Origin of the sequence: Flavobacterium panacis, from assembly GCF_024649945.1 — a bacterium.
GTDB classification, from domain to species: domain Bacteria; phylum Bacteroidota; class Bacteroidia; order Flavobacteriales; family Flavobacteriaceae; genus Flavobacterium; species Flavobacterium panacis.
This window is the reverse complement of sequence record NZ_JANKMS010000003.1, coordinates 57672-115342: the sequence shown is the minus strand read 5'-3', so window position 1 is coordinate 115342 and position 57671 is coordinate 57672. Positions and strand designations below refer to the sequence as shown.

At 33.2% G+C, this 57671-nt stretch carries 65 protein-coding genes (2 of these 65 cut by a window edge); 11 read left to right on the top strand and 54 right to left on the bottom strand.

What is annotated here, in order from left to right:
• From NQQ59_RS08570 to NQQ59_RS08520, 11 genes are all read right to left on the bottom strand, one after another.
• A protein-coding gene (locus NQQ59_RS08570; RefSeq protein WP_144217640.1) for an SLBB domain-containing protein crosses the window boundary here: on the bottom strand, positions 1 to 1732 show its 5' portion. The gene continues 695 nt to the left of window position 1, outside the view; the window shows 1732 of its 2427 coding nt (coding positions 1-1732); it begins with the start codon at positions 1730 to 1732; its stop codon lies beyond the left edge, outside the window.
• A gap of 3 nt (positions 1733 to 1735) precedes the next feature.
• Complete coding sequence (rfbB, locus tag NQQ59_RS08565; protein ID WP_144217637.1) at positions 1736 to 2782, bottom strand: dTDP-glucose 4,6-dehydratase; 1047 nt, start codon at positions 2780 to 2782, stop codon at positions 1736 to 1738.
• Between the two features lie 12 nt (positions 2783 to 2794).
• Positions 2795 to 3802 (bottom strand): mannose-1-phosphate guanylyltransferase, encoded by a 1008-nt coding sequence (locus tag NQQ59_RS08560; protein WP_144217635.1) that lies wholly within the window; start codon positions 3800 to 3802, stop codon positions 2795 to 2797.
• Between the two features lie 31 nt (positions 3803 to 3833).
• On the bottom strand, positions 3834 to 5123 hold the full coding sequence (locus NQQ59_RS08555; protein ID WP_144217632.1) for a nucleotide sugar dehydrogenase: 1290 nt from the start codon (positions 5121 to 5123) through the stop codon (positions 3834 to 3836).
• A 281-nt stretch (positions 5124 to 5404) separates the two neighbouring features.
• Complete coding sequence (locus tag NQQ59_RS08550) at positions 5405 to 5869, bottom strand: UpxY family transcription antiterminator (RefSeq protein ID WP_144217630.1); 465 nt, start codon at positions 5867 to 5869, stop codon at positions 5405 to 5407.
• A gap of 81 nt (positions 5870 to 5950) precedes the next feature.
• Positions 5951 to 7342 carry a UDP-glucose 6-dehydrogenase gene (locus NQQ59_RS08545; protein WP_144217627.1) on the bottom strand — a complete coding sequence of 464 codons (1392 nt, stop codon included), beginning with the start codon at positions 7340 to 7342 and terminating at the stop codon, positions 5951 to 5953.
• A gap of 24 nt (positions 7343 to 7366) precedes the next feature.
• Positions 7367 to 8350, bottom strand: a complete 984-nt coding sequence (locus NQQ59_RS08540) for an SDR family oxidoreductase (protein WP_144217625.1) — start codon at positions 8348 to 8350, stop codon at positions 7367 to 7369.
• A 10-nt stretch (positions 8351 to 8360) separates the two neighbouring features.
• Positions 8361 to 10808, bottom strand: coding sequence for a polysaccharide biosynthesis tyrosine autokinase (locus NQQ59_RS08535; RefSeq protein WP_144217622.1), 2448 nt, complete (start codon positions 10806 to 10808; stop codon positions 8361 to 8363).
• Positions 10809 to 10823: 15 nt separating this feature from the next.
• Positions 10824 to 11615, bottom strand: coding sequence for a polysaccharide biosynthesis/export family protein (locus tag NQQ59_RS08530; protein WP_144217619.1), 792 nt, complete (start codon positions 11613 to 11615; stop codon positions 10824 to 10826).
• 72 nt (positions 11616 to 11687) lie between these two features.
• Positions 11688 to 12308 carry a recombination mediator RecR gene (gene recR, locus NQQ59_RS08525; protein ID WP_144217617.1) on the bottom strand — a complete coding sequence of 207 codons (621 nt, stop codon included), beginning with the start codon at positions 12306 to 12308 and terminating at the stop codon, positions 11688 to 11690.
• A gap of 151 nt (positions 12309 to 12459) precedes the next feature.
• On the bottom strand, positions 12460 to 12825 hold the full coding sequence (locus NQQ59_RS08520) for a CoA-binding protein (RefSeq protein WP_144217615.1): 366 nt from the start codon (positions 12823 to 12825) through the stop codon (positions 12460 to 12462).
• A 152-nt stretch (positions 12826 to 12977) separates the two neighbouring features.
• Here NQQ59_RS08520 and NQQ59_RS08515 point away from each other — a divergent pair, with 152 nt between their 5' ends.
• Entirely contained in the window at positions 12978 to 13604 is a 627-nt protein-coding gene (locus NQQ59_RS08515; RefSeq protein ID WP_111285057.1) for a MarC family NAAT transporter, read from the top strand.
• A gap of 73 nt (positions 13605 to 13677) precedes the next feature.
• Here NQQ59_RS08515 and ctlX read toward each other — a convergent pair whose 3' ends face one another.
• The 37 genes from ctlX to rpsL all read right to left on the bottom strand — a co-directional run bounded on the left by ctlX (position 13678) and on the right by rpsL (position 37281).
• Positions 13678 to 14613 carry a citrulline utilization hydrolase CtlX gene (gene ctlX / locus NQQ59_RS08510; protein WP_144217612.1) on the bottom strand — a complete coding sequence of 312 codons (936 nt, stop codon included), beginning with the start codon at positions 14611 to 14613 and terminating at the stop codon, positions 13678 to 13680.
• Between the two features lie 76 nt (positions 14614 to 14689).
• The gene (locus tag NQQ59_RS08505) at positions 14690 to 15604 is read right to left on the bottom strand and encodes a dimethylarginine dimethylaminohydrolase family protein (protein WP_144217610.1); all 915 of its coding nucleotides are present in this window, start codon (positions 15602 to 15604) and stop codon (positions 14690 to 14692) included.
• 62 nt (positions 15605 to 15666) lie between these two features.
• Positions 15667 to 16944, bottom strand: a complete 1278-nt coding sequence (locus NQQ59_RS08500; RefSeq protein ID WP_144217607.1) for a citrate synthase — start codon at positions 16942 to 16944, stop codon at positions 15667 to 15669.
• Positions 16945 to 17097: 153 nt separating this feature from the next.
• Positions 17098 to 18390 carry a phosphopyruvate hydratase gene (eno, locus tag NQQ59_RS08495; RefSeq protein WP_144217604.1) on the bottom strand — a complete coding sequence of 431 codons (1293 nt, stop codon included), beginning with the start codon at positions 18388 to 18390 and terminating at the stop codon, positions 17098 to 17100.
• 110 nt (positions 18391 to 18500) lie between these two features.
• Positions 18501 to 19610, bottom strand: a complete 1110-nt coding sequence (gene carA, locus NQQ59_RS08490) for a glutamine-hydrolyzing carbamoyl-phosphate synthase small subunit (RefSeq protein ID WP_144217602.1) — start codon at positions 19608 to 19610, stop codon at positions 18501 to 18503.
• Positions 19611 to 19845: 235 nt separating this feature from the next.
• Positions 19846 to 20337: a 50S ribosomal protein L17 gene (rplQ, locus tag NQQ59_RS08485; protein ID WP_091496644.1), complete on the bottom strand. Its 492-nt coding sequence runs from the start codon at positions 20335 to 20337 to the stop codon at positions 19846 to 19848.
• 62 nt (positions 20338 to 20399) lie between these two features.
• Positions 20400 to 21392: a DNA-directed RNA polymerase subunit alpha gene (locus NQQ59_RS08480; RefSeq protein WP_008464329.1), complete on the bottom strand. Its 993-nt coding sequence runs from the start codon at positions 21390 to 21392 to the stop codon at positions 20400 to 20402.
• 21 nt (positions 21393 to 21413) lie between these two features.
• Positions 21414 to 22019 (bottom strand): 30S ribosomal protein S4, encoded by a 606-nt coding sequence (gene rpsD, locus NQQ59_RS08475; RefSeq protein WP_008464326.1) that lies wholly within the window; start codon positions 22017 to 22019, stop codon positions 21414 to 21416.
• Positions 22020 to 22110: 91 nt separating this feature from the next.
• A complete protein-coding gene (rpsK, locus tag NQQ59_RS08470) occupies positions 22111 to 22494 on the bottom strand; it encodes a 30S ribosomal protein S11 (protein WP_026727866.1) in 384 nt (127 codons plus the stop codon).
• 8 nt (positions 22495 to 22502) lie between these two features.
• Complete coding sequence (gene rpsM / locus NQQ59_RS08465; protein ID WP_008464322.1) at positions 22503 to 22877, bottom strand: 30S ribosomal protein S13; 375 nt, start codon at positions 22875 to 22877, stop codon at positions 22503 to 22505.
• A 2-nt stretch (positions 22878 to 22879) separates the two neighbouring features.
• On the bottom strand, positions 22880 to 22996 hold the full coding sequence (ykgO, locus tag NQQ59_RS08460; protein ID WP_002987490.1) for a type B 50S ribosomal protein L36: 117 nt from the start codon (positions 22994 to 22996) through the stop codon (positions 22880 to 22882).
• Positions 22997 to 23008: 12 nt separating this feature from the next.
• Positions 23009 to 23224: a translation initiation factor IF-1 gene (infA, locus tag NQQ59_RS08455; protein ID WP_007136545.1), complete on the bottom strand. Its 216-nt coding sequence runs from the start codon at positions 23222 to 23224 to the stop codon at positions 23009 to 23011.
• Between the two features lie 7 nt (positions 23225 to 23231).
• Positions 23232 to 24578 carry a preprotein translocase subunit SecY gene (gene secY, locus NQQ59_RS08450; RefSeq protein ID WP_007803669.1) on the bottom strand — a complete coding sequence of 449 codons (1347 nt, stop codon included), beginning with the start codon at positions 24576 to 24578 and terminating at the stop codon, positions 23232 to 23234.
• A 13-nt stretch (positions 24579 to 24591) separates the two neighbouring features.
• On the bottom strand, positions 24592 to 25044 hold the full coding sequence (rplO, locus tag NQQ59_RS08445; RefSeq protein WP_095952361.1) for a 50S ribosomal protein L15: 453 nt from the start codon (positions 25042 to 25044) through the stop codon (positions 24592 to 24594).
• An 11-nt stretch (positions 25045 to 25055) separates the two neighbouring features.
• Positions 25056 to 25238: a 50S ribosomal protein L30 gene (rpmD, locus tag NQQ59_RS08440; RefSeq protein ID WP_008464315.1), complete on the bottom strand. Its 183-nt coding sequence runs from the start codon at positions 25236 to 25238 to the stop codon at positions 25056 to 25058.
• Positions 25239 to 25248: 10 nt separating this feature from the next.
• Positions 25249 to 25773 (bottom strand): 30S ribosomal protein S5, encoded by a 525-nt coding sequence (gene rpsE, locus NQQ59_RS08435; protein ID WP_085949269.1) that lies wholly within the window; start codon positions 25771 to 25773, stop codon positions 25249 to 25251.
• A 3-nt stretch (positions 25774 to 25776) separates the two neighbouring features.
• Positions 25777 to 26127, bottom strand: a complete 351-nt coding sequence (gene rplR / locus NQQ59_RS08430) for a 50S ribosomal protein L18 (RefSeq protein WP_035650451.1) — start codon at positions 26125 to 26127, stop codon at positions 25777 to 25779.
• Between the two features lie 11 nt (positions 26128 to 26138).
• Positions 26139 to 26681 (bottom strand): 50S ribosomal protein L6, encoded by a 543-nt coding sequence (rplF, locus tag NQQ59_RS08425; RefSeq protein ID WP_144217600.1) that lies wholly within the window; start codon positions 26679 to 26681, stop codon positions 26139 to 26141.
• A gap of 18 nt (positions 26682 to 26699) precedes the next feature.
• Positions 26700 to 27098: a 30S ribosomal protein S8 gene (rpsH, locus tag NQQ59_RS08420; RefSeq protein WP_008464306.1), complete on the bottom strand. Its 399-nt coding sequence runs from the start codon at positions 27096 to 27098 to the stop codon at positions 26700 to 26702.
• A 105-nt stretch (positions 27099 to 27203) separates the two neighbouring features.
• Positions 27204 to 27473, bottom strand: a complete 270-nt coding sequence (rpsN, locus tag NQQ59_RS08415; protein WP_008464305.1) for a 30S ribosomal protein S14 — start codon at positions 27471 to 27473, stop codon at positions 27204 to 27206.
• Positions 27474 to 27476: 3 nt separating this feature from the next.
• Entirely contained in the window at positions 27477 to 28028 is a 552-nt protein-coding gene (gene rplE / locus NQQ59_RS08410; RefSeq protein WP_012022484.1) for a 50S ribosomal protein L5, read from the bottom strand.
• A gap of 2 nt (positions 28029 to 28030) precedes the next feature.
• The gene (gene rplX, locus NQQ59_RS08405; RefSeq protein WP_008464300.1) at positions 28031 to 28345 is read right to left on the bottom strand and encodes a 50S ribosomal protein L24; all 315 of its coding nucleotides are present in this window, start codon (positions 28343 to 28345) and stop codon (positions 28031 to 28033) included.
• A 12-nt stretch (positions 28346 to 28357) separates the two neighbouring features.
• Positions 28358 to 28726: a 50S ribosomal protein L14 gene (rplN, locus tag NQQ59_RS08400; protein WP_007803649.1), complete on the bottom strand. Its 369-nt coding sequence runs from the start codon at positions 28724 to 28726 to the stop codon at positions 28358 to 28360.
• A gap of 2 nt (positions 28727 to 28728) precedes the next feature.
• Positions 28729 to 28989 carry a 30S ribosomal protein S17 gene (gene rpsQ / locus NQQ59_RS08395; RefSeq protein ID WP_012022485.1) on the bottom strand — a complete coding sequence of 87 codons (261 nt, stop codon included), beginning with the start codon at positions 28987 to 28989 and terminating at the stop codon, positions 28729 to 28731.
• Positions 28990 to 29006: 17 nt separating this feature from the next.
• Positions 29007 to 29198: a 50S ribosomal protein L29 gene (gene rpmC, locus NQQ59_RS08390; RefSeq protein WP_008464297.1), complete on the bottom strand. Its 192-nt coding sequence runs from the start codon at positions 29196 to 29198 to the stop codon at positions 29007 to 29009.
• 12 nt (positions 29199 to 29210) lie between these two features.
• Positions 29211 to 29636, bottom strand: coding sequence for a 50S ribosomal protein L16 (rplP, locus tag NQQ59_RS08385; protein ID WP_008464295.1), 426 nt, complete (start codon positions 29634 to 29636; stop codon positions 29211 to 29213).
• 19 nt (positions 29637 to 29655) lie between these two features.
• Entirely contained in the window at positions 29656 to 30414 is a 759-nt protein-coding gene (gene rpsC / locus NQQ59_RS08380) for a 30S ribosomal protein S3 (RefSeq protein WP_008464292.1), read from the bottom strand.
• A gap of 5 nt (positions 30415 to 30419) precedes the next feature.
• The gene (gene rplV, locus NQQ59_RS08375; protein WP_007803631.1) at positions 30420 to 30833 is read right to left on the bottom strand and encodes a 50S ribosomal protein L22; all 414 of its coding nucleotides are present in this window, start codon (positions 30831 to 30833) and stop codon (positions 30420 to 30422) included.
• An 8-nt stretch (positions 30834 to 30841) separates the two neighbouring features.
• A complete protein-coding gene (rpsS, locus tag NQQ59_RS08370) occupies positions 30842 to 31120 on the bottom strand; it encodes a 30S ribosomal protein S19 (protein ID WP_008464288.1) in 279 nt (92 codons plus the stop codon).
• A gap of 6 nt (positions 31121 to 31126) precedes the next feature.
• Positions 31127 to 31951 carry a 50S ribosomal protein L2 gene (rplB, locus tag NQQ59_RS08365; RefSeq protein WP_008464287.1) on the bottom strand — a complete coding sequence of 275 codons (825 nt, stop codon included), beginning with the start codon at positions 31949 to 31951 and terminating at the stop codon, positions 31127 to 31129.
• Between the two features lie 9 nt (positions 31952 to 31960).
• Positions 31961 to 32251, bottom strand: a complete 291-nt coding sequence (gene rplW / locus NQQ59_RS08360; protein WP_144217597.1) for a 50S ribosomal protein L23 — start codon at positions 32249 to 32251, stop codon at positions 31961 to 31963.
• A 7-nt stretch (positions 32252 to 32258) separates the two neighbouring features.
• Positions 32259 to 32888, bottom strand: a complete 630-nt coding sequence (gene rplD, locus NQQ59_RS08355; protein WP_144217595.1) for a 50S ribosomal protein L4 — start codon at positions 32886 to 32888, stop codon at positions 32259 to 32261.
• Positions 32888 to 33505, bottom strand: coding sequence for a 50S ribosomal protein L3 (gene rplC / locus NQQ59_RS08350; protein WP_144217592.1), 618 nt, complete (start codon positions 33503 to 33505; stop codon positions 32888 to 32890). Before rplC ends, rplD begins: the two co-directional genes overlap by 1 nt.
• Positions 33506 to 33912: 407 nt before the next feature.
• Positions 33913 to 34218, bottom strand: coding sequence for a 30S ribosomal protein S10 (gene rpsJ, locus NQQ59_RS08345; RefSeq protein WP_007803605.1), 306 nt, complete (start codon positions 34216 to 34218; stop codon positions 33913 to 33915).
• Between the two features lie 10 nt (positions 34219 to 34228).
• Positions 34229 to 36385, bottom strand: coding sequence for an elongation factor G (gene fusA / locus NQQ59_RS08340; RefSeq protein ID WP_144217590.1), 2157 nt, complete (start codon positions 36383 to 36385; stop codon positions 34229 to 34231).
• A gap of 11 nt (positions 36386 to 36396) precedes the next feature.
• Positions 36397 to 36873 carry a 30S ribosomal protein S7 gene (gene rpsG / locus NQQ59_RS08335; RefSeq protein ID WP_026727879.1) on the bottom strand — a complete coding sequence of 159 codons (477 nt, stop codon included), beginning with the start codon at positions 36871 to 36873 and terminating at the stop codon, positions 36397 to 36399.
• A gap of 24 nt (positions 36874 to 36897) precedes the next feature.
• Positions 36898 to 37281, bottom strand: coding sequence for a 30S ribosomal protein S12 (rpsL, locus tag NQQ59_RS08330; RefSeq protein WP_007136570.1), 384 nt, complete (start codon positions 37279 to 37281; stop codon positions 36898 to 36900).
• A gap of 182 nt (positions 37282 to 37463) precedes the next feature.
• Here rpsL and NQQ59_RS08325 point away from each other — a divergent pair, with 182 nt between their 5' ends.
• From NQQ59_RS08325 to NQQ59_RS08295, 7 genes are all read left to right on the top strand, one after another.
• Complete coding sequence (locus tag NQQ59_RS08325; RefSeq protein WP_257698172.1) at positions 37464 to 39164, top strand: BamA/TamA family outer membrane protein; 1701 nt, start codon at positions 37464 to 37466, stop codon at positions 39162 to 39164.
• 84 nt (positions 39165 to 39248) lie between these two features.
• Positions 39249 to 42443: a SusC/RagA family TonB-linked outer membrane protein gene (locus tag NQQ59_RS08320; RefSeq protein ID WP_144217587.1), complete on the top strand. Its 3195-nt coding sequence runs from the start codon at positions 39249 to 39251 to the stop codon at positions 42441 to 42443.
• A gap of 16 nt (positions 42444 to 42459) precedes the next feature.
• Entirely contained in the window at positions 42460 to 43932 is a 1473-nt protein-coding gene (locus NQQ59_RS08315) for a SusD/RagB family nutrient-binding outer membrane lipoprotein (RefSeq protein ID WP_144217584.1), read from the top strand.
• A gap of 14 nt (positions 43933 to 43946) precedes the next feature.
• Entirely contained in the window at positions 43947 to 44705 is a 759-nt protein-coding gene (locus tag NQQ59_RS08310) for an immunoglobulin-like domain-containing protein (protein ID WP_144217582.1), read from the top strand.
• Between the two features lie 10 nt (positions 44706 to 44715).
• On the top strand, positions 44716 to 45216 hold the full coding sequence (locus NQQ59_RS08305; protein ID WP_144217579.1) for a lipid-binding protein: 501 nt from the start codon (positions 44716 to 44718) through the stop codon (positions 45214 to 45216).
• A gap of 90 nt (positions 45217 to 45306) precedes the next feature.
• Positions 45307 to 46041, top strand: coding sequence for a 23S rRNA (guanosine(2251)-2'-O)-methyltransferase RlmB (gene rlmB / locus NQQ59_RS08300; protein ID WP_144217577.1), 735 nt, complete (start codon positions 45307 to 45309; stop codon positions 46039 to 46041).
• A 48-nt stretch (positions 46042 to 46089) separates the two neighbouring features.
• Complete coding sequence (locus tag NQQ59_RS08295) at positions 46090 to 46896, top strand: DUF2490 domain-containing protein (protein ID WP_144217575.1); 807 nt, start codon at positions 46090 to 46092, stop codon at positions 46894 to 46896.
• On the opposite strand, the gene NQQ59_RS08290 is transcribed toward NQQ59_RS08295, so the two are convergent.
• On the bottom strand, positions 46897 to 47403 hold the full coding sequence (locus NQQ59_RS08290; protein ID WP_257698171.1) for a hypothetical protein: 507 nt from the start codon (positions 47401 to 47403) through the stop codon (positions 46897 to 46899).
• Between the two features lie 61 nt (positions 47404 to 47464).
• A complete protein-coding gene (locus NQQ59_RS08285) occupies positions 47465 to 48226 on the bottom strand; it encodes a rhomboid family intramembrane serine protease (RefSeq protein WP_144217573.1) in 762 nt (253 codons plus the stop codon).
• A gap of 165 nt (positions 48227 to 48391) precedes the next feature.
• Here NQQ59_RS08285 and NQQ59_RS08280 point away from each other — a divergent pair, with 165 nt between their 5' ends.
• Positions 48392 to 49669 carry a replication-associated recombination protein A gene (locus NQQ59_RS08280; RefSeq protein ID WP_144217571.1) on the top strand — a complete coding sequence of 426 codons (1278 nt, stop codon included), beginning with the start codon at positions 48392 to 48394 and terminating at the stop codon, positions 49667 to 49669.
• Between the two features lie 15 nt (positions 49670 to 49684).
• On the opposite strand, the gene NQQ59_RS08275 is transcribed toward NQQ59_RS08280, so the two are convergent.
• The 3 genes from NQQ59_RS08275 to radC are packed head-to-tail and all read right to left on the bottom strand — an operon-like array spanning position 49685 to position 51837.
• Positions 49685 to 50455, bottom strand: coding sequence for a hypothetical protein (locus tag NQQ59_RS08275; protein ID WP_186296673.1), 771 nt, complete (start codon positions 50453 to 50455; stop codon positions 49685 to 49687).
• Positions 50456 to 50457: 2 nt separating this feature from the next.
• Entirely contained in the window at positions 50458 to 51144 is a 687-nt protein-coding gene (locus NQQ59_RS08270; protein ID WP_144217566.1) for a YjjG family noncanonical pyrimidine nucleotidase, read from the bottom strand.
• A 3-nt stretch (positions 51145 to 51147) separates the two neighbouring features.
• Entirely contained in the window at positions 51148 to 51837 is a 690-nt protein-coding gene (gene radC, locus NQQ59_RS08265) for a RadC family protein (RefSeq protein WP_144217564.1), read from the bottom strand.
• 187 nt (positions 51838 to 52024) lie between these two features.
• Here radC and NQQ59_RS08260 point away from each other — a divergent pair, with 187 nt between their 5' ends.
• Complete coding sequence (locus NQQ59_RS08260; protein WP_372497218.1) at positions 52025 to 52192, top strand: DUF1287 domain-containing protein; 168 nt, start codon at positions 52025 to 52027, stop codon at positions 52190 to 52192.
• A 155-nt stretch (positions 52193 to 52347) separates the two neighbouring features.
• Here the strand turns inward: NQQ59_RS08260 and NQQ59_RS08255 are convergent, their stop codons facing one another.
• Positions 52348 to 53703 (bottom strand): UDP-N-acetylmuramate--L-alanine ligase, encoded by a 1356-nt coding sequence (locus NQQ59_RS08255; RefSeq protein WP_144217562.1) that lies wholly within the window; start codon positions 53701 to 53703, stop codon positions 52348 to 52350.
• 214 nt (positions 53704 to 53917) lie between these two features.
• Here NQQ59_RS08255 and NQQ59_RS08250 point away from each other — a divergent pair, with 214 nt between their 5' ends.
• Positions 53918 to 57671, top strand: the 5' portion of a protein-coding gene (locus NQQ59_RS08250; RefSeq protein ID WP_144217559.1) for an alpha-2-macroglobulin family protein. It continues 2726 nt past the right edge of the window; only the first 3754 of its 6480 coding nucleotides appear in the window; the start codon lies at positions 53918 to 53920; its stop codon lies beyond the right edge, outside the window.

Below are 57671 nucleotides of genomic sequence, written 5' to 3'. Positions count from 1 at the left end.
CCATTCTACGAATATTAATTACATCAAAAGGTTTCAAAACAAAATTTTTAATTTGTTCATTATTATCTGCTGTAATTTCTAATTCAACTAATTCAATTCGTTTTGGATCTGCATCATCTATAGCATCAGATTTTACCATTCTTGCTATTTCAACTCTTTTAGATGCTGAACCGGTCAAACCTCCAACTTGAACAACTAAATCATTTAAAGTTAAATTTTCAAAATATTCGTATTCTCCTGGATTCTTCACCTCTCCATCAATTGTAACTTTATATTCCTCTCTGAAATCTAAAATAGAATATACAGTAACAATATCTTCGCGCTTCAATTCTATATCTGCATTTAAATCTCCTGACAAAGCTTTACCCAAATCTACATTTACAATTTCGGTTGTTAAATCTGTTTTTAAACGAATAATTCTTGCTCTTTTACTGTAAGCGTCTTCCTTTAGTCCTTCCGCTCTTGTAATAAGATCTGAGATTCTCATTCCTTCAGTAAAAGAGTAATAATCGGGTCTAAAAACAGCTCCTTCAATCTTAATGCGGTTTTCAAAACGATTTAAAATTCTTGTTATTTTAAAAACATCACCCGACTGTGGCTGATAAGCATTATATTCACTTTCGTTTACATCATGCACTTTAAATTCTTTTCCTGTTTTTTGCACTACGTTTACAGAGGCAGTGTAAGCAAATTCATTGAAACCTGAAGCAAAGCTTAATAAATCAGAGAATTTCTCCCCTTTTTTCATTTCAAAAATACCAGGACGCTTCACCTCTCCTTCTACTGTTACTCTTTGCGTGTAAGCAGGAATTCGAATTACATCATTTTCTTTTAGACTAACATTATCAGATTGATCTCCTTTTACTAAAAATCGGTAAATATCAATGTTTTTGAAAACCTTATTGTTTCTAATCAATTCAATATTTCTATAACTTCCGTTTTTCCCCGGTCCTCCAGCTAAATGCAAAGCATTATAAACTGTAGCTAATGAAGAAATAGAGTAATTCCCTGGCTGTTTCCCTCCAACTACGGTAATCTTAATGGTTCTTATTTTACCTAAACTAATGCTTACTTGTGATTGACCAGATCTAACTGTACTATAAACTCTAGCTATTGCAGCTTTTATTTTTTGTGTTGCCGCTTCTATCGTCATTCCAGAAACAGCAATCTCGCCAACATACTCAATAGAAATCTTTCCTTCAACACTCACTGATAGATTTCCATTATATTCTTGCACACCATACACTGTTACTTGAACTTCGTCACCAGGTCCTAGTATATAATTCATCGGAGTAGCCATTTTTAGATCTGGCTCAAAATTAAGCGTTGGATTATCAAAAAGTTCAGACCCAAAAATAAGGGCATTTGCCGAATCTTTTACTTTCAAATTTTTAATACTTTCCTGCGTTCTTCCAGAATTAGTGTTCTTTTCTAAAGACTTTTCAGTATTTTTTTTTGTGTCCGAATTTTTCCTTTGATAGTCATTAATCTTAACTTTTAATTTATTAAAATTTGACTGACTCATACCTTTTGCTAATGCCATTGGTTCAACTTGATCAATGGTTGCATTATTGCTTTTTAATTGTGCACTAATTTTTGCCAAATCATCATCAGATAAGTAATCAACATTAACTGTACTTAAGTCTTTAGACTTCATTATGTCCTGTGCATTAACACTTAAAGACATGGTAAGTGCAAAAAACAAGAAAAGAACGTATGCTATTTTTTTCATGTATTATGAATATTGTTTTTGATAGTATTCTTTATAGACTCCAGAAGTCACATTTTCTAACCACTCTTTATTATCCAAATACCAATTAATGGTTTTTTCTAATCCTTCTTCAAAAGTCACTGTGGGTTTCCAGCCTAATTCTTTATTAATTTTAGAAGCATCAATTGCGTAACGTAAATCATGCCCTGGTCTATCTTTTACATATGTAATTAAATTTTGAGAATCACCTTTTAATCTTCCCAATTTTTCATCCATAATACTACACAAAAGTTTTACCAAATCGATGTTCTTCCATTCGTTAAAACCCCCAATATTATAAGTTTCATGATTTTTCCCTTGATGGAAAACTAAATCAATTGCAATCGCATGATCTTCTACAAATAACCAATCTCTTGTATAATTTCCATCTCCATAAACTGGCAGAGGCTTATTGTTAATAATGTTATTTATAAAAAGTGGAATTAATTTTTCTGGAAAATGATAGGAGCCGTAATTGTTTGAGCAGTTTGTCAAAACATAAGGCAATCCATAAGTTTCTCCATAAGCGCGGACAAAATGATCCGAACTTGCTTTAGAAGCTGAATAAGGAGAATTTGGATCATATGGAGTAGTTTCTGTAAATAAACCTTCTGATCCTAAAGAACCATAAACTTCGTCGGTACTAATATGATAGAATCGTTTACCTTCAAAATTACCTTTCCACTGATTCTTAGCGGCATTCAGTAAATTCATCGTTCCTATCACATTTGTTTTTACAAAAGCTAAAGGATCTTCAATAGAACGATCAACATGAGATTCAGCAGCCAGATGTAAAACTCCATCAAAATCATATTTTTCAAAAAGTTCATTTATAAATTTCTCTTCTACAATATCACCTTTAACAAAAGTGTAGTTCGATTTGTCCTCAATATCTTTAATATTTTCCAAATTCCCCGCATATGTTAAAGCATCTAAATTAAAAATTTGATATTCCGGATATTTATTTACAAAACGCCTTACGACGTGAGAACCAATAAAACCTGCACCACCAGTAATAAGTATTTTTTTCATTTTAAATTTATATTAATTTAATAAATCTGAGTTTTGTTTCTCTAACTCGTTATATATATCTTTCACATCTTGTGAATTTTCCTTCTGCAAGATTAAATTAGCTGTGTCTGTATGAACAAAGATGGTATTTCTCAATCCTAAAAATGTGGTATGACTTTCACATCCTATAACCATATTCCCATTTGAATCTATTGGATGCCCCTTTGACACAAGGTATTCGTAAACTGATTCGAAAGAACCAAGGTCTGACCAAGAAAAAGACGCAGGAACTACTTTAATTTTTTTACTTCTTTCCATTACAGCATAATCTATACTAATTGAAGGAATTTCTAAAGAAGAATTTAAATCTAAAAACCCTTTTTTTGCCGAATCCCAAACCAATTTTGATTTTTCATATACCTCTGGTTGAAATTGTTTTAACTCATCCAAAAGAACTCCTGCCTTAAAACAAAACATACCGCTATTCCACAGAAAATTGCCTCTTGAAATAAAATCTTTCGCAGTAGTTTCATTTGGTTTTTCACGGAATGATAATACTTTATCTCCTTTAGATTCAATATAACCATAACCTGTTTCAGGTTTTGTTGGAATAATTCCAAACGTAACAATATAACCTTCTTTTGCTTTTGAAATTGCCTGTTGAATTGCATTATTATAATCCTCCATTTTATCAATAATATGATCCGAAGGAGTCACAATTAATACATCTTCAGGATTTGAAGCAAATGCAGCAAATGCAATAGCTGCAGCAGTATTTCTAGGCGTCGCTTCTACAATATTAATATAAGAAGTATTGGTTTTATCCATTACCTTACCACTCAAATGATGATTATCAACATTTCCAACAACCATCACTTTATCTGCTAAATAACTGTTACGCTCCACAGTCATTTCAAATAAAGATTTATTATCAAAAATTTCTAAATATTGTTTTGGCTGACTTTTTCTCGAAAGAGGCCATAATCTGCTTCCAACTCCCCCAGTCAAAATTACATGTATAATTGAATCTTTTTTTTCCATCTTTTTCTAAATAAAAAAGGACCTTTAGCAACTATAACCTGTTGTCGGCAATAGTTCCCAAAACTCCTTTTACATCGTATAATAAACTATTTGTTTTTTGTAACTCCGTAAAGTCTAATTCTAGAAATTCTGCATGAGAAACTCCTAAAACTATCGCATCAAATTTATTATTTGGAACAGAAGTAGTTGTTACTAAATTATATTCTTTTTTTACATCATTAGCATTAGCAAGAGGATCGAAAATCACAACAGAAATCCCATAGTCTTTTAGTGATCGTACAACATCGACAATTTTGGTATTTCTTACATCAGGGCAGTTCTCCTTAAAAGTGATTCCAAGCATTAACAATTCTGCTCCATTAACAGAAATATCTTTTTTAATCATTAACTTCACTACTTGCGAAGCCACATATTCTCCCATACTGTCATTCAAACGTCTTCCTGCTAAAATTATTTCAGGATGATATCCAAATTCTTGTGCTCTTTGTGCTAAATAGTAAGGATCTACACCAATACAATGACCTCCAACAAGACCTGGTTTGAAAGGTAAAAAGTTCCATTTTGTAGCCGCAGCTGTTAATACTTCTTGAGTATCAATATTCATTAAGTTGAATATTTTTGCTAATTCATTTACAAAAGCAATATTGATATCTCGTTGTGAATTCTCAATAACTTTTGCTGCTTCAGCAACTTTTATTGTAGGTGCTAAATGTGTTCCTGCAGTAATTACCGATTTATAGAGTTCATCTACTTTTAATCCAACTTCAGGAGTTGAACCAGACGTAACTTTTAATATCTTTTCAACTGTATGTTCTTTGTCACCAGGATTTATCCTTTCTGGGGAATATCCTGCAAAAAAGTCTTCATTAAATCTAAGACCTGAAATTTTTTCTAAAACCGGCACACATTGTTCTTCTGTTACCCCAGGATATACAGTAGATTCGTAAACTACGATATCTCCTTTTTTTAACACTTTACCAACAGTCTCACTTGATTTATATAAAGGTGTTAAATCTGGCCTATTATTTTTATCAACTGGTGTTGGAACAGTAACTATATAGAAATTACAATTTTCAATATCATTTATAGAAGTGGTGCAGTACAAACCTTTTTCTTCTTCAGAACTTGTTACTAAAACATTTTGTAAAACATCGTCTTCAACTTCCAAAGTTGTATCAGTTCCAGATTTCAAAGAATTAACTCTTGATTCGTTAATATCAAATCCAACGACTGAATATTTTGTAGCAAATAAGCGAGCTAAAGGCAAACCAACATAGCCTAATCCAATAACTGCAATTTTAACATTTTTTTTAAATTCCATTTTTCATTCTATTTAGGTAATAAAAATTCACGGCTTCGCCGTTCCAAGTCACAAAATCTTTGACTCAGGTACCTAAATTAATCATTTTCGGCAAATATAGCATAATAAGTCTAGTTATTCAATACGGTTTCCCGTAATACTTGAAAACAAATTGTTAACAAAAACACACTCTTACACAACACCTTATTAATCAGGATGTAAATAAATACTTTATAAAAAAAACAGAAGAAAAAAATCTAAAAAAAGATATTTTCTTCTGTTTTTTTTATTTGATAACGGCATTATTTGTATTTTATTTTTAAAACACAGCCTAAAGTTTCTAAAACTAAAATATAATAATTACCTGAAACTTCTTGCACAATTGCATTCTGATTAATGAATGCGCCAGAATCTAATTTTATTTTATCTCCCACCTGAATTGAAGAAACTGTGACATCATAAAGATTAGGATCTTTTAAACTCTTTTTTATAACTTCAATTTCTTCATCTTTTACAAGAGCTGGCTTACCTAACCAAAACAAATATCTTACTACTCCTGCAACTTGAAAAACTGAATTCCTTTCAGAATCTTTTAATTGAACAAATACGTAGGAATTAAAAAGCGGCACTTCAATCTTCTTCTTCCTATCCGACCATTGTTTAACCTGAGTAATCAATGGGCAATAACATTCGATCCCTAGTTGTTTGAGCTTATCGGCAACTTTCTTTTCCCACTTCGGTTTTGTGTAAACTACATACCAATTCATTATTCTATTTATAAGGAAGTAAAACTAGATTACTACTTCACATTCATTTTCACATTATTTCACTTCAATACGAAACAAAATTTAAGAACCTATACCATTGTAAACAAAACCAATCGCTTCTAATTCTTTAGCATTCAAAATATTTCTTCCATCAAAAACAAAAGCTGGTTTGTGCATTGAATTATAAATTTTCCGCCAATCATAAGTCGTAAATTCATCCCATTCTGTCAAAACTGCTATAGCATGAGCTCCTTTGCAAGCATCATATGCATTATCAAAAACATTCAATGAATCAATATTTTCCTGACTTGTTCTTGTTTCTAAGTAATCTAAATCATTCAACATCTTATTCTTAGAAACCTTTGGATCAAAAACCGATATTTTAGCCTGTTCATTTATTAAATCATCGGCCACATAAATTGCTGCGGACTCCCTTGTATCATTTGTATCCTTTTTAAAAGCCCATCCCAAAAAAGCAATTTTCTTATCAGCTACAGTATTATACAATGTCTGAACAATTTTATTCGAAAACCTTCTTTTTTGATGATCATTCATAATAATAACTTGTTCCCAATAATCTGCAACTTCATTTAATCCATATGACTTTGCAATATATACTAAATTTAGAATATCTTTTTGAAAACAAGATCCTCCAAAACCAACTGATGCTTTTAGAAATTTAGGCCCAATTCTACTATCCATTCCAATTGCCTTGGCTACCTCGCTTACGTTTGCTCCAGTTTTTTCACACAACTCAGACATTGCATTAATAGACGAAATACGTTGTGCCAAAAATGCATTTGCTGTCAGTTTAGATAATTCTGAAGACCAAACATTTGTAGTTAAAATTCTCTCTTTACTCACCCAATTAGCATAAACATCAACTAAGGCGTTAATAGCTTCTTCTCCTTCTGAAGTTGTATCTCCTCCTATTAAAATTCTATCCGGGTTTAATAAATCAGTAACAGCTGTTCCTTCTGCCAAAAATTCAGGATTTGACAAAATTTGAAACTGAGCACCATTTCCAGTATTATCTAATATACTTTTTATAGCCTCGGCTGTTCTAACTGGCAAAGTTGATTTTTCAACTACAATTTTATTTTGCTTGGCAACTCTTGCAATTTGTCGAGCACATAACTCAATATATTTTAAATCGGCTGCCATCCCTTTTCCTTTTCCATAAGTTTTGGTAGGAGTATTAACCGAAATAAAAATCATTTGTGCATCATCTATAGCTTTATCAACATCCGTTGAAAAAAATAAATTTCTACCTCGGGCTTCTGCAACAATTTGTGAAAGTCCAGGTTCGTAGATTGGAATATTTTCCGGATTTGGATCATTCCAATCAGCAATTCTTTGTTCATTTAAATCGACAACAGTAACTTGAATATCTGGGCATTTTTGAGCAATAACTGCCATTGTTGGACCTCCAACATAACCTGCACCTATGCAGCAAATTTTTGTAATTTTCATTGACCTTTTATTATCTTGATCTTATTATTTTAAATTATTCCAATACCATCCAACAGCTTCTTTCAATCCTTGTTGTAAAGAATATTTCGGATCGTATCCTAGTACTTTTTTAGCTTTTTCAATACTTGCTAATGAATGTGGAATATCTCCTGCTCTATTTTCTCCATATATTACAGAAACATCTTTTATTTTTGAATCAAATTCAGACAAATATTCCTTTAAATATTTCACCAAATCATTTAATGTATTCCTATCTCCAAATGCAGTATTATAAACCGAATTAATAGCTTCAGGGTTTTCGCTAGTCATTGCTAATTCATTCATCTGAATTACATTGTCTATATATGTAAAATCACGTGAGTAATTTCCGTCTCCATTAATTACTGGACTCTCATAATTCATAAATTGCTTTACAAATTTTGGTATTACTGCAGCATAAGCTCCATCAGGATCTTGTTTTCTTCCAAAAACATTAAAATACCTTAGCCCAATTGCTTCCAATCCATATGCTTTACTAAAAATTTCGGCATATAGCTCGTTTACATATTTAGTAATTGCATAAGGCGACAACGGTTTACCGATTACTTCTTCTACTTTTGGCAATCCTTGAGAATCTCCATAAGTTGATGAACTAGCTGCGTAAACAAAACGTTTTACTTTTGCATCACGAGCTGCCGTGAGCATGTTTAAAAAACCGGAAACATTGACATCGTTTGTAGTGATCGGATCTTTTATCGATCTCGGAACAGAACCTAAAGCCGCCTGATGCAAAACATAATCTGCATCTTTTACTGCCAAAACACAATCTTCAAAGTTCCGAATATCTCCTTCAATTAATTTAAAATTAGGATTGCTCAAGAAATCTTTCAAATTATGACGATGTCCAGTCGAAAAATTATCTAAACAAACTACTTTGTAACCTTGTTCTAAAAAATACTCCGTTAGATTTGAACCTATAAAGCCAGCTCCTCCTGTAATTAAAATTGTATATTTTATTGAATTTTCCATTTGTAAAAGATTAGCTTTTTCTAAATCTATTAAAAAGTGTCTTCCAAAAACCAAGCTTTATTTCTTCTTCATGATAACCATTTGAATATGCTCCGTAACCATATCCATAACCATAAGCTCCTCCATATTTAGCTTTGTTTTCGTAACCGTTTAGTATAATACTAACATTATTAAGCTCGCCACGTTTTACTCTATTATTTAACAACGTTATCATCTCTTTTTTGGTATAGTTTTGTCTCACTATATACAATATAACGTCCGAAAACTGAACTAACTCTAATGAATCCGAAACTAAACCAACCGGAGGTGTATCCAAAATAATGTAGTCATACTTTTGTTTTAATTCATCTATGAATTCCTTCATAGCATCATTTAAAATAAGCTCTGAAGGATTAGGAGGAATTGGTCCAGAAAGAATCACATCTAAATTTGGAATAGTCGTTGAATTTGTAATTTCTTCTAAGCTATTCTGTCTAATCAGATAATTAACAACTCCAAGATGTGTATTTAATTGAAATTCATCTGCAAGTCTTGGCTTTCTCAAATCCAAACCAACAATTACAGTTTTCTTTTCACTTAAAGCAAAAACGGTTGCAATATTTATAGAACAAAATGTCTTTCCTTCCCCACTAATAGAAGATGTAATCATTAAAGTTTTAGAGCCGCTCACTTGCTGTTTTTTATACAAAAACTGAAGAGAGGAACGAACTCCTCTAAAGGCTTCCGAAAGGGCCGACTTTGGCTTATCAAAAACTGCCAGATTAAGAGAATCTTTATTTACACCAATTACTCCAAGTAAAGGTATTTGAGTTAACTTACTTATATCTTCAGCATTCTGAATAGAATTATTTATAAAGAAAATTGCAAAAACAAATAGCAATGGTATTAAGATACCCAAAAATAGAGCTAATATATAATTTGCTGATGTTTTAGGCCCAATCAAACCATCTCCAATATCTTTTGCAGGATCAATAAAGTGAATATCAGATAAATTAGATGCTTTTACTATTTCAGCTTCATTTCTCTTTTGAAGAAATGCCGTGTAAATATTATCATTTAAATCGTATTTTCTTTTAATCTTTAGCAACTCTTGTTGTTCAACAGGAAGTTTTCGAACTGTACTTTCCGCTTGTCCAATTTTTGCATTTACCAAAGACAAGTCATACAATAACGAAGATTTTGCTGTTGCTATATTCTCCTGAAGAACATTTTTAACTGCCTCCATTTGATTATCAAAATCTTTAAATATTTTTTCGCTTTTTACAGCATAGGCCATCTCAGATCTTTGAGTAGAAAGCCCTATTAATTTTGAAACATTTGCTACAATATTAGGATCTTCGATTCCTGCTACCGAAGGCGCTGGTAGCCTAGAATAATCCCCACTATTATTTAAATATGATTTTAATGAATTATAATACGCTATTTTCCTAGTTGCCTGGTCTTTTTCTACGTCAAAACCCATTATTTTTTCTGAGACCTGAGCACCACCATCTTCTATTTGAAAAATATTTTTATCTTTCTGAAAAGACTTTAATTCATTACCCGTTTGTTTTAACTGATGTTCCATTGCAACCAAAGTACTATCAATAAATCGAATAGTGTTTGTCGCAAATTGGTTTTTCCCATCTAGCTGCAGTTTAATAAGCATCTTTACAGTGGAGTTCAAATAATCAACCATTCTTGCCTTATTTGTTCCCTGCATGGACAAATTTAAAATCGACCCACTTCCTTTATCAGATTCGACTGACACTCCTCGATATCTGGATACAGTTCCATCAAAGTCATTAAATTTGACAAAATACTCTTTACCTTTATAAAACCCAAGATTGTCCTTTATTTGAAGTTTCCAATTTAAAAAAGGAAGATTAACAATCTCCCCAACTTTGTATTTTTTAGAAAAACTTCCTAATTGCACAGAAGTGTTACTGTAAGAATTCGTACTATAAGTAATTAATGAAACTGAATTACTTTCAAAAGGAATTTCAATTTGATATACACTTTCACTAAGAAATTTAATCTTTATTAAAGTATTAACTAACTGTCCTTTTGTTTTATCAATATCAACATAAAAAGGAACAGCTCCATAGGAATCAATTAAATTATAATCACCCTGTTCCAAATAATCAATATAAAATTGTAGTTTATCAACCACCAATTCGTTATGAGATCTTGATTTTAAAATTGTAGAAATTCCGTTTACTTGATCTGAAACCCCGCCCCAATTAAAAACTAAACTTGTAGTAGATGTAAAAAATGGATTGCTTTGTTCTTTTATAGAAATCATAGTTTGCATTCCATAAATTTTTTCTTTACGGATGTTTACTTGATAAGCAATGGTAAATGCAATAATCAAACTAACAACAAACCACTTCCAGTAGCTGATAATTCTTAACAGAAAACCCTTAAAATCAAAATTGGAATGATTTTCAAAAATGGCAAAGTCTTTAATATCTAACATTTTTAAAATCTATTTTTAATTTTTTATAATAAGGTATACAGTAGTCGCTAACGATAATAATGTAATTATCGTTCCAATAGACTGTATCCCTGTCTGACCAGTTCCCCAAGTTTTTTGCCTTAAAGGCTTTACGTAGATATAATCATTTGGTTGTAGATAATAATAGGGAGATTTCATTACATTTACATCTGTGAGGTCAACATCATTCATTTGAACTCCTGTTGGAGTCTGACGAATTACTGTTACTTCCTTTCTATTTCCAACCGTGGTAATATCTCCAGCATTTGCAATAGCATCTAAGATTGTCACATTATCTTTGAACAAAATTTTTGTACCTGTACTCCCCACTTCTCCATTTATAGTATATCTGAATCCTGCTAATTTTACAGTAACAAAAATATTAGCCTCACTTTTAAAATATTCTTCTAATAATTTTTTTTCAATTTTTACACGAACTTCTTCAAGGGTATAACCAATAACATTTATCTCACCTAAGATAGGAATTCTTATATTGCCATGATCATCAACTGTAAAACCATCAAAATACAGATTAGGTTCGTTTATTTGAGTTTGCCCCTCATTATTAGTTGCATTAAAGATAGAAACCAATTTCGGATCTATTGCTTTCATCTTAATAGTTATAATATCATTAACCTGCAATCTATATGGTTTAGACTCTACTACCGAGATAGCATTTTGCTCACTTGAAGTACTTTTATCCTGAAGATAAACCAAATCTTTAATCGGAATACACGAAGTAAATAGCATCGAAATTAATAAGAATAGATAACAGCTTTTTCTTGTCATTAGTTTTATTTTATCGCAAATATAGTTCTTCCTTATAATCTCTAGAAAAAACAGATAGCATTTGGAGTTTAGTTAATTGTTTTTAAACGTTTTTTCAAAAGGAACCCTATGCAAAATACTTCTTCCTAATGTAATTTCATCAGCATATTCCAATTCATCTCCCACCGATATTCCTCTTGCAATTGTTGAGACTACAATCTCTAAATCTGCAATTTGTTTATAGATATAAAAATTTGTTGTATCACCTTCCATAGTCGAACTTAAAGCAAAAATTATTTCAGTTACTTTTCCAGATTTTGCTTTATCCACCAAACTTGAAATATTTAACTGGTTTGGCCCTACACCCTCTATTGGTGAAATTTTCCCTCCAAGAACATGATAGACCCCCTTAAACTGCCCTGTGTTTTCTATTGCCATTACATCTCGAATATCTTCAACTACACAAATAGTTTCATGATTTCTAAGGCTGTTAGCACATATCTCGCAGAGCTTGGTGTCCGAAATATTATGACAGCTTTCACAAAATTTAATATCCTCACGCATCGTTAATAACGCTTGAGACAAAAAAGAAGTCTGCTCTTTTGGCTGTTTAAGCAAATGAAGAACCAGTCGAAGTGCTGTACGTTTACCAATACCCGGTAATTGTGACATTTCGTTAACCGCTTTTTCAATTAATTTTGATGAAAATTCCATAGCGACAAAAGTAATACTTTTAATGACTTAGCTGGCATTTCCAACTAAATTCAAGACTAATAAATATTGCGTAAGAAAACCTTTAGCTTAATTAAAAACTAAATGATAAATCATTTTTTCAATTACCTAAAAACTATCCCAACAAGCTATATTAATACTGATTCGTTGCCAACAGAACAAGTGTACAAGCTACTTCAACCTCAATATCATTTAATTCCAATAATTGATACAATTCAGGATTCTCAGTTCCTGGATTAAAAACAACTCTCTTTGGCTTTGCTTCGATGATGTAATTATAATAATCTCTTTGGCGAACAGGATTTAAATATAAAGTAATAGTATCTATATTTTTAACAGGTATCGCTTTAGTCTGAATTTTTACTCCAGCAACCTCACCCGCCTTTTGTCCTATTGCCAAAACAGAATGTCCTTTTCCAACAAGCATATTTACAGCTCGGTAAGAATAACGTTCTGGATTTGTAGATACTCCTATAACTAATGTTTTTTTACTTTTCATTATTTTCATTTAGACTGCAAAAGTAATCAAAAAGAACGATTTAAACTTTACGTATTTGATTCAGAATCTAAAACAACAAAAACATTATCATAACATATTTTAGCATAAAGACATTAAAAAATAACTACATTTACTCCACTAACCCAAACTTTATGGAATTATTCATCTATTTATTTGCCGCTTTATTTTCGGTATTAAATCCAATCGGAACCGTACCTATTTTTGTCGGATTAACTCAGCATGATTCCCAGAAAGAAAGATCCAGAATCTCACTTTGGACAGCAATCAATGTTTTTATCATATTATTGGTTTCTTATTTTATTGGCCAATATGTTTTAACTTTTTTTGGAATCAGTATCGATGCACTAAGAATTGCGGGCGGAATTGTAATTGTAAATTCAGGTTTTTCTTTACTTTCTGGAAAATTCAACAAAAAACGAGGAATCAACAAAAAAATTGAAAACGAAGCGCAACACAGAAATGATATTGCATTAACACCTTTAGCAATTCCAATGCTTGCTGGCCCAGGATCCATGTCTCTTTTAATTGCTTTCTATCAAGAACATCATGAATTAAATGAAATCATTATTTCCTCGTTAGCAATCCTTGCAATTGCAGTTGCTATTTTTGCAATTCTTAAAAGTGCACATTATTTAGCTAGAATTCTAGGAGCATCAGGAATAGTTGCCATCTCTAGAATAGTTGGTTTTATAGTTATTTCAATTGGAATTCAATATATCGTCAGTGCAATTGTAAATATTATTAAAGGGAATTTCTAATTAAAAGTATTTCTAAAAGAAAAGGGATAAAATCATTGATGATTTTATCCCTTTTTCTTATCATATTTTCATTCTAGCTTCTTGGCAAGAAAACTTCAGCCATCATACATCTGGCACTTCCACCTCCACAAGCCTCAATTGTATCTAAACTTGAACTCAAAATTTCAGCATGATTTTCTAATTGCGCTATTTGTTTTGGAGTCAAACTCTGGTGCGCAGAAGCACTCATTACGATATATCTTTTATCATTTGTACCGCGAACTTCAAGCATATTTCCAGCGAAATTATTTACTTGATCTTCTGTAATTAGAATGATTTCTTTTTTATCATCTTTCAGATTATCTAAAACCATTTTACGCTCTTTCTTATCATCAATAGAATCAGCGCAGATAACAGCAAAAGTTTCACCTAAACACATCATTACGTTGGTATGATAAATTAGTTTACGTTCTCCATCAACAGTTTGAAAAGCTTCAAAAATAACTGGAGCATAGTCAAAGTCTTCGCAGAATTCTATAAACAATTCTTCGTCAGCTCTTGGAGACAAAGCACAATATGCTTTTCCATTAGCTCTGTCCAACAACAAACTTCCTGTTCCCTCCAAAAAAATGCCATCTTCTTCAGCAGAAGTATAATCCATTATTTCTGTAATTTCAAATCCTTTTTCTTCCAAAGTATCTAAAATATCTTCGCGACGTTCCTTACGTCGATTTTCTGCAAACATTGGATAAAGTGCTACATCTCCATTTTCATGAAATGAAACCCAATTATTTGGAAAAATACTATCCGGCGTATCGGTTTCTAAATTATCATCTACAACAGTTACATCAACTCCAACTGCTCTTAGTTTTTCAACAAAAGTATCAAATTCTTGTTGCGCCTTAGCATTAACAGTACTTGGTAAAAGTCCGTCTAATACTTTTTGATAATAATTATTTACAGCAGTCTGTTCATTCATTCTGAATGCAACTGGACGAATCATCACGATAGCATTAGTAGTTTGTTTCATTATTTTTATATTTTTTGTTTCAGGTTCCAAGTTTCAAGTTTTTGGCAACTTGAAACCTGAAACTTAAAACTAATTTTTAGTCTCTAATTAACGGCAAAGTTGAACATCTCAGCAAACCTTCTTGTTTTGCAATTTCAGCATAAGGAATTTCTTCAACTGTAAATCCATTTTCACGAAGCCAGTTGTTCAAACGAGTAAAATTCTTTTCAGAAACCACTACATTTTCATCAATTGAAAATACATTAGAAAACATATTGTACATTTCATTTCTTTCGATATGAAACAAATTTTCTTTTCCAAAAAGCTTCACTAAGTAAAGATAATCTGCTTCTTCACGGAAACCTCTTTTATAGATAATACCTTTATCTTTCCCTACTGGTTGAAAACAACAATCCAAATGCAATGCATTATCTCTTGCTTCCAATTTAGATTTTACCAAATCAAATTCTTTCACAATTTTATTTGGAAACAATTCTTTGATATAATTTACCCCCTGCATATTAGTTCTTGCCGTAATATAATCTTTATAATCACTTCCTTTATAAGTTCCGATAAAAATATGGTCGTTCCAAAGCATTACATCTCCCCCTTCTATATGAACTTCTTCTGGCGGACGTACTACTTTTAAGGGATTAATTTGATCAATTACATATTGAATCGCATCTAATTCTCTTTCTCTATCTGGAAGAATATTAGACTTCACAAAAACGTCATCAATTACAAAACCAATATCTCTAGCAAATATTTGATTGTAATTTTCGATCATTTCCGGACGATAAACAGTTACATCATATTTCTGAAAAACGGCATTAAAAGCATCCATTTCAGCAACCATATCTTTTTCTACAGGATAAGTTCCTGCTTTAATATGCTCCAATGACTTAGGATCGTAAGCTTCCTCCAGTGTTGGAGTCGGCCCATTATGAACAGCAGAACCCAAAACTACGGCGCGAAGCCGCGAAGTTTCGTTCTTTACATTTAATTGCAACATAACTCTATTGTATTTTGAGCAAATATAAAAAAAGCTTCACAGTTAAGTGAAGCTTTCGTTTTTTATTTATTAGACTTGAACTCTCTTAAAGGATGTCCTGTATAAATTTGTCTAGGTCTTCCAATTGGTTCTTTGTTTTCACGCATTTCTTTCCATTGTGCGATCCAACCTGGTAATCTTCCGATAGCGAACATTACTGTAAACATATCTGTTGGAATTCCTAAAGCCCTGTAGATAATTCCAGAATAGAAATCTACGTTTGGATATAAGTTTCTTGCTTTGAAGTATTCATCTTCAAGAGCTGCTTTTTCTAATTTTCTTGCGATATCTAAAATCGGATCTTCAACACCTAAAGTTTCTAAAACTTCAGTAGCTGCTTTTTTGATGATTTTTGCTCTCGGATCGAAGTTTTTGTAAACTCTGTGCCCGAATCCCATTAAACGGAATGGATCATTTTTATCTTTTGCTTTTGCTAAGAATTTATCTGTATCTCCACCGTCTTTGTTGATTTCTTCCAACATTTCAAGTACTGCTTGGTTAGCACCTCCGTGAAGAGGTCCCCAAAGAGCAGAAACTCCTGCGGAAACTGAAGCAAATAAACCAGCATGAGAAGAACCTACCATCCTAACTGTAGAAGTAGAACAGTTTTGTTCGTGATCAGCATGAAGAATAAATAATTTATCTAAAGCATTTACAATTACTGGATTTGCAGTGTAAGGTCCTGTAGGCAATTTAAACATCAATTGCATAAAGCTTTCCACATATCCTTTTGTGTTATCATAGTAATTTAATGGATACCCCATAGACTTTCTGTAAGTCCAAGTAGCAATTACAAGAAATTTAGCCATTGTTTTACAAATAGCTTCGTACATTTCTTTTTCGTTATCAACGTTTACCGCTTTTGGATTAAATGCTGTTAAAGCACTTGTTAAAGCAGATAAAACTCCCATTGGGTGAGCTGTCTTTGGAAAACCGTCAATAATATTTTTCATTTCTTCGTTTACCAAAGAATGTTTTCTAATATTATTTTCAAAATCTTCTAATTGAGCAGCAGTAGGCAATTCTCCAAAAATCAAAAGATAAGAAACCTCTAAGAAATTAGCTTTTTCTGCTAAATCTTCGATTGAATATCCTCTGTAACGTAAAATTCCTTCTTCTCCATCTAGGAAAGTGATTTCACTTGTACAAGATCCTGAATTCTTATAACCTGGATCAATTGTAATAACACCTGTTAAATCACGTAATTTGTTAATATCGATAGCTGATTCGTTTTCACTCCCTGTGATTACCGGAAGCTCAATCTTTTTACCATCTATTTCTAATGTAGCTATTTTTGACATAATATCTTGGAAATAATTCTTTAAATAATAATTTACCAAATCTAATGAATTTAAGACTAATTAAAAAAAGAATACTGCTATGAATTTGTTAAAACTCCAAAAAAAAACCATTCATTAGAAAATGAATGGTTTGTCTTAATATAACTCTTATGATTATTTAATCTTGAAAGCTTTTAAACCAGGGAAGTAAGCTGTACTTCCTAATTCTTCTTCAATTCTTAATAATTGATTGTATTTAGCCATACGATCTGAACGAGAAGCAGAACCAGTTTTAATTTGACCACAGTTTAAAGCAACAGCTAAATCTGCAATTGTATTATCTTCAGTTTCTCCAGAACGGTGAGACATTACAGAAGTATATCCAGCGTTTTTCGCCATATTTACAGCCGCAATAGTTTCAGTCAAAGTACCAATTTGGTTTACTTTTACTAAGATAGAGTTAGCAATTCCTTTTTCGATACCAGTTGACAAACGCTCAACATTAGTTACAAATAAATCATCACCTACTAATTGTACTTTATCTCCGATTTTCTCCGTTAAAGCTTTCCATCCATCCCAGTCATCTTCGTACATACCGTCTTCGATAGAAATAATTGGATATTTAGCAGCAAGTTCAGCTAAGTATTCAGCTTGTTCTTCAGAAGTTCTGATTTTTCCAGTTTCACCTTCAAATTTAGTGTAATCGTATTTTCCGTTTACATAAAACTCAGAAGCAGCACAGTCAAGAGCGATCATAATTTCGTCACCGAAAGTATATCCAGCTTTTTCAACAGCTAATTTGATAGTATCTAAAGCATCTTCAGTTCCACCAGCTAAGTTTGGAGCAAAACCTCCTTCGTCACCAACAGCAGTACTTAAACCTCTATCGTGTAATACTTTTTTCAAACTGTGGAAAATTTCAGTTCCCATTTGCATAGAATGCGTAAAAGAAGTTGCTTTTACAGGGAAGATCATAAACTCTTGAAATGCAATTGGAGCATCAGAGTGAGAACCACCGTTTATGATGTTCATCATTGGAACAGGTAATGTATTAGCAGAAACTCCACCTACATATCTGTATAATGGCAAGCCAAGTTCGTTAGCAGCAGCTTTTGCAGCAGCTAAAGAAACACCTAAAATAGCATTAGCTCCTAATTTAGATTTGTTTGGAGTACCATCTAAATCAATCATTAATTGGTCAATTGTGTTTTGTTCGAAAACAGAAGTTCCAACTAATTCTTCAGCAATAACAGTATTTACATTGTTCACTGCATTCAAAACACCTTTTCCTAGGTAAGCTTTACCACCATCACGTAATTCAACAGCTTCGTGCTCTCCAGTTGAAGCTCCAGATGGAACTGCAGCTCTACCTAAAACACCGTTTTCAGTTACTACATCAACTTCAATAGTAGGATTCCCTCTGGAATCAAGAATTTGTCTTGCGTGAACTTTAATTATAATACTCATTATTTTTGTTTTTTATTAATAAATTATATTTTTTTTCGAAATTATAAAAATATTTAATACTAAAAACGCGATTTAGACATTAAACACCTTTATTTATTAACTACATCGTTTTAGACTTTGCTAGTTTTGATATTCTCCACGAACTGATCAAATAAATAAGAAGAATCGTGTGGTCCAGGACTAGCTTCTGGATGATATTGTACTGAAAAACAGTTCTTGTTCTTCATTCTCATTCCAGCAACCGTATCATCATTTAAATGTATATGAGTAAGTTCTAATTCTGGATGCCCCTCTAAAGCTTCTCTTTTTACAGCGAAACCGTGATTTTGAGAGGTAATTTCTCCTTTACCAGTTAGAAGATTCTTTACCGGATGATTAATACCTCTGTGTCCACCAAACATTTTATAAGTCTGAACACCATTTGCCAAAGCAATAATCTGATGTCCTAAACAGATTCCAAACAAAGGTTTATCCTCCGAAATAATTTTTTTCGCAACATCTATTACTCCATGAAGTGGATCTGGATCACCAGGACCGTTAGACAAGAAATATCCATCTGGATTAAATGCACTTAACTCCTCATAAGTTGTATCATAAGGAAAAACCTTAATATAACAATCTCTTTTCGCAAAGTTTCTTAAGATGTTCTTTTTAATTCCAAGATCAAGTGCCGAAATTTTGTATGTAGCATTTTCATCTCCTACAAAATAAGGTTCTTTTGTAGACACTTTTGAAGCCAATTCAAGACCTTCCATATTTGGCACATTTGCCAATTCCTTTTTAAGATCTTCAATTGAAGTTCCGTCTGTACAAATAACAGCATTCATTGCACCATTATCACGGATATAACTAACTAGAGCTCTTGTATCAACATCGGAGATACAGATTAGATTTTGCTTAGCGAAATAATCTTCTAAACTTCCAGAAGCACCTGTTCTTGAATAGTTAAAGCTAAAGTTCTTACAAACTAATCCAGCAATTTTTACACTTTCAGATTCAACTTCTAAATCATTTATACCATAATTCCCGATATGCGGATTTGTAGTAACCATAATTTGTCCAAAGTATGAAGGGTCTGTAAAGATCTCTTGATATCCAGTCATTCCAGTATTAAAACAAACTTCACCAAAAGTTTTACCGCTAATACCGATAGACTTTCCATGAAAAATAGTTCCATCACTTAGTAATAAAATGGCGCTTTGTCGTGTTGTGTATTTCATTCCTTAATTTGTATTGTTTTTTAATTGTGTATGAAGCAAAACTTCATTTGTAATTAGATATTTTGCAAATTTAATTCTTTAAAAGAGCGCTTCCAAGATTTTTTAAAACTTTCATTAGTAAAAATAAAACCGATTATTTTAAATAAGTTAGATTTTTAGTTTTAAAAAATCAAAAAAAAAGGATAAACTAAAAATTAGTTTATCCTTTAATATTATAGAATGATTACTCTCATAATTATTCAGAAGCTTCAGTAGTCGTTTCTGTTTCAGCAGCAGGAGCTTCTGGAGCAGCAGTTTCAGCTTTTTTAGCTTTACCACCACGACGGCTTTTCGCTTTTTTAACTTCTTTTTTACCTCCGTTGTAAAGCTCATTGAAGTCAACAAGTTCGATCATCGCCATATCAGCGTTATCTCCCAAACGATTTCCAACTTTAATGATACGAGTGTATCCACCTGGACGGTCACCTACTTTAGCAGCAACATCTCTGAACAAGTCTGTTACAGCGTATTTATTACGCAAGTAAGCAAAAACAATACGACGATTGTGAGTCGTATCCTCTTTTGATTTTGTGATTAAAGGCTCAACAAATTGTTTAAGCGCTTTAGCTTTAGCAACAGTAGTGTTAATACGTTTGTGCTCGATAAGAGAACAAGCCATATTAGCCAACATAGCTTTTCTATGTCCAGTCTGTCTGCTTAAGTGGTTGATTTTTTTTCCGTGTCTCATGACGTGTTTTTTTTATCTTCATCTTGCTACAATCCACTATGGAGAGCAAAATATGAAGTAAATTATTCTTTATCTAATTTGTATTTAGCTAAATCCATTCCGAAAGTTAAATTCTTCACTGCAACAAGTTCATCAAGTTCAGTTAAAGATTTTTTACCGAAATTACGGAATTTCATTAGGTCATTTTTATTGAAAGATACTAAATCACCAAGTGTATCAACTTCAGCCGCTTTCAAGCAATTTAGTGCTCTCACAGATAAATCCATATCAACAAGCTTAGTTTTAAGCAATTGTCTCATATGCAATGACTCTTCATCATACGATTCTGTTTGTGCAATTTCGTCAGCCTCAAGTGTAATTCTTTCGTCAGAAAACAACATGAAATGGTGAATTAAAACTTTAGCAGCCTCAGTAAGAGCATCTTTTGGATTGATAGAACCATCAGTCTTAATTTCAAAAACTAATTTTTCGTAATCTGTTTTTTGCTCTACACGGAAGTTTTCGATTGCATATTTTACATTTTTTACCGGAGTAAAAATAGAATCTGTAAAAATCGTTCCAATTGCAGCATTTTGTTTTTTGTTCTCTTCAGCAGGAACGTATCCTCTACCTTTTTCGATTGTTAAATCGAAGTTCAATTTGATTTTAGAATCTAAATTACAGATAACAAGGTCTGGATTTAGAACTTGGAAACCTGAGATAAATTTTTGAAAATCACCTGCTGTTAATTGATCTTTACCAGAAACAGAAATAGTAACTGATTCATTATCGATATCTTCGATCTGACGTTTGAAACGTACTTGTTTTAGATTAAGGATAATTTCGGTAACGTCCTCAACAACACCTGAAATAGTAGAAAACTCATGATCTACACCTTCGATACGAACAGATGTAATTGCATAACCTTCTAACGCTGAAAGCAAAACTCTTCTAAGTGCATTACCAACTGTCAATCCATATCCAGGTTCTAAAGGTCTAAATTCGAATTTACCTTCAAAATCGGTTGAATCGATCATGATAACTTTATCGGGCTTTTGAAAATTAAATATTGCCATAAATTTCGACTAAGTCAATTATTATTTGTTGTACAACTCTACGATTAATTGTTCTTTAATGTTTTCTGGAATTTGAAGTCTCGCAGGTACAGAAACGAAAGTTCCTTCTTTAAGATCATTGTTCCAAGTAATCCATTCATAAACATGACTTGAATTTGATAAAGAACGTTCGATAGCTTCTAAAGATTTAGATTTTTCACGAACTGCAACTTTATCACCAGGCTTAAGGTGGTAAGAAGGAATATTAACAACCTCTCCATTTACAGTAATGTGTCTGTGAGAAACGATTTGACGCGCACCTCTTCTAGATGGAGCAATTCCCATTCTAAAAACAACATTATCCAATCTTGCTTCGCATAATTGTAATAAAACTTCACCAGTAACTCCTTTAGTAGCTGATGCTTTTTCGAATAAGTTTCTGAATTGTTTTTCTAAAATTCCATAAGAATATTTAGCTTTTTGCTTTTCCATTAACTGAACAGCGTACTCAGACTTTTTTCCTCTTTTTTTAGCCATCCCGTGTTGTCCAGGTGGGTAATTTCTTTTTTCGAAAGATTTATCATCTCCGAAGATTGCCTCGCCAAATTTACGAGCGATTTTGGTTTTAGGACCAGTATATCTTGCCATTTTAAAAAAAATTTAAGGTAGAAATTATGAATTCAGGTCTAATCCTTCGATAATCTATGTTCTACCTTGTTTATACTATAAAAATAAAAAATTAAACTCTACGTCTTTTTGGAGGACGACATCCGTTGTGTGGCATTGGAGTAACATCAATAATTTCAGTAACTTCAATTCCACCGTTATGAATAGAACGGATAGCAGACTCACGTCCGTTACCTGGTCCTTTTACATAAACTTTCACTTTTTTAAGTCCTGCCTCAAGTGCTACTTTAGCGCAATCTTCTGCTGCCATTTGAGCTGCGTAAGGAGTGTTCTTTTTAGAACCTCTGAAACCCATTTTACCAGCTGAAGACCAAGAGATAACTTCACCTTTCTTATTAGTCAAAGAAATAATAATGTTATTAAAAGTGGCAGAAATATGAGCCTCACCCGTTGATTCAACGATAACTTTACGTTTTTTTGCAGTTGCTTTAGCCATATTACTTATTATTTAGTTGCTTTTTTCTTGTTAGCAACAGTTTTTCTTTTACCTTTTCTTGTTCTTGAGTTGTTTTTAGTTCTTTGTCCTCTTAATGGAAGACCAGATCTATGACGGATACCTCTGTAACATCCAATATCCATTAAACGCTTAATGTTTAAAGAAATTTCAGAACGTAATTCTCCTTCAATTTTGTAAAATGAAACAGCTTCACGAATTGCTCCGATCTCATCATCATTCCAATCTTGAACTTTTTTATCTTGGCTAACTTGAGCTTTTTCTAAAATCTCAATAGCTCTACTTTTTCCTAATCCGAAAATATAGGTAAGTGCGATAACACCTCTTTTGTTTTTTGGGATATCTACCCCTGCTATTCTTGCCATAATTATCCTTGTCTTTGTTTAAATCTAGGATTCTTTTTGTTTATTACGTACAGTCTCCCTTTTCTACGCACGATAATGCACTCGGCACTTCTCTTTTTTACTGATGCTCTAACTTTCATAGTGAATATCCTTTAATATCGATAAGTAATTCTTGCTTTTGACAAATCGTAAGGACTCATTTCTAGTTTCACTTTATCACCAGGTAATAATTTGATGTAATGCATACGCATTTTTCCAGAAATATGAGCAATTACAATATGTCCATTTTCTAACTCTACACGGAACATCGCATTAGATAATGCTTCAATGATTGATCCGTCTTGTTCTATTGCTGATTGTTTTGCCATAAATATATTAAGCTACCGCTTTTCTATTTTTACCAGTCTTCATTAAACCATCATAATGTTTATTTAACAAGTATGAATTGATCTGTTGAATAGTATCTATTGCAACACCAACCATAATTATTAAAGAGGTACCTCCAAAAAACATTGCCCAAGATTGTTGTACATCCATAATACTTACAACAATAGCTGGGAACACAGCAATCAAAGCAAGGAATAAAGATCCTGGGAAAGTTATTAAAGACATCACTTTATCAAGGAAATCAGAAGTTTCAGCTCCCGGACGAACACCTGGAATAAAACCACCGCTTCTCTTTAAATCATCAGCCATTTTGTTAGTAGGTACAGTGATTGCTGTATAAAAGAATGTAAATACAATAATTAAAGTTGCAAAAACAAAGTTATACCAGAAACCAAACATATTACTAAATGCACCAACAATTGATTGTGATGTATCTGATTTAGACAGCCCAGCTACAGCTGCAGGGATAAACATAATTGCCTGAGCAAAAATGATTGGCATAACTCCTGAAGCATTCAGCTTAAGAGGAATCCATTGTCTATTACCTCCTGCCAAATCTTGCTCGTAGTCTCCAGTTGTTGTACGACGAGCGTACTGAACAGGAATTCTACGTACTGCCATTGTTAGCAATACACAAGAAATGATAACTAATAACCACACAATAATTTCAATAACTAATAACATTGGACCTCCATTGTTATTGGTAACACGAGTTGTAAACTCTTGGATAAAAGCTTGTGGTAAACGAGCTAAAATACCAACCATAATTAACAATGAAATACCATTTCCAATACCTTTATCTGTAATTTTCTCTCCAAGCCACATAGCAAAAATTGTACCTGTAACTAAGATAATAACAGAAGAGAACAAAAATTCAGGTGAATTAAAGCCTAGCAAAAATGCATTACTAGGCAATGTTCTGTATAAATTATAGATATAAGTTGGACCTTGAACCAATGTGATAGCGATTGTCAACCAACGAGTGATTTGATTAATCTTTTTTCTACCACTTTCCCCATCATTTTGAAGTTTTTGTAAATATGGAATCGCAATCCCCATCAACTGAACGACAATAGACGCAGAAATATAAGGCATGATACCTAAAGCAAAAACTGAAGCTTTAGAGAAAGCACCCCCGGTGAACATGTCTAGAATAGATCCTAGACCATTTTTAGTTTGTCCCGCTAAACCAGTCAATTGCGTTGCGTCAATTCCAGGAAGCGTAACGTGTGCTCCAAAACGATATACTAAAAGTAATCCTAATGTAATTAAGATTCTATTTTTTAGTTCTTCGATTTTCCAAACATTACTTATTGATTCAATAAATTTCTTCATCTTAATAGATAAGTTATATAGTTACAGCTTCTCCACCAGCAGCTTCGATAGCAGCTTTTGCAGTAGCAGTAAATTTGTGGGCAGTTACTTTTAATTTTGCTTTCAATTCTCCTCTACCTAAAATCTTAACAATTTCATTTTTAGTAGCTAGACGATTTGCTACGAAATCTGTCATTGAAACAGAATCAGTAATTGCACCGTTATCAACTAATAATTGAAGAGTATCTAAATTAACACCTTCGTATTCTTTACGATTGATGTTTTTGAAACCAAACTTAGGTACACGTCTTTGAAGTGGCATTTGCCCTCCTTCAAAACCAATCTTTTTAGAATAACCAGAACGAGATTTAGCTCCTTTGTGTCCACGTGCAGCAGTACCACCTTTTCCAGAACCTTCTCCTCTACCTAATCTTTTATTTTGATTGTGCGTAGATCCCTCAGCAGGTTGTAAGTTACTTAAATTCATAACAGTATTTGTTATTTAGCTTCTTCTACAGAAACTAAGTGTTTAACTTTGTTTATCATCCCAAGGATAGCAGGATTTGACTCGTGCTCCACAACTTGTCCAATTTTACGTAGACCTAAAGCTTCCAATCCTCTCTTTTGAGAAAGAGGGCAGTTGATTTTGCTTCTTACTTGTTTTACTAATAATTTAGCCATAATTTCCTAATTAACCTTTAAAAACTTTCTCTAAAGAAACACCTCTTTGTTTTGCAACAGTATGAGCGCTTCTCATTTGCAATAAAGCATCAAAAGTTGCTTTAACTACGTTGTGTGGATTTGATGATCCTTGAGATTTAGACAATACATCGTGAATACCTACTGACTCAAGAACTGAACGAACAGCTCCACCAGCAATAACTCCAGTACCATGAGAAGCTGGAATTAAGAATACACGTGCACCACCAAATTTACCTTTTTGTTCGTGAGGAACAGATTGTCCATTCAAAGGAATTCTCACTAAGTTTTTCTTAGCATCTTCTACTGCTTTCGCAATTGCTTCAGAAACGTCTTTAGATTTTCCTAATCCGTGACCAACTACTCCATTTTCATCACCTACAACTACAATAGCAGAAAAACCGAAAGCTCTACCTCCTTTTGTAACTTTAGTAACACGATTAACACTAACTAGACGATCTTTTAATTCAAGACCACTAGGTTTTACCAATTCTACATTTTTGTATTTAGACATAATATATTAGAATTTAAGTCCAGCAGCTCTTGCGCCTTCCGCTAATGATTTAATACGACCGTGATATAAATATCCACCTCTATCAAAAGTGATAGTATCTATCCCAGCTTTTAACGCTTTCTCTGCAACTAATTTTCCAACAGCAGCAGCTACTTCAACGTTAGTACCTTTTCCTATTTCTTTTTCTCTTGAAGATGCAGCTAATATAGTAACTCCATTTACATCATCAATGATTTGAGCGTAAATTTCTTTATTACTTCTAAATACAGAAAGTCTTGGTCTAGCAGCAGAACCACTAACCGATTTTCTAATTCTGAATTTAATTCTCTGTCTTCTTTCAGATTTTGTTAATGACATAATCTTATATTTTAAGCTGATTTACCTGCTTTTCTTCTTAATACTTCACCCACAAATTTAACACCTTTTCCTTTGTATGGCTCAGGCTTACGGAAACCTCTGATTTTCGCAGCAACTTGACCTAAAAGTTGTTTATCAAATGATGTTAATTTTACTATTGGGTTCTTACCTTTTTCAGATATTGTTTCTAAAGATACTTCTGGAGCAATTTCTAAAACAATATTGTGAGAATACCCAAGAGCTAAATCTAATTTTTGACCTTGGTTTGAAGCTCTATAACCAACTCCAACTAATTCTAGTTCTTTTGTGAAACCTTCAGATACACCAACAATCATATTATTGATCAAAGATCTAAATAATCCGTGTTTTGCTCTATGGTCTTTATGATCAGACGATCTTTCAACTAAAACTTGATCGCCTTCAACAGTTACATTTACGTCCGAAAACTCTTGTACTAGTTGACCTCTTTTTCCTTTTACTGTAATATTACCGTCTTTAACTTCAACAGTTACACCAGCAGGGATTACAATTGGGCTTTTACCTATTCTTGACATCTTATCTAGTGTTTAAAATTAGTATACGTAACAAATTACTTCACCACCTACATTTAATTGCTTAGCTTGTTTTCCTGTCATCAAACCTTTTGATGTAGAAACAATAGCAATTCCTAATCCGTTAAGGATTCTTGGTAATTTGGCAGCACCTGCGTACTTACGTAAACCAGGTTTACTAATTCTTTGGATATCTTTGATTACAGGCTCTTTAGTATCTTTATCATACTTCAAAGCGATTTTGATAGAACCTTGTACAGTGTTCTGCTCAAATTTGTAACTCAAGATGTAACCTTGATCAAATAAGATCTTAGTTATCTCTTTTTTTAGATTAGATGCTGGAATTTCAACAACCTTGTGGTTTGCAGCCACAGCGTTACGAACTCTAGTCAAATAATCTGCAATAGGATCTGTATACATATGTATTTGATTGCGATTATGGTTTTCGGGAGATACTCATCTCCCGAACCTTTAATCAATTAAAAATTATTTTTTGGTTTGCAAAAGTAATAACTTATTGCGAGATTACCAAGATGCTTTTTTCACACCTGGAATTAATCCATTGTTAGCCATTTCACGGAAAGTTACACGAGAGATTCCGAATTGACGGATATAACCTCTAGGTCTTCCAGTTAATTTGCAACGATTGTGTAAACGAACAGGTGAAGCATTTTTTGGTAATCTTTGTAAACCTTCGTAGTCTCCAGCTTCTAATAAAGCTTTTCTCTTCTCAGCATACTTAGCTACCGTTTTCTCTCTTTTCACCTCGCGGGCTTTCATTGATTCTTTAGCCATGTCTTAATTCTTTTTAAAAGGTAATCCTAATTCAGCCAATAATGACTTTGCTTCCTTGTCTGTTTTTGCAGTAGTAACAAAAGTAATATCCATTCCTGAAATTTTGTTTACTTTATCAATATCAATTTCTGGGAAAATGATTTGCTCCAAAACTCCAAGATTGTAGTTACCTCTTCCGTCGAAACCAGTAGCCTTAATACCACCGAAATCTCTTACACGTGGTAAAGCAGAAGTAATAAGTCTATCTAAAAACTCATACATTCTTTCTCCACGTAAAGTAACTTTTGCTCCAATAGGCATTCCTTTTCTCAATTTGAAAGACGCAACGTCTTTCTTAGAGATTGTAGAAACTGCTTTTTGTCCAGTGATCTTTGTTAACTCATCAACTGCATAGTCAATAAGTTTTTTATCAGATACAGCTGCACCAACTCCACGGCTCAAAACGATTTTTTCAAGTTTAGGAACTTGCATTACGTTTGTATATCCGAACTCTTCTTTAAGAGCAGAGATTACTCTACTCTTATATTCTTCTTTTAGTCTAGGTGTATATGCCATTACTATAGTACTTGATTAGATTTTTTTGAAAATCTTACTTTCTTATCTCCTTCTACTCTAATACCTACTCTAGTTGTTTCCTTAGTTTTAGGATCAATTAAAGCAATGTTAGAAATTTGAATAGAAGCCTCTTTCTTAACGATACCACCTTGAGGGTTTTTAGCACTTGGTTTAGTGTGTTTTGAAACCAAGTTTACACCTTCAACTATCGCTTTATTTTTCTCACGGTAAACACGTAAAACTTTACCTTCAGCACCTTTATGGTCTCCAGCAATAACTCTTACGATATCTCCTGATTTTATTTTTAGCTTTATCATCTTAAAAACGAATTAAAGCACTTCTGGTGCTAATGATACAATTTTCATGAATTGTTTTTCACGAAGTTCTCTTGCTACCGGACCAAAAACACGAGTTCCTCTCATTTCCCCTGCAGCGTTCAAAAGAACACATGCATTGTCATCGAAACGGATATAAGAACCATCAGCTCTTCTCACTTCTTTTTTAGTACGCACAACAACTGCAGTTGAAACAGCTCCTTTTTTCACGTTTCCGTTTGGAGTTGCATCTTTGATAGAAACTACAATTTTGTCACCAACAGAGGCATATCTTCTTTTAGTACCTCCTAAAACACGAATAGTTAAAACTTCTTTAGCTCCCGTGTTATCTGCTACTTTTAGTCTTGATTCTTGTTGTACCATAATTATTTAGCTCTTTCTAAGATTTCAACTAATCTCCAACATTTTGTTTTACTTAAAGGACGCGTTTCGCTAATTCTTACAGTATCTCCAATGTTACAGTCGTTTGTTTCGTCGTGTGCAACATATTTCTTAGTTTTCAACACGAACTTACCGTATAATGGGTGTTTTACTTTTCTTACTTCAGAAATAACGATAGATTTATCCATCTTATTTGAAGTAACAACACCTATTCTTTCTTTTCTTAAATTTCTTTTTTCTTCCATCTTTCAGCAGAATACAATTATTGTAACTCTCTTTTAGTTAACTCTGTAGCTAATCTTGCAACTGTTCTTCTAACGCTTCTAATTTGAAGTGGGTTAGCAATTGGAGAGATAGCATGAGCCATTTTTAGGTCAGCATATACTTTCTTAGTTTGACTAAGCTTTTCTTGCAACTCCGCTGCAGAAAGATCTTTTATTTCTGATTGTTTCATAATAAATATAAATTATGCTTCGAAATCTCTAGCAACGACGAACTTAGTTTTTACTGGAAGCTTTTGAGCTGCAAGACGTAACGCCTCTTTTGCAACTGACAAAGGAACTCCTCCAACTTCAAACATAATTCTTCCTGGTTTAACAACAGCAGCCCAATACTCAACTGCTCCTTTACCTTTACCCATACGTACTTCAAGAGGTTTCTTCGTAATAGGTTTGTCTGGGAAAATTTTAATCCATAATTGTCCCTCTCTTTTCATGTAACGAGTTGCAGCGATACGTGCAGCTTCGATTTGACGAGAAGTTAAGAACATTCCATCTTCATGTACAGATTTAATACCAAACATTCCATTTGAAAGTTCATGCCCTCTTTGAGAGTTACCTTTCATTCTACCTTTTTGTACCTTACGGTATTTTGTTCTTTTAGGCTGTAACATTTTTCTTTAGTTTAAAAATTTACTTTCTTTTACGAGCGTCTGGTTTACCTCCTTTGTTAAAGTTAGATTTGCCTCTAGGAGCATCTCCACCTTTACCACCACCAGTACCAGATTGTTTTTTGTCCATTCCAGCAAGTGGAGAAAGTTCTCTCTTACCGTAAACTTCACCTTTCATGATCCATACTTTGATCCCCATTCTACCGTAAGTAGTATGAGCTTCAGCCAAAGCATAGTCAATGTCAGCTCTGAAAGTTGATAGAGGAATTCTACCTTCTTTAAAACCTTCTGAACGCGCCATCTCTGCACCATTCAAACGACCAGAAATCAAAACTTTGATACCTTCAGCGTTCATACGCATAGAAGCAGCAATAGCCATTTTGATTGCACGTCTGTAAGAAATACGGCTTTCGATTTGACGAGCGATGCTTGTCGCCACAAGATAAGCATCTAACTCAGGTCTTTTAATTTCAAAGATGTTAATTTGAACCTCTTTATCAGTAACTTTCTTAAGTTCCTCTTTTAACTTGTCTACCTCTTGTCCACCTTTTCCGATAATGATACCAGGTCTAGCAGTAGTGATAGTAACGGTTACAAGCTTTAAAGTTCTCTCGATGATTACTTTAGATACACTAGCTTTTGATAAACGAGCGTGGATATACTTTCTGATTTTGTGATCTTCAGCTAATTTATCGCCGTAATCATTTCCACCATACCAGTTTGAGTCCCATCCTCTGATGATACCAAGTCTATTTCCAATTGGATTTGTCTTTTGTCCCATGCTGCTTAAGAATTGCTTTGTGTGTTATTGATAGCTCCAAGCACGATTGTTACGTGATTAGAACGTTTTCTTATTCTGTGTGCACGACCTTGTGGAGCTGGACGAAGTCTTTTTAACATCATTCCACCATCTACTCTGATCTCTTTAACAAATAATCCAGCTTCCTCTAAATTACCTTCACTATTTTTTTGCTCCCAGTTATTGATTGCAGATAATAATAGTTTTTCTAATTTTCTTGAAGCTTCTTTAGAACTGAATCTTAAAATGTTAAGTGCTCTTTCTACCTTCTGACCTCTTACCAAGTCCGCTACTAAGCGCATTTTTCTAGGTGAAGTAGGGCAGTTATTCAATTTTGCGAAAGCGATAGACTTATTAGCCTCTTTTCTCGCATCTGCTGTTTCTCTTTTACGAACTCCCATTGCTTCTTTTATTTTTTACCTTTATTTTTTGCTCCAGCATGACCTCTAAAAGATCTAGTTGGTGAAAATTCTCCTAATTTGTGACCTACCATGTTTTCTGTTACGTAAACTGGTACAAATTGACGACCGTTATGAACTGCGATAGTTTGTCCAACGAAATCTGGAGTAATCATTGAAGCTCTAGACCAAGTCTTAACAACTGCATTTTTACCACTTTCTACGTTTTCTTGAACTTTCTTGTCTAATTTATAATGAACGAAAGGTCCTTTTTTTAATGAACGTGCCATATCTTATTATTTCTTTCTACGTTCTACGATATACTTGTTACTCGGGTTTTTCTTAGAACGAGTTCTGTAACCTTTAGCTGGCAATCCGTTTCTTGAACGTGGGTGCCCTCCAGAAGAACGTCCTTCACCACCTCCCATAGGGTGATCAACTGGGTTCATCGCTACTGGTCTAGTTCTAGGTCTTCTTCCTAACCATCTTGTTCTACCTGCTTTACCAGATACAACTAATTGGTGGTCAGAGTTAGAAACAGCTCCAATTGTAGCCGAACAAGTTAACAAGATCAATCTTGTCTCACCAGATGGCATTTTAATTGTTGCATATTTCCCGTCTCTTGCCATTAACTGAGCAAAAGTTCCAGCTGAACGAGCGATAACCGCTCCTTGTCCTGGACGTAACTCAATACAAGATATAACAGTTCCAAGAGGAATTCTGCTTAAAGGTAAAGTATTACCAATCTCTGGTTGAGATTCTGGACCAGAAACTAATTTCTGACCAACTTTCAATCCGTTTTGAGCGATAATATAAGTTTTCTCTCCATCAGCATAAGCTAATAAAGCGATAAACGCAGTACGATTTGGATCGTATTCGATTGATTTCACTGTAGCTGGAATTCCATCTTTAGTTCTTTTGAAATCAATAATACGATATCTCTGCTTGTGACCACCACCCGTATAACGCATGGTCATCTTTCCTTGACTATTTCTACCTCCAGAGTTTTTTATCGGCGCTATCAAAGAGCGTTCCGGCTTATCAGTTGTAATGGCGTCATAACCATTCACAACTCTAAATCGCTGACCTGGGGTAATAGGTTTTAATTTTCTTACTGACATTTTTCTATCTTAGATATTGTTGTAAAAATCAATTGTTTCTCCTTCTTGTACTTGAACAATTGCTTTTTTAATTGCATTTGTCTTTCCACTGATTAAACCACTTTTAGTGTATTTAGTAGATCTATCTGGTCTCACATTCATTGTGTTAACAGAAACGATAGTTACTCCATAAGCAGCCTCAACAGCTTTCTTAATTTCAACTTTGTTTGCTTTTTTGTCAACAACGAATCCGAAGCGGTTTAGAACTTCACTTTCTTTGGTTACTTTTTCCGTTACTATAGGTCTGATAATGATGCTCATATTCCTATTATTTACTTAAATTTTCTTCAATTAACCCTAAAGAACCTTCCAAAAGCACTAAATTATTAGCGTTTAATATTGCGTAAGTGCTTAATTCTGAGCTAGTTACGACGTTAGAAGCCTTCAAATTGCGTGACGACAAATATACGTTTTTATTTGACTCACCCAACACGAATAGAGATTTTTTATTTTCTAACCCTAAAGCTTTCAAAACGTTAATGAAATTTTTAGTGTTTGGCACTTCAAAATTAAAGTCTTCAAGAACTACAATGTTAGACTCTTTTGCTTTAATTGAGAAAGCTGATTTTCTAGCCAATCTTTTCAAGCTTTTATTCAATTTGAATGAATAACTTCTTGGTCTTGGCCCGAAAACTGTTCCTCCACCTTTAAACAAAGGATTCTTAACACTTCCTGCACGAGCAGTACCAGTTCCTTTTTGTTTTTTAATCTTACGCGTACTTCCAGTTACTTCAGCTCTTTCTTTAGCTTTGTGAGTACCTTGTCTTTGATTAGCAAGATATTGCTTAACATCAAGATATACAGCGTGATTGTTTGGTTCAATTGCGAATACTGAATCAGAAAGTTGAACTTTTCTACCAGTATCTTTTCCGTTGAAATCTAATACTTTTACTTCCATTACTTCTGAATGATTACGTAAGAGTTTTTGTGCCCTGGAATACATCCTTTAACAACAAGTAGATTCTTTTCAGCAACTACTTTTAAAACTCTAAGGTTTTGAACTTTTACATTTTCTCCTCCCATTCTTCCAGCCATACGCATTCCTTTGAATACTCTAGATGGATAAGAAGAAGCTCCTACAGAACCTGGCGCTCTTAAACGGTTGTGCTGACCATGAGTAGCTTGTCCAACCCCACCAAAACCGTGACGTTTAACAACACCTTGGAAACCTTTACCTTTAGACACACCTTGTACATCTACAAATTCTCCTTCTTCAAAAATAGTAACATCAATAAGATCTCCTAATTTTTGTTCAGTTGCGAAATCTTGGAATTCAACGACTTTTTTCTTAGCAACAGTTCCAGCTTTTTTAAAGTGCCCTAAAGCAGCTTTAGTAGAATGTTTCTCGTTTTTGTCATCGAAACCAAGTTGCAACGCTTCATACCCGTCAACCTCGTTGGTTCTGACTTGGGTAACAACGCATGGCCCAGCTTCGATTACTGTACAAGGAATGTTTTTCCCGTTTTCATCGAAAATACTAGTCATGCCGATTTTCTTACCAATTAACCCAGACATAAATATTAATTATTAATTACTAAAATTCCCTTCAATTTGAAAATAACAGAAATTTCCAAACAGGGAGTGCAAAAGTAGATATTAAAATCGAATAAACCAAACGGTTACAAAAATTAAATCGCTCATTATCAAAATCCAAGCCTCGAATTAGCACCAAAAACAAACTTTCCAACACAAATCCTTAAAGCACTTTTTTCAATTATCAAGCAATTTTCACCTAACAATTTATTAACGAAATAGCAATAAAAAAACTTCGCACCGCCCTAAAACAAAGGACATTACAAGGGAATCAAAAAATACTTTGCGACCTTAATTCCCCAAAACAACATCATCATTACCAATCTTTTAAAACAAAAAAAAGCGAGACATTTCTGACTCGCTTTTTATATAAAAAAAATATAAAAAAATTATACTTTTATCTCTACTTCAACACCACTTGGCAATTCAAGTTTCATTAAAGCATCAATAGTTTTAGATGAAGACGAATAAATATCAATCAATCTCTTGTATGACATTACTTCAAATTGCTCTCTCGCTTTTTTGTTAACGTGCGGAGAACGTAATACAGTGAAAAGTTTTTTGTGAGTTGGCAACGGAATTGGACCTGTCACAACTGCTCCAGTAGTTTTTACTGTTTTTACGATCTTTTCAGCAGATTTATCTACCAACATGTGATCGTAAGATTTTAGTTTTATTCTGATTTTTTGACTCATTTTCTTAAAATTAAGCGTTACCTTTTGCTTTTTTGATTACCTCTTCTGAAATATTAGAAGGTGTTTCTGCATAGTGAGAGAACTCCATTGTCGAAGTAGCTCTACCAGAAGATAATGTTCTTAATGTAGTTACATAACCAAACATTTCTGATAAAGGCACATCAGCTTTGATAGTTTTAGCACCATTCCTATCACCCATGTCATTAACTTGGCCTCTACGACGGTTCAAGTCACCTACGATATCACCCATGTTTTCTTCAGGAGTAATAACTTCGATTTTCATGATTGGCTCAAGAATAACAGCTCCAGCAGCACGTCCAGATTCTTTATAACCCATTCTTGCAGCTAATTCGAAAGAAAGAGCATCAGAATCCACAGGGTGGAAAGATCCGTCTAATAAAGTTACCTTCAAACTATCAACAGCGTATCCAGCTAATGGACCTGTTTTCATAGCCTCACGGAAACCTTTTTCAACAGCAGGGATATATTCTTTAGGAACGTTACCACCTTTTACCTCATTAACAAACTGTAATCCTACAGGAACTTTACCATCAACTTCATCAGCAGGCTCGATTCTAAATACGATATCACCGAATTTACCACGACCTCCAGATTGTTTTTTGTAAGTTTCTCTATGTTGAGCAGATTTAGTAAACGCCTCTTTGTACTCAACTTGTGGCTCACCTTGATTAACCTCTACTTTAAACTCACGTTTCATACGATCAACTAAGATATCTAAGTGAAGCTCACCCATACCAGAAATAATAGTTTGACCTGAAGCCTCATCAGTTCTTACAGTAAATGTTGGATCCTCTTCAGCTAATTTCGCTAAAGCCATACCCATTTTATCAACGTCAGCTTTAGTTTTAGGCTCAATAGCGATACCAATTACTGGCTCAGGGAATTTCATAGATTCCAAGATAATTGGATGTTTCTCATCAGATAAAGTATCTCCAGTTTTGATATCTTTAAATCCTACAGCAGCTCCAATATCTCCAGCCTCAATATATTCGATTGGATTTTGTTTGTTAGCGTGCATTTGGTAAATACGAGAAATTCTCTCTTTGTTACCAGAACGAGTATTTAAAACATAAGAACCAGCATCTAAACGTCCAGAGTAAGCACGGAAGAAAGCTAAACGACCTACGAATGGGTCAGTAGCGATTTTAAACGCTAAAGCAGCGAACGGCTCTTTTACGTCTGGTTTACGTAAGATTTTAGTTTGATCTTCTTCTAATAATTCAGCATCATCAGGGTGAATTCCTTCAATACCTTCTTTATCCAATGGAGATGGTAAATATTTACAAACTGCATCCAGCATAAATTGAACACCTTTGTTTTTGAAAGAAGAACCAGCAAGCATAGGAATGATTGCCATATCAATAGTAGCCGCTCTTAAAGCGTTGTTGATTTCTTCTTCAGTAATAGAATTTTCATCTTCCATGTACTTATCCAAAAGATTTTCATCATAAGTTGCAATCTCTTCGATAAGAATAGAACGGTAATGCTTAACGTCATCAACCATATCAGCTGGGATATCTACAACGTCAAAAGTAGCCCCTTGAGTTTCATCATGCCATACGATAGCTTGATTTTTAACTAAGTCAACAATACCTTTGAAATCTGCTTCATCACCAATAGGCAAAGTAATTGCAACCGCATTCGATTTCAACATATCTTTAACCTGTCCACATACAGCTAAAAAGTTAGCACCTTGACGGTCCATTTTATTTACGAATCCCATACGAGGAACTCTATATTGATCAGCAAGTCTCCAGTTAGTTTCTGATTGCGGCTCAACACCATCAACAGCACTAAATAAGAAAACTAAACCATCAAGTACACGTAAAGAACGGTTTACCTCTACGGTAAAGTCAACGTGTCCAGGAGTATCAATAATATTAAAGTGGTATGGTAATGATTCTGGAATAACTTTACCTTGTACAGTTGGAAAGTTCCAAGTACAAGTTGTAGCAGCAGAAGTAATTGTAATACCTCTTTCTTGCTCTTGAGCCATCCAGTCCATTGTTGCAGCACCATCGTGTACCTCACCAATTTTGTGTGACTTTCCAGTATAAAAAAGAATACGCTCAGTTGTCGTTGTTTTACCAGCATCAATGTGAGCAGCGATTCCGATATTTCTTGTATATTTTAAATCTCTAGCCATTTCTTTACGAATTAAAATCTAAAGTGAGAGAATGCTTTATTAGCTTCTGCCATTTTGTGAGTATCCATTCTTTTCTTAACTGCAGCACCTTCTTCTTTAGCAGCTGCTAAACACTCAGAAGCTAAACGTTGTGCCATAGATTTTTCATTTCTTCTTCTTGAATAAAGTATTAACCACTTCATTGCCATAGAAATTTTTCTGTCTGGACGAATTTGCATTGGGATTTGGAATGTAGCTCCACCAACTCTACGGCTACGTACTTCTACGTGAGGCATAACGTTTGTTAAAGCATCTTTCCAGATCTCTAATGAAGTTTTCTCATCATTTTGCTTTTTAGTTTCGATGATATCAATAGCATCATAAAATACTTTAAAAGCTGTAGATTTCTTACCATCCCACATTAAGTTGTTCACAAAACGCGTTACTAATTGGTCATTAAACCTTGGATCCGGTAAAAGTGGTCTTTTCTTTGCCGCTCTTTTTCTCATGTCTTTTTCTTAAAAGTTTTTAAATTACTTTTTTGCTTCTTTTGGGCGTTTAGCACCGTACTTAGATCTTCTTTGCGTTCTTCCTGCAACACCTGACGTATCAAGCGCTCCACGAACGATGTGATATCTAACACCTGGTAAATCTTTTACCCTTCCACCTCGCACTAATACTATCGAGTGCTCTTGTAGATTGTGTCCTTCTCCTGGGATGTAAGCATTCACCTCATTACCATTTGTCAAACGTACACGCGCAACTTTACGCATTGCAGAGTTTGGTTTTTTTGGTGTAGTAGTGTAAACACGCGTACAAACCCCTCTTCTTTGAGGACAAGAATCTAAAGCAACCGATTTACTCTTCTTAGTGATCTGAGTTCTTCCTGTTCTTACTAATTGTTGAATTGTTGGCATAATTAATACTAAAAATTATTATGTTTATTAAATTCCCGCTTTTTACGGGGTTGCAAATGTATAAAATATTTTTCACTATACAAACGTTAAATCATTAATTTTCAACAACATTATTTATATCTATGATTTCACAAAGAAACATTGGATATTTGCTTTACATTTAACCAACAAACAATTGCTTTTTGAAACAATTACTTAACATATTCATTTTCTTAATCACTTCAGGCTGTTTTGCCCAATCGTTTTACTTAAATGTAAATGGGATCAACAAAAAACAAAGCCAAACAATTGATTCTATATCATATAGCAAAAAGCACCCTAACCTGAAATCTCTTTATAACGAAATCACAAAAGTCAACAACCAACTAACAAAACAAGGATATATAGACTCTGAAATACTGGAAAACAAAAAAACAAACGACAGTACTTTCACTGCAATAATCGACTTAAAAAACAAGATAAAAGAAGTACATATATATATAGGTATAAACAATCTATTTTATAACCAAAAAAACTCCACCAAAGACAGCTTGATAATTCCTTACTCTGAATTAGAAAACTTTCTCAATCAGGAGATTTCAAACAAAGAAAAAGCCGGTTTTGCCTTCACAAAAATAAAATTGAAAAATATCACCAAAAAGAATTCCGCAATTTATGCCGATTTAAATCTTGATTCCGAAAAAAAAAGAAACTTAAATTCTATTATTGTAAATTACACAAATACGAATTCTAAAGATTATTTCCCAAAAGGAGCCTTAAAACAATTAAACAAAAAGTACATCAACAGAACTTTCAATCAGGATATCATCAAGAACATACACAACGACCTTAACAGCTTTGAATTTATCTCCCAGACCAAATACCCCGAAATACTTTTCACCAAAGATTCAACAAAAATCTACACCTACATCGAAAAAAGAAAAGCCAACACTTTTGATGGATATATTGGTTTTTCAAATGACGAAAATAAAAAACTAGTTCTAAATGGATATTTAGACATTTCATTAATCAACACACTACATGCCGGAGAAAAATTTTCATTATACTGGAAAAGTGACGGAAACCAACAAAAAACCTTTAATACTAAAATTGAAATTCCATACCTATTTCAATCTCCTATAGGAATTAAAGCGCAATTAAACATCTTCAAACAAGACAGTACTTTTCAAAACACCAAGACCGATATCAATTTAGGTTATTACTTAAACTACAATTCAAAACTTTACATCGGATATCAATCAACAGAATCGAGTGACATTCAAAACACCAACAATTCTACAATTAGTGATTTCAACAATTCTTATCTCACAACAACTTTTGATTACCAGAAAGCAGATTATCAAAACCCGATATTCCTTAACAAAGCATATATATATACCACATTAGGATTTGGAAAACGAGATACAAACAGCAGCCCCGAAACAGTTGGCACAAGTAATCAGTTATTTGCGAATCTCAATCTCAAATATAATTTTGAGTTAAATCCTAAGAATTTCATTAACATAAATTCACAAAATTATATCTTAAAAAGCCAGAACTATATTTCTAATGAATTATTTCGTTTTGGAGGAATGAATTCAATTAGAGGTTTTTTAGAAAACAGTCTACAAGCTAACTTCACTTCAATGATTCTTACAGAATACAGATATTTAGCTTCAAAAAGCCTATACATCAACTCCATTCTAGATTACGCATTATACCAAGATCTCACAAGCGTTTCAAACAAAAATCAAATAAAAAAATTAATAGGAATAGGCATTGGAACGACCGTTCAAACCCCAAATGGCTTATTAAAAATAAACCTTACAAATGGAGGAGAAAAAACTTCAGATTTGCAATTATATAACACTATCATAAACATATGTTATAATGTTAAATTTTGATGTTTAACGAAAAAAATATTTTTTTTATTAGGAAAGTTAACAAATTATTAAGAGTTTTGCGATACTAATTCAAAATATTTAAAAATGAAACTAAAGTTCAATGGATTCTTAGTACTTTTACTAGTACTAGTTGCGCAATTATCATTTGCGCAAGAAAGAGCTGTTTCTGGGACAGTTTCTGACAATGCAGGAATGCCTTTACCGGGTGTTAGTGTATTAGTTAAAGGAACTAAAACGGGAACACAAACTGACTTTGATGGTAAATTTTCGATCAAAGTATCACCAAGCCAAGTTTTGGTATTTAGCTACATTGGGATGAAAACTCAGGAAGTAGCCGCAAGTTCTTCAACTGTAAATGTTAAAATGGCAGATGCAGGAGCACAAGAACTTGAAGGTGTAGTTGTAACTGCCTTCGGTATCAAAAGAGAGAAAAAATCTCTTGGATATGCAACTACAACTTTAAAATCAGATGCGCTTACACAAGTAGTTAATGCGAACCCATTCGAAACACTTTCTGGTAAAATTGCAGGGGTTGACATTACTTCTCCATCTCAACCAGGAGCTTCTACAAAAGTTGTTATCCGTGGATTGAACACAATTACTGGAAATAACGGACCACTTTATGTAATTGACGGAACACCAATTAACAATACTCCAACAGGTACAGGAAACAATGGAGTAGCTACTTCTACTAGATCTTACGATGCTGGTAACGGTGTTAGTGATCTTGACCCTAACAATATCGAAAGTATGACAGTACTTAAAGGTGCTGCTGCTTCTGCATTATACGGATCAAGAGCAGGTGGTGGTGTAATTATCATTACAACTAAAAAAGGAAAAGCAAACTCAGGAATTAAAGTTGACATGTTAGCTTCTACAGAGTTAAGTGAAGTAGCAAGAGTTCCACACAACCAGACTCAATTTGGACAAGGTTGGAACGGAGTAAGCTACTCTGGATCTAACTCTTACAGTAATGAAAATGGTTCTTGGGGACCTGCATTCAATGGAGAAGTTAGACCATGGGGATCTGTTTACGAAAACAGCCAACAAATTAAACCTTATGTAGCTTTAAAAAACAATGTTAGAGACTTCTACAACACAGGTGTAATGTCTACACAGTCTGTAAACTTAAGCGGTGGTGGAGACACATCTGATTTCTCTTTAGTATTTTCTAACGTGAACAGTGATGGAGTTGTACCAACAGATGCTGATTTATACAAAAAACAATCTATTGGTTTTAATGGAGGATTAAAAGGTAAAAGATTTACTTTAAGAACTTCAATTAACTATATCTACAAAGATCAAAGTGTTGTTAACACTGGTCAAGGTGATGATGCTGGACAAGGTTCTACTTTACAACAAGATTTATTACAAATCCCAACGGATGTTAGTATTGTTGATTTAAAAGATTACAAAAACAATCCTTTTAACACTCCTTCATACTATTTTACTCCTTACGCTACTAACCCATACTTCTCAATTAACGAGAACAGTACTAAAATTTTTGGAAGTAACTTTTTTGGAAATGCTAATTTAAGCTACAAAATCACTGATAAATTAACTGCTACATGGCAGATTGGTGGTAACGTTAGAACTGAAAGATTCAAAAGTTACGGAGCTATCGTTGACTACTTACCAGGAAGCCCTCAAGATCTTGCAGGAAGCTTAACAGTAGGTGGAGTTACAGAAGGAAGATCTGAATACTCTGAATTTGATACATTTTTCAACCTTAACTACAACACTAATTTAGGTGAAGACTGGACATTAAACCTTTTAGGTGGTGTTAACTTTAACAAAAGAGAGAGCGACAGATTATTCAATACGATTACTAACCTAGGTATTCCTGGATATTATGAACTTTCTAACTCTGCTGTTAGACCAACAATTGATCAATCTAATAGTGTAAGAAAAACTGGAGCAGTTTATGCATCTGCAGAATTTGCTTTCAAAAACAGATATTTCGCTACTATTACAGGTAGACAAGATGTTACATCTACATTACCTATTGGAAACAATAGTTATTTCTACCCGTCAGCATCTTTGGGTGCAATTGTAATTGACAACGGTGATACTTTCTTAAAATTAAGAGCTGCTGCTTCTAAAATTGCAAACGACACTGATCCTTACAGAACAGAAAACTCTTATATTCCTGGATCTGCTGCTGCAAACTTCGGTATCATTGCATCTCCAGTTGGAGGAGTTAGTTTTTACGAGGCTAACGGTAGACTTGGAAATCCAGACTTAAAACCAGAAAGTACCGTTGAGTACGAACTTGGTGCTGAAGGATCATTCTTCAAAAACAGAATCAGTTATGATGTTGCTGTTTATCACAAAACAACTAAAGATGCAATTGTTAACTTACCTTTAGATCCATCTACTGGTTATACACAAAAAACAATTAATGCCGCTACAATCCAAAACAAAGGTATTGAGCTTTCTCTTAGTGCAAGTCCAATTAAAAACCAAGACTTTACTTGGAATTTAACTTACACATTCACTAAAAACTGGAATGAGGTAACTGAAGTAAATGGTGGACTTCCTTATGTAGATTTAGCAGCAGGATATAACGTATTCTTTAGAGCTGTAAAAGGACAACCTATTGGATCATACTACTCGCTAGTACCTAAAACTACTGCAGCTGGTCAACCAATTGTAAGCGCTACAAACGGTATTAACGTTGCAAGTACTGAAGCTCAAAACGTTGGAAATTCTCAACGTGACTTCGTAATGGGATTACAAAATACTTTCAAATACAAAAACTTTAATTTAGGTGTATCTCTTGACTGGAAACAAGGAGGAGAAATGTATTCTTACACAAAAAGATTGGCTCATTTCGTAGGAAATGGTATCGAAACTACTTATAATGACAGAAATCCATTCATCGTACCTAACTCTGTTAACGAAGTTGTTGGCACTGATGGTTCTATAACTTATGTAGAAAACACAACTCCTGTTTCTTTTGCTAACGTTGCTAACTACTACAACACGCAAAGTAACATTGGATACGAGAAAAATCACGTAATTGACAAAACTTTTGTACGTCTAAGAGAGGTAAATTTAAACTACGACTTCCCTTCTGCACTTAGTAAAAACATGGGATTAAACAAAATCACAGTAGGAATCTACGCAAGAAACTTGTTTATGTGGACTCCTGGAGACAACCCATATGTTGATCCTGAGGTAGGAACTTACGGAACTGGTGTACTTTCAGATTTAGGAGAATTTGGAGCTAACCCATCACAAAGATCAGTAGGTGGAGTTTTAAAATTATCATTCTAAAAAAATATATAGTAAAATGAAAAAGATAGCAACAATAATAACAGCTCTTTTCTTATTAGTGTCATGCGATGAAGTATTTGACATTAATAGAGACCCGGATTTATTGCCTCCGGGGCAAGCAAATAGCACCATTTTTCCTGCTGGAATCGCAGGTCTTGCAGGTGCACAGGGATCATACTACGCTTTAATTGGCGGATTTTGGTCTCAATTCTGGACACAAAACAATACTTCTAATCAATACAAAGACGTTGATCAGTACAGTATTGGTACTAATGATTATCAACAGGCATATGCTGCTATGTATGATGCATTAAATGATATTAGAACTGTAAAAGCACAAGCTGCTGCTGAAGGGAACACTAAATATTTCTTAATGGCTACTGTATTAGAAGTTGAAGCTTCTCAAGTTTTAACAGATATCTACGATGCTATTCCTTACGCAGAAGCAAATAATACAAACATCCTATATCCTAAATTCAATACAGGTAAAGAAACTTACGACTTAATGATTGCTGATTTAAAATTAGCTTTATCTAAAGATCTAAATGCTTCTGTAGGTGACAATCCAGGTAAAGATGATTTCCTTTTCGGTGGAGACATGGAACAATGGACAAAATTCGGTAATACTTTATTGTTAAAATTATACACAAGATTAACAGAAGTAGATCCAACTTTAGCTCAATCAGGAATTACAACTTTAATCAATTCTGGTGCTAAATTTTTAGATACAAAAGATGCTGCAATGACTCAATTTGAAGATGCTGCAGACAGAAGTAACCCATTGTACGAAACTGACAGAAGACAGTTAAATACTACTGGAAACCTTAGAGCTAGTAAAACATTATACTCTTATTTACAAGCAAATGCAGATCCACGTCTTAATAAATATTATGGTGTTGGTGTTCCTAATAATCAAGGTGACTTCTTAAACAGTACTACTAACTTATCTTTAGTATCACTTTGGGCAACAACTCCTTTCTATTTTATTAGTATTGAAGAAAGCTATTTCTTACAAGCTGAAGCTCTTGTTAGATATTTTGGAGGTACAGGAGCTAAAGACAAGTATGACTTAGGTGTTCAAGCTAATTTTGCTAAATACCAAACTAGCACTACAATTGGTACAGTTACTGTTCCAGGAATTGGAAACGCTAATACTTTCCTAGACGCTGCAGGAAAATATGCATTCCCTTCAACAGGAACACAAGCACAAAAAATCGAAGCAATTATTACTCAAAAATGGATTGCTAGTTTCCCTGGTAATGGATACGAATCTTTCTTTGAGCAAAACAGAACAGGATATCCTAGAGTATCTGCTGTACCTCAAACTAGCGAATCTTATGTACCTGGACAATTTAGAATTTCTGTAAACAGCCAAACAGGAGAATTATTCCCAAAAAGAGTTGTTCTTCCTAACAGCGTAAAAACTAGAAATCCTAACGCACCAGCTTTAAAAGCAATTACTGATCCAGTTTGGTGGGATGTTAACTAATTAAAATTAAAAAAATGAAAAATATATTCATAAAACTGATGACAGTAGTAGTTAGTGGTTTACTACTTACTTCTTGCGATCCTGATTCAAGTGCTGGAGTATCTCGAGTTACAAACTACCCTGTATTTGAATTCAATGGTGAAAGTACAGTATTTGTGGCCCTAGGCGCAACATATAGTGATCCTGGAGTTGTAGCAACAGAAAATGGAGCAGTAATTCCAACTGAAATAACTTTTGCTGGAAAATACAGAGGAGCTAAAACTCTTGACACAAGCAAAATCGATGAGTACACTGAAACTTATAGCGCTACAAACGTAGATGGTTTCAAAGGAAATACTACAAGAAAAGTAATCGTTTACAAAACAGGAGATCTTGTTAGTAGTATTGAAGGTGTGTATATCGCTACAACTAGAAGAAATGGAACCTTAATGGCTGCATCTCAAGGAAGTTCAGAAAACGTTAAATACATTTACATCTGGAAAAACACTGACGGTTCTTACCAAGTATCTGATGCTTTTGGAGGATGGTATGATATTTCGAGAAGTATTGGAGTGACTTCTGCTGCTGTAGGAGGAACTATTACTGGTAATATCGCCACTAATACATTCACTTTCCCTGGAATTCCAGTATGTGACTATTTCGGAGGATCTGCAAAAATAACAGGTTTAACTGTTGATCCTGCTACTAAAACACTTGTACTAACAACTGATTGGGCTGCTGATCCGGAGACTAATTATAAGTTCGTTTCAACATTAACTCAAGTACAACTTTAAAATTATTAAAATGAAAAAATTAAAACTAAATATATCACGTGTACTTGTAGCAATGCTTGTACTTACGTCATTTGTAGCTTGTGACGAAGTTGGAGATACTGATCCAGGAGGAACATCTGTTGAAGCTTATGCAGGTGATTGGTTTATGGACGTAACTGATACTAATGGAAATGTATATGCGCAACATGCTATACACTCTACGTACAATACCGCAGCCAACAATAACACAATGTGGATTGATGATGCTAAACGTGGTTACTATATTAAATGTAAAGTAGAAATTGACACTAAAACTGGAACTTTCACAGCTACAGCTGCTGATAACATAATTGATCCAGGAACTAAAGTAACTATTACTGAAGGAAAAATCGAAAAAGGAGCTGGTGTATCTAAAGGTGGACACAAAGTAGACAAAATCTCTTTCAGAGCTCATTTTGACTATGATCCTGCTGGTAAAGATATTCTTTATGTAGGTCACAAAAGAACAGGTTTCTTCGAAGACGAATACTAAGAATCTTAGATTCAAGTAATCAATAATAATGAACCGCTCTGTTAATTCAGAGCGGTTTTTTTATAGAAACATATTACCTATATTTGTCCTATGGAAAAAGAACATCAAATATTTGGCATTAGAGCCATTATAGAAGCAATTCAAGCAGGAAAAGAAGTAGACAAAGTCTTTATACAAAAAGACATTGCTGGAGAACTAATGAAAGATTTAATGAAGGTGATGAAACGTGCAAACGTTAACTTCTCTTATGTTCCTGTAGAAAAATTAAATCGTCTTACTCCAAATAATCATCAAGGTGCTGTAGCAACCATTTCTCCTATTGGTTTTATTGATTTAGAACATCTTGTCGAATCTACTATTGAATCTGGGAAAAAACCTTTATTTTTAATATTAGATCAGATTTCTGATGCCCGAAACTTTGGTGCAATTATCAGAACTGCAGAATGTACAGGAGTAAATGGAATTATTGTTCAAAAAGCGGGTTCGGCACCTGTAAATGGAGATACTGTTAAAACATCAGCCGGAGCTGTATTCAATGTCCCAATCTGTAAAGTAGAACACATCAAAGATGCTATCTTTTATCTTCAAGGTTCTGGAATTAAAACAGTAGCTGCAACAGAAAAAACAGATCAAAATATTTATGATGTTTCATTAGCTGATCCTGTTGCTATAATTATGGGCTCTGAAGATCGCGGAATAAATCCTTCTGTCTTAAAAATAGTAGATGAAAAAGCAAAACTACCAATGTTCGGTTCAATTGGTTCTTTAAACGTTTCTGTTGCCTGCGGCGCATTTTTATACGAAACTGTTCGTCAAAGAAGTTAAATTAAATTGAGAATGAAGATTAGAATGAATAATTAAAAACTTTAATTAATGCTTTCAAAATCTAATCCAATACAAATAATACAAATTGTTCGATGTCTGTTTGTAATTTTAATGATTACAAACAGCTACGGACAAAATACTACTTATGGCCAATTTTGGAACGAGATTCAATTCAATCAAACGTTAAGCAAAAAATGGTCAACTGAAATAGATTTAGGAACTACCTACAGTAGTACAGAATCTTCATCCAATATATTTCAAAATACGATTCAAAGATCTTTGCGAGGTTGGGCACATTATTACTACTCATCCAGATGGAAATTATCTGGTTCCTTAGCTTATTATAGCAACAAAGATGTTCCTGAGATTGGACAATTTGAATCTCCCGAATGGCGTTTTGATCTTCAGGGAATTTATTACTTTCATAAAACTGGTTACACTTTAAGCACCAGAATGCGTACTGAATTTCGTCACATGAGAAACCAAGACGACGATTATGAAAACGTATTTCGATATCGGCAGCAAATAAAGTACTTACAACCCATAAACAGTAAAATTTTAAGAGAAGGCGTGATTTACGCAGTAGCCTCAGATGAAATCTATTTAAAATCTGGAGCAAAAGTTACAGGAGAAAGTTTCTTTGACCGAAACAGATTCAATATTGGTGCAGGATATCTATTTACAGATGATATTCAAATTGAACTTAGCTATTGTAATGAATATTTACCACGAAATAATGGCAATCAAACAACAAATGCTGCTTCACTTACCATTAGTTTCAACAATCTTATCAGAAATCTTAAGAAGAAAATTGCAAACAAACACCATCAGCAAATCACAGACGAAGATCAATAATTACTTTTCCTCTTCTTTCAAGAAACATTGAAGTTGTTCACTAATAGCTTTTTTATGAAGTTTAAAATTATAACTTCTTATAAATTCCGTCCCTTCCATATTAATCTCAGCAGTCACAGCTTCATAATTTGAAAATGCCTTCAGATCTTTATTATCAATTAAATAAAGAACCTGCATTACCGAGTCATTTTCTCGGTATTGTGTATCGTAATGCGCCAGCTTATAAGTATTATTATCTGCCAAATGAATGATTAAATCATCTTTTATCTTTTTCCCAATTTTCTTATCTGGAAATGGAGTTGGCTGCAGTGCGACAAAATAATGCTCTTTATCAGTAACGATATTAATTTTCAAAGATTTTGATTTAGTAGTATAAAATACGGCTGGTTCAAAATAATACATCATACTTCCGTCTGCCTGTACCCTATTTTTAATTTCACATTGAGCATTAACTGTATTACTAAAAACAAGATACAAGAACAAAACCAATAGCTTCATTTCATTCATAACTCTGGAAATTAAATTTTTACTAAACAAATTTACTCATTTAATCTAGAAAAACATCAAATTAAATTCCCTCTTCTCCTTCTGTTTTTCTTATAAAAATATAATTGACAGGATGACTTGAAGAAAAATAATCAATCTGATCTTCTTCCTCTTCATGAGAAATAGGTACAAAGTTTCCATTTTCATCAAAATGTTTCATAAAAGGGTCTGTGGAAGGATCAAAATCTGGTCGCTGCCAATCATACACTATGGGTTTGGCATATTCGGGTGCCTTATAAAACAATGTTAAAACAAAACCAGTGATAAAACCAGCTAAATGTCCTTCCCAAGAAATGGATTGATCCACATCTGGAAAAACATACCAGATCGTACCTCCGTAAAGCATGACAACTGTCAAAGACAAAGCAACTAATCTGTAATAACGGGTTTGAATTCCTTTAAAGAAAATAAAACTTACCAAAACATAAATCAAACCACTTGCTCCAATATGATAATTTTCCCGACCAACAACCCAAGTAATAAATCCAGACAATAAAATTCCGTAACTAAGAACTCCAAAGGTTTGTTTGGGATAAAAGTATTGAATAGCCGACAGTAATATCAAAAGCGGAATACTATTATTATATAAGTGCTCTAAATTTTCATGAATAAACGGACTGAATAAAACTCCCCTCAAGCCTATTAAATCTCTTGGGTAAATTCCGTATTGATAAAAATCAAAATCAAATCGAATCTGCAACCAATACACTATCCATAATAAAAGGACAAAAAACACAGGAAGTCCAATAACTGAATTTGAAAATTTAAAATTAGTATCGTTCATAGTTTTCTAAATAACAATGGTAAAGACTCAAAAAACTATCCAAAAATATTTTACTGATAATTTGTCATATTAAAACTGTCTCAGATTGTAACAATACTTCTAATTCTGAATTGTTTTAACTTTCGAGAGACAAAATCTAAAATTAAAAAACAGTAATTTTGTAAAATGGAAGCACCGTTAGCAGAGCGCATTCGTCCGCAAAAATTAGAAGATTATATTAGTCAACAGCATTTGATTGGTCCAACCGGATCTTTAACACAACAAATTTCAAAAGGAATAATTCCTTCTTTAATTTTTTGGGGACCTCCTGGTACTGGAAAAACAACACTTGCTCAAATTATAGCTCAAGAATCCAAACGTCCTTTTTATATTCTAAGTGCCATAAATTCTGGTGTAAAGGATATACGTGATGTCATTGAAAAAGCAAAACAAAGCGGCGGACTTTTTACTGCTAAAAATCCGATTCTGTTTATTGACGAGATTCACAGATTTAGCAAATCACAGCAAGATTCACTTTTAGCTGCAGTAGAAAAAGGCTGGATAACATTAGTTGGTGCGACAACAGAAAACCCAAGTTTTGAGGTGATTCCTGCATTATTGTCACGTTGCCAGGTTTACATACTAAACGCATTTACAAAAGCCGATTTAGAAGCGCTATTAGAACGCGCCATGAAAACCGACGCCTATCTTTTGACAAAAAAAATAGATTTAAAAGAAACTGAAGCCTTATTGCGTATTTCAGGCGGTGATGGAAGAAAACTTCTAAATGTATTTGAACTCGTTATTAATGCTTCAGCTGGTGATGAAATCACTATAACCAATGATCGAGTTTTACAATTAGTACAACAAAACACGGTTCTTTATGACAAAACTGGCGAACAACATTACGACATAGTTTCTGCATTTATAAAATCAATGCGCGGCAGTGATCCGAATGGTGCCGTTTACTGGTTGGCCAGAATGATTGAAGGAGGTGAAGATGTAAAATTCATTGCCCGAAGAATGTTAATTCTCGCAAGTGAGGATATAGGCAATGCAAATCCGACTGCGCTTATCATGGCCAATAATACTTTTCAGGCTGTTACCACTATCGGATATCCTGAAAGCCGAATTATTTTAAGTCAATGTGCCATTTACCTAGCAACATCTCCAAAAAGTAATGCATCCTATATGGCAATTGGAAACGCACAACAATTGGTAAAACAAACTGGCGATTTACCTGTACCAATTCATTTGCGAAATGCTCCTACCAAACTAATGAAAGAATTAGGTTATGGTGATGAATATAAATACTCACACGATTATGCAAATAATTTTGCTGAGCAAGAATTTTTACCAGATGCTATAAAAGAAACGGTTCTTTACAATCCTGGAAACAATTCTAGAGAGAATAGTACCCGCGAATTTCTAAAGAACCGTTGGAAAGATAAATATGACTATTAAGTCCTATTTTATATTTTAAAATTTAACTGTAATTTTTTCTGAAACCAATTTGTCATTTTGATAAGATTCAAAATACCATTGTCCGTCTTGTTTTAAGATTAAAGAACCTTGAACGTTATCTTTTATAGCGATATAAACATTTGGTTGAGAAGTTTTAAGAAGCTTCATTACCACTTTTGGAGTTTTATCAATTAACTGATAACCTGATTCTGTTGGCTGTGCGTACAATAAGTTTGGATCTTTTAAATCTGGTGATGGCGTCGCCACTGCCACAACTTGAGTTGCCGCAACAGTAGTTGCTGCTGTAGTTGCAGCTACAGGAGTTTGCGTAGCAACTGGAGTTCTAGAAACTGCTACAGGAGTACCACTATATTTATAGTGTAACGCCTGAACTGATTTAAAAGCATTATCTAGTGATTCTCTATAAGCTAAATCATAATCTTTCTCTTTACTTCTTCCAACCTCTGAAGTATAAACTACTTGTCCAAAACAATCTTTAAACTGTACACTAAGCTTAGTCACCAAAAAAGCATTGTCTTTTATGACATCAATGTATAAAACCTGGCAACGGTCTGTGTATCCATCAGGAAGTTGTTCATTTGTATAAAAAGCTTCAAAACCAGCTTTACTTAAATTTTGTTTACTCAATGTCGCCAAACGATATTGATTATCGGTCTTCATAAAGTCATATTTCAAAGGTATAATTACAGCTTTGTAATCATTAACAGACTGCGCAAATCCAACAATTGAACATAAAATTGCAGTAAGTAAAAATTTAATCTTCATCATTATAAATATTTTTTTAGTTCTAATAAATGGTTAATTTGTTTATAATCTCCGGAAACATCCAGTTTTTTTTCATTAAAATAGATTGCATCTAAACCTGCGTTTAAAGCGCCTGTTACATCGGCTTCAAAATCATCTCCAATCATAATACTATTTTGTTTGGAAGTATTAGCCAAATTTAAAGCGTAATCAAATATAATACTATTTGGCTTTTTAACTCCTGCTAACTCCGAATTTGTTATCGTATTGAAGTAACTTCCCAAAGAAGCATTATTAATTTTCTTTTCCTGCACATTAGCAAACCCATTGGTAATAATATGAAGTTTGTATTTCGGTTTTAGATACTCTAAAACTTCAATGGCTCCATCAAAAAGGTAATTATTATCGGTTAGAAATTCGATATAATCATTAGCAATTGCCAAAATATTCTCTTCAGAAATTACATAATTCAAAGCATCGAAAGAAAATTTCAATCGATTAAAGCGTAATTCCTGATGTGTAATTTTATCATTCTGATAAAGTCTCCAGCATTCCTGATTTATCGGAATATACTCTTTAATAAAATCTTCGGTAATAATATCTTGGTATTTACTTTTAAAAATTCGATCAAAAGCCATTTGTGAATTTTTATCAAAATCCCAAAGTGTATGATCTAAGTCAAAAAAGACATCGGTAATTGTGGTATTCATGTATTAAAATATTCCTTCATCTACAAAACTATAATATTTTGATTCAGTTATTATCAAATGGTCCAAAACTTTAACATCTAACTTGTTTCCTGCCTCACGAATCTTTTTGGTAATTTGTTTATCAGCTTCACTTGGAATCAATGTTCCAGAAGGATGATTATGGCACAAAATCAAGCCAGTAGCACATTTCTCAAATGCCAATTTAAAAATCAATCTGATATCGACCATTGTACCTGCAATTCCACCTTTGCTTAGTTGCGACTTCGAAATTACATTATTTGAATTATTAAGAAAAAGCACCCAAAATTCCTCATGAGATAATTCTCCAATTAAAGGTTGCATCATATTAAAAACTATCTTACTTGAAGTTATTTTTGCTGTTTCTTCTGCTTTTTCTGATCTTCGTCTGGCACACAATTCAAGAGCCGCGACAATTGTAACCGCTTTTGCCTCTCCTATTCCTTTAAATTTCATTAACTGAGCAATTGATAATTTTGCCAAAGAATTAAGACCTCCAACACTTGCCAAAATACGCTGACTCAATGCAACCGCAGATTCGTTACGACTTCCAGACCCAATTAGAATAGCCAATAATTCAGCATCGCTTAAAACATCTTTTCCTTTATGCATTAATTTTTCACGAGGTTTATCATCTTCTGACCAATCTCTTATTGCAAAATGTCCCCCATCCATAATCATAAAATTTAGGTAGCGAATATAAATTAAAAAGAAGAAAAATCTTTCAAATACTACAAAGCATTTTAAATTTTATCATATTTTAAAATAAATTCATTGAAAATGAAATCATTACAACTTACTCTTCTATTCTTTATTTTCCTTTCGTGTCAAAAAAAAGAATCAAAAACATTTACGGTTTCAAATGTTGCCAAACCCAATACTTTCTCACATCGGAATAATAACCAATAAAAAATCGAAAGACGGAAAACGCAATTTAATAGTTCACAATGTCGGCGGCGGACAAGTTCTTGAAGATTGTTTATTTGAGTATAAAATTGTTGGTCATTTTAGATACGAAAAAGTTAATTAGGAAATGTGGCAATGAGAAAATTAGAAAATTTTAAAAAAAATGTACCAACTGCAAAACAATTGACACATTATCTAATTTTCTAATTAAACCATTTTCAAAAAAAAAGTGCCAACTGCAAAGCAATTGACACATTATCTAATTTTCTAATGGACTAATTAAGCAATTAATCCTTTTACATCATCAAAATTTAAACCTCCGTAATTTCCTGAACTCATTAAAAGAAGTGCAGAATTATCTAAATTTAGGTTGAATAAATATTTCTTAAATTCAGCTGGATTTGTATAAATAATTAAATCTTCTCTGTTGAATGCTTTAGCGATTTGCTCGTAAGTCACTTCTTCGAGTTGTTTGATTTTTACTGCATCTGGCGAATAAAAAACAACGGCAACATCAGCATATTCTAGAGCACCTTCGTACTCTTTTAAAAACTCTGCATTTAAACTACTATAAGTATGCAATTCTAAACAAGCAACCAAAGTTCTGTTTGGATATTGTTCTTTTACCGCTTTTGTTGTCGCAGCCACTTTACTTGGTGAATGGGCAAAATCTTTATAGGCAACTTTTCCTTTTCCTTCAGCAATTTTTTCTAAACGTTTAGATGCGCCTTTAAAACTTGCAATTGCTTCGTAAAAATCAGCTTCGTCAACACCCATATTCTGGCAGATCCATTTTGCTCCAGCTAGATTATTCAAGTTATGAGCTCCAAAAACTTCAATTGGCATATCGCCTTCTGGAGTTTTCAATAAAGTTACTCCATCACTTACAGAATATTCTGGAGTTTTGTAAGCAATTTTTCTAATCGGGTTTGATGCTGCTTCAGATACGCGTTTTACTTCAGCATCATTTTCGTTGTAAACTAAAATACCACCATCTGTAATTTTTTCGATAAAAATCTCAAACTGCTCTACATAGTTTTCATACGTTGGAAAAACATTAATATGATCCCAAGCAATTCCAGAAATCAAAGCAATGTTTGGTTGATATAAATGAAATTTTGGACGTCTGTCAATTGGTGAAGACAAATATTCATCTCCTTCTAAAACCATAAAATCATTTTCTTCTGTTAAATGCACCATTGTATCGAATCCTTCCAACTGCGCTCCTACCATATAATCAACTGCAATATTGTGATAATGCATAACGTGAAGAATCATTGAAGTGATGGTAGTTTTTCCGTGAGAACCACCAATTACAACACGCGTTTTATTTTTAGATTGTTCGTATAAAAATTCAGGATACGAATAGATTTTCAAACCTAATTCCTGCGCTTTTAGCAATTCAGGATTATCAGCTTTTGCGTGCATTCCTAAAATAATTGCGTCAATGTCTGAAGTAATTTTTTCTGGAAACCAGCCCAGTTCAGCAGGAAGAATTCCTTTTTTTTCTAATCTTGATTTTGAAGGTTCAAAAATAGCATCATCGCTTCCTGTAACTTGATATCCTTTATTATGTAATGCTAATGCAAGATTGTGCATTGCGCTTCCGCCAATGGCGATGAAATGTGTCTTCATTGAAAATGTTTAATCGTTAAACTGTTTAATCGGTTAATCGAAATAGCAAATAACAAATTAAACTCATTAATTATTCTTCAAAAATAAGGAAATATAATATGTCACATTTGGTTTTGGAAATAAATTACAAATCTGTGCGAAAATTATCTTAAAAAACTGCAAATAGTTTCGAACCTTTTCAGAAATTTGGACTTCTAAAGTTTAAAATTTTCTTATGAAAAATATATTATTTGTACTCTTGTTGCTGTCTTCTGTATTATTTGGTCAACAAAATGATAAAAATTGGATGAAAGTGATTGCTTTAGAACAGCAAGGAAAAATTAAATCGGCAAATGAAATTGTTACCAAGATTTACAAAAAAGCCGTTTCAAAAAATGAAGAACCACAAATGATAAAATGCTTTTTCTATCAATCTAAATATTTACAGGTTGTTGATGAAAATGCGCAAATTAAAATTTTAAATAATCTAAAAAACGAAATTAATAGCGTTTCTATACCATCAAAAGCAATTCTTAACTTGGTTTATGCAAAATGTCTAACCGATTTTTTGAAGAAAGAACCCTATTATACCTATACTCAAAATAACGATTCTTTTTTAGAAGATAATTTTTTGACTTGGCCTGAAGATTTTTTAAAGAAACAAATTGAAACTTCTTATAATAATTCACTTGAAAATGAAACTGTTCTAAAAAATACCTCTTTAGAAAATTATGAAAAAATATTCGATTATGTTACTTTAAGTGAATTCAAAAACAAAACACTCTATGATTATGTTTTAGCCGAAAACATACAGTATTATTCCAGCATAATTTATGAGTGGGAAATTTTGAAAAGTGATTACACAAAATATGCGAAAGCGCTTTTAGACGATTCTGTCAATTTCGTAAAATTAAATTTAGACTTTGTAAAAAACAAAAAATTAAGGACAGCTTTATTGTTGTATCAAAAACAAGAAACAAATCATCCAACAATAGAAAATCAATGGGATCGAATTGTTTTTTGCAAAAAATACATGATTAATTCAGATGATGATTATCTTTCCTTTCTTAATGTATTTCAAAAAAAGACTAAAAATCAAGATCTAATTCAAAAAATTCAATTAGAAAAAGCATTATTTTATTATGAGCATTCTTCTAAAAAACTTCATCCTGATTATAGAAATAAGGCTGCAATTCTCCTTGATAGTATATTAGAAACGAATGTTCATTCAAACACATACAAACGTGCGGTAAAGCAACAATCTATATTAGAAGCCAGATCATTATCCATACGGCTCCAGGAAAACTCGTATGAGAGCGAAAATACCCGTGCTTTTATTCAATATAATAATATTGAGAAATTAAGTGTTTCGTTTTATAAAATTAATCAAAAACAACTATCAGAATTACAAACTATTCATAATCATACGGCTATTCTTTCGCATAAAATTCTAGAAAACAAAAAACCAACTCTTACTCAAGATTATTTGCTTCCTCAGAAAAAGGATTATTTTAATTATTCTACAGAAATACTGCTTCCAAAACTAGAAAAAGGTTCTTATTTAGTTTATTTTGAAAGTGATTCAAGTATAAAAAACACTAAAGCATCTTCTTTTGATTTCATTACAATAACCAATATTGCGGTTTCGGTCAGAAAAGAAAATAAAAAAAATCAATTTCAGTTGAATGATCGAAAAACCGGAATGCCTCTGGAAAATGTTACTATAAAACTTAATGCTCAAACTACTGTAACAAACAAAAATGGTACAGCATATTTAGAAAACATTCCAAAGAACTATTACAATGATGAATCTATTGAATTCTTTACAACAAATGACACACTTCAGGTTACCAAAAGACAATTAAATAATATCAATGATTATTTTGATACCGAAGAAAAACCTCTAGCAACTGTCAAGCTATATTTAGACAGAGCGATTTATAGGCCAGGGCAAACTGTTTATTATAAAGGGATAGCTTTTCAAAAAAACGGAGATAAAACATCGGTTATAGCAAAGGCTCCTGTAAAAATTAGATTTCAGGATGCTAATTATCAAAAAATCAATGAATTTGAGGTAAGTACTAATGAATTTGGTTCTTTTTCTGGTAATTTCATTTTACCTAAAAACGGAAAAACAGGTGTTTTCACAATAAACGTTTTTCCTCCAAAAGAAGAAAAAAAGAATGCTAATGATGATATAAAAAAGCCAGAAAATAATTTCTGGGATAAGCTGCAATTTCAATATTCTCAAGTGACTTTCAAAGTAGAAGAATATAAAAGACCGAAATTTGAAGTAACATTTAACCCCATCCTGAAAACATACCAAGTTGGCAAAGACGTTAAAGTAACCGGAATTGCTAAAGCATTTGCAGGAAGTGCTGTTTCTGATGCTAAAGTTAAATATTTAATCAAGTGCAAACCCTTTGTTATTGAAAGAGGAAATTATTTCAATAAATATGGAAAATCAGAGATCATTGCAGAAGGAGAAACACAAACTGATTTAGCAGGAAAATTTGAAATTAATTTCATTGCAAAACCTTTCGAAGGCTTTTCAAAAGAAGATTTACCCGTTCTTGACTATCAAATTACAGCTAGTGTAACAGACATTAATGGAGAAACTCATACTTCTAATTCATCTGTAAAAATAGGATATCACGATTTAATTCTTAAAGCTGAAATTCCTCCTACAATTCAAACCAAAAGCAAAAAAGAAATTACAATCTCAAGTACAAATTTGAACGGCCAATTTTCAGCGTCTGAAGCCGATTTAAAAATATATTTTGACGAACCTTTAACTCATAAATTTAAAAGTAGAATATTTAACCAGCGACCAGAAATTGAAACAATTTCTAAAGCAGAATTTGAAAAATTATTTCCTTATGAAAATAATGAAGAAATAAAAAATGATCGAACTGGAACTTTGGTTTACAGCAAAAAAATCAATACGCTAAAAGACAAAAAAGTAGCTTTAGATTTTATTTCAGAATATAAATCTGGAAATTATACTCTTGTTGCAACAGCAACGGATAGTCTTCAAAATAAAATTGAAACAAAATCCAAATTTGTAATTATTCAAAGCAAAGATGTAGTAAATCCTTCGCATTTAATTACACTTGAGCAATTGAATGAAAACCCTAAAAAAGATGGTTTTGTTGCTTTAAAATTAGTAACATCAGTCCCTGACATTTTTGTGAACATTTACGGCAGTTACAGAAGTAAAGCTTATTTTGAAGACAATCTTTATCTTAAAAAAACGGAGAATTTTATCAAAATTCCGATAAAAGATGATTTTGAAAACAATCTAAATATCAGTTGTCAAAGTTTTTTTGAAAATTCATTATTCAGCTATCAAATTGAAGTTCCTTTAGAAACTAAAAAACAGGCATTAGAGTTGGATATCGAAACTTTTAGAAACAAAATTGAACCTGGAAAAAAGGAAAATTGGGCTTTTAAATTGAAAGCTTTTAACACTTCAAATGAAGCTGAAGTTTTGGCTTCAATGTATGACAGTTCTTTAGATCTCTTTCAGAAAGACAAATGGACGCTATTAGAGTTTTATAACCGTAATTACAACAATGGCACTTTTAAAACTAATATCGGATCTCAAATTACGTACAGTTATGCGCAAATTCCAGATCCTATTTATGAACCTCTAGAATTAAATAATGAAAATGAAATCAAATTAATGTGGTTCGGTTTTGATTTTAATGATTCATTCACTCCATTTCAATACAGAGAATATCAAAAACAATTAAATAAAAAAATCAAGAAACCTTTGAACACCAAAATGGTATTCGGGATTGTAGCATCAAAAGATAATTTACCTCTTGAAAAAGCTTCTATCCAAATAAAAGGAACGCAAAGAACAGTAAGCACTGATAAAGATGGATATTATGAAATAGAAGCCGGACAAGAGGAAGAACTTATTTTTAGCTCACTTGGTTTTGTTAACCAGACTATTAAACCTGGAATCCGAAAGAACATAAATA

Excerpts from the sequence above, each read along its gene's own strand:
- rfbB (WP_144217637.1), bottom strand. The coding sequence starts at position 2,782 with ATGAAAAAAATACTTATTACTGGTGGTGCAGGTTTTATTGGTTCTCAC.
- NQQ59_RS08560 (WP_144217635.1), bottom strand. The coding sequence starts at position 3,802 with ATGGAAAAAAAAGATTCAATTATACATGTAATTTTGACTGGGGGAGTT.
- NQQ59_RS08555 (WP_144217632.1), bottom strand. The coding sequence starts at position 5,123 with ATGGAATTTAAAAAAAATGTTAAAATTGCAGTTATTGGATTAGGCTAT.
- NQQ59_RS08550 (WP_144217630.1), bottom strand. The coding sequence starts at position 5,869 with ATGAATTGGTATGTAGTTTACACAAAACCGAAGTGGGAAAAGAAAGTT.
- NQQ59_RS08545 (WP_144217627.1), bottom strand. The coding sequence starts at position 7,342 with ATGAAAATTACAAAAATTTGCTGCATAGGTGCAGGTTATGTTGGAGGT.
- NQQ59_RS08540 (WP_144217625.1), bottom strand. The coding sequence starts at position 8,350 with ATGGAAAATTCAATAAAATATACAATTTTAATTACAGGAGGAGCTGGC.
- NQQ59_RS08535 (WP_144217622.1), bottom strand. The coding sequence starts at position 10,808 with ATGTTAGATATTAAAGACTTTGCCATTTTTGAAAATCATTCCAATTTT.
- NQQ59_RS08530 (WP_144217619.1), bottom strand. The coding sequence starts at position 11,615 with ATGACAAGAAAAAGCTGTTATCTATTCTTATTAATTTCGATGCTATTT.
- recR (WP_144217617.1), bottom strand. The coding sequence starts at position 12,308 with ATGGAATTTTCATCAAAATTAATTGAAAAAGCGGTTAACGAAATGTCA.
- NQQ59_RS08520 (WP_144217615.1), bottom strand. The coding sequence starts at position 12,825 with ATGAAAAGTAAAAAAACATTAGTTATAGGAGTATCTACAAATCCAGAA.
- NQQ59_RS08515 (WP_111285057.1), top strand. The coding sequence starts at position 12,978 with ATGGAATTATTCATCTATTTATTTGCCGCTTTATTTTCGGTATTAAAT.
- ctlX (WP_144217612.1), bottom strand. The coding sequence starts at position 14,613 with ATGAAACAAACTACTAATGCTATCGTGATGATTCGTCCAGTTGCATTC.
- NQQ59_RS08505 (WP_144217610.1), bottom strand. The coding sequence starts at position 15,604 with ATGTTGCAATTAAATGTAAAGAACGAAACTTCGCGGCTTCGCGCCGTA.
- NQQ59_RS08500 (WP_144217607.1), bottom strand. The coding sequence starts at position 16,944 with ATGTCAAAAATAGCTACATTAGAAATAGATGGTAAAAAGATTGAGCTT.
- eno (WP_144217604.1), bottom strand. The coding sequence starts at position 18,390 with ATGAGTATTATAATTAAAGTTCACGCAAGACAAATTCTTGATTCCAGA.
- carA (WP_144217602.1), bottom strand. The coding sequence starts at position 19,610 with ATGAAATACACAACACGACAAAGCGCCATTTTATTACTAAGTGATGGA.
- rplQ (WP_091496644.1), bottom strand. The coding sequence starts at position 20,337 with ATGAGACACGGAAAAAAAATCAACCACTTAAGCAGACAGACTGGACAT.
- NQQ59_RS08480 (WP_008464329.1), bottom strand. The coding sequence starts at position 21,392 with ATGGCAATATTTAATTTTCAAAAGCCCGATAAAGTTATCATGATCGAT.
- rpsD (WP_008464326.1), bottom strand. The coding sequence starts at position 22,019 with ATGGCAAGATATACTGGTCCTAAAACCAAAATCGCTCGTAAATTTGGC.
- rpsK (WP_026727866.1), bottom strand. The coding sequence starts at position 22,494 with ATGGCTAAAGCAACTGCAAAAAAACGTAAAGTTATCGTTGAATCAACG.
- rpsM (WP_008464322.1), bottom strand. The coding sequence starts at position 22,877 with ATGGCAAGAATAGCAGGGGTAGATATCCCAAAAAACAAAAGAGGTGTT.
- ykgO (WP_002987490.1), bottom strand. The coding sequence starts at position 22,996 with ATGAAAGTTAGAGCATCAGTAAAAAAGAGAAGTGCCGAGTGCATTATC.
- infA (WP_007136545.1), bottom strand. The coding sequence starts at position 23,224 with ATGGCAAAACAATCAGCAATAGAACAAGACGGATCAATCATTGAAGCA.
- secY (WP_007803669.1), bottom strand. The coding sequence starts at position 24,578 with ATGAAGAAATTTATTGAATCAATAAGTAATGTTTGGAAAATCGAAGAA.
- rplO (WP_095952361.1), bottom strand. The coding sequence starts at position 25,044 with ATGAATTTAAGTAACTTACAACCTGCTGAGGGATCTACGCACAATCAA.
- rpmD (WP_008464315.1), bottom strand. The coding sequence starts at position 25,238 with ATGGCTAAATTATTAGTAAAACAAGTAAGAAGCAAAATCAACTGCCCT.
- rplR (WP_035650451.1), bottom strand. The coding sequence starts at position 26,127 with ATGTCATTAACAAAATCTGAAAGAAGACAGAGAATTAAATTCAGAATT.
- rplF (WP_144217600.1), bottom strand. The coding sequence starts at position 26,681 with ATGTCAAGAATAGGTAAAAGCCCAATTGTAATCCCTGCTGGTGTAACT.
- rpsH (WP_008464306.1), bottom strand. The coding sequence starts at position 27,098 with ATGTATACAGATCCTATTGCAGATTATTTGACTAGAGTTCGTAACGCT.
- rpsN (WP_008464305.1), bottom strand. The coding sequence starts at position 27,473 with ATGGCTAAAGAATCAATGAAAGCCCGCGAGGTGAAAAGAGAGAAAACG.
- rplE (WP_012022484.1), bottom strand. The coding sequence starts at position 28,028 with ATGGCATATACACCTAGACTAAAAGAAGAATATAAGAGTAGAGTAATC.
- rplX (WP_008464300.1), bottom strand. The coding sequence starts at position 28,345 with ATGATAAAGCTAAAAATAAAATCAGGAGATATCGTAAGAGTTATTGCT.
- rplN (WP_007803649.1), bottom strand. The coding sequence starts at position 28,726 with ATGGTACAACAAGAATCAAGACTAAAAGTAGCAGATAACACGGGAGCT.
- rpsQ (WP_012022485.1), bottom strand. The coding sequence starts at position 28,989 with ATGGAAGAAAAAAGAAATTTAAGAAAAGAAAGAATAGGTGTTGTTACT.
- rpmC (WP_008464297.1), bottom strand. The coding sequence starts at position 29,198 with ATGAAACAATCAGAAATAAAAGATCTTTCTGCAGCGGAGTTGCAAGAA.
- rplP (WP_008464295.1), bottom strand. The coding sequence starts at position 29,636 with ATGTTACAGCCTAAAAGAACAAAATACCGTAAGGTACAAAAAGGTAGA.
- rpsC (WP_008464292.1), bottom strand. The coding sequence starts at position 30,414 with ATGGGACAAAAGACAAATCCAATTGGAAATAGACTTGGTATCATCAGA.
- rplV (WP_007803631.1), bottom strand. The coding sequence starts at position 30,833 with ATGGGAGTTCGTAAAAGAGAAACAGCAGATGCGAGAAAAGAGGCTAAT.
- rpsS (WP_008464288.1), bottom strand. The coding sequence starts at position 31,120 with ATGGCACGTTCATTAAAAAAAGGACCTTTCGTTCATTATAAATTAGAC.
- rplB (WP_008464287.1), bottom strand. The coding sequence starts at position 31,951 with ATGTCAGTAAGAAAATTAAAACCTATTACCCCAGGTCAGCGATTTAGA.
- rplW (WP_144217597.1), bottom strand. The coding sequence starts at position 32,251 with ATGAGCATCATTATCAGACCTATAGTAACGGAAAAAGTAACCAAAGAA.
- rplD (WP_144217595.1), bottom strand. The coding sequence starts at position 32,888 with ATGGAAGTAAAAGTATTAGATTTCAACGGAAAAGATACTGGTAGAAAA.
- rplC (WP_144217592.1), bottom strand. The coding sequence starts at position 33,505 with ATGTCTGGGTTAATTGGTAAGAAAATCGGCATGACTAGTATTTTCGAT.
- rpsJ (WP_007803605.1), bottom strand. The coding sequence starts at position 34,218 with ATGAGTCAAAAAATCAGAATAAAACTAAAATCTTACGATCACATGTTG.
- fusA (WP_144217590.1), bottom strand. The coding sequence starts at position 36,385 with ATGGCTAGAGATTTAAAATATACAAGAAATATCGGAATCGCTGCTCAC.
- rpsG (WP_026727879.1), bottom strand. The coding sequence starts at position 36,873 with ATGAGAAAAAGAGCGGCAAAGAAAAGACCACTTTTACCGGATCCAAGG.
- rpsL (WP_007136570.1), bottom strand. The coding sequence starts at position 37,281 with ATGCCAACAATTCAACAATTAGTAAGAACAGGAAGAACTCAGATCACT.
- NQQ59_RS08320 (WP_144217587.1), top strand. The coding sequence starts at position 39,249 with ATGAAACTAAAGTTCAATGGATTCTTAGTACTTTTACTAGTACTAGTT.
- NQQ59_RS08315 (WP_144217584.1), top strand. The coding sequence starts at position 42,460 with ATGAAAAAGATAGCAACAATAATAACAGCTCTTTTCTTATTAGTGTCA.
- NQQ59_RS08310 (WP_144217582.1), top strand. The coding sequence starts at position 43,947 with ATGAAAAATATATTCATAAAACTGATGACAGTAGTAGTTAGTGGTTTA.
- NQQ59_RS08305 (WP_144217579.1), top strand. The coding sequence starts at position 44,716 with ATGAAAAAATTAAAACTAAATATATCACGTGTACTTGTAGCAATGCTT.
- rlmB (WP_144217577.1), top strand. The coding sequence starts at position 45,307 with ATGGAAAAAGAACATCAAATATTTGGCATTAGAGCCATTATAGAAGCA.
- NQQ59_RS08295 (WP_144217575.1), top strand. The coding sequence starts at position 46,090 with ATGCTTTCAAAATCTAATCCAATACAAATAATACAAATTGTTCGATGT.
- NQQ59_RS08290 (WP_257698171.1), bottom strand. The coding sequence starts at position 47,403 with ATGAATGAAATGAAGCTATTGGTTTTGTTCTTGTATCTTGTTTTTAGT.
- NQQ59_RS08285 (WP_144217573.1), bottom strand. The coding sequence starts at position 48,226 with ATGAACGATACTAATTTTAAATTTTCAAATTCAGTTATTGGACTTCCT.
- NQQ59_RS08280 (WP_144217571.1), top strand. The coding sequence starts at position 48,392 with ATGGAAGCACCGTTAGCAGAGCGCATTCGTCCGCAAAAATTAGAAGAT.
- NQQ59_RS08275 (WP_186296673.1), bottom strand. The coding sequence starts at position 50,455 with ATGAAGATTAAATTTTTACTTACTGCAATTTTATGTTCAATTGTTGGA.
- NQQ59_RS08270 (WP_144217566.1), bottom strand. The coding sequence starts at position 51,144 with ATGAATACCACAATTACCGATGTCTTTTTTGACTTAGATCATACACTT.
- radC (WP_144217564.1), bottom strand. The coding sequence starts at position 51,837 with ATGGATGGGGGACATTTTGCAATAAGAGATTGGTCAGAAGATGATAAA.
- NQQ59_RS08260 (WP_372497218.1), top strand. The coding sequence starts at position 52,025 with ATGTTGCCAAACCCAATACTTTCTCACATCGGAATAATAACCAATAAA.
- NQQ59_RS08255 (WP_144217562.1), bottom strand. The coding sequence starts at position 53,703 with ATGAAGACACATTTCATCGCCATTGGCGGAAGCGCAATGCACAATCTT.